Consider the following 56,575-nt stretch of genomic DNA (forward strand, 5'->3'; position numbering starts at 1 on the left):
CGGACGCGCAGTTCGCGGCCGGCCACTGATGGCGCTGTGGGGTTATGCCGCGCTGCTGCGGCTGCTGACCCCGTTCTATCTGCTGCGCCTTTGGCGGCGCGGCGGCAGGGAGCCGCTCTACCGGCATGCGCTCGGTGAGCGGCTCGGCTTTTTTGCTGGCAGCACGGCGTCTGGCCGGCTGTGGATTCATGCGGTGTCACTCGGCGAGACGCGCGCTGCCAGCGCGCTCATAGCCGCGCTGCGAGCCCGCGACCCGGCGCTCAGGTTCCTGCTGACCCATTCGACCGCGACCGGCCGTGAAGCGGGACAAGCGCTGCTGAAAGACGGCGACGCCCAGGCCTGGCTGCCCTACGACACGCCGGGCGCGGTGCGCCGCTTCCTGCGCCATTGGCAGCCGAGGCTGGGCGTGCTGATGGAGACCGAGGTCTGGCCGACGCTGCAGTTCGAGGCTCAGCGGGCCGGTGTGCCCATGGTGCTGGCCAACGCGCGCCTGTCCAGCAAGAGCCTGCACCAGGGGCAGCGGCTGCGTCCTCTGATGCACCCGGCCGCGCGCCGCATCACGCTGGCGCTGGCGCAGACCGAGGCCGACGCGGAACGTATCCGCATGATGGGGACTGTGCGCGTGGGGGTGGCTGGCAACCTGAAGTACGACATTGCCGTCGACCCCGCGCTGATCGCTAGCGGCCAGGCCTGGGCGGCGCGACTCGGCCGGCCCGTCGTCATGCTGGCCGTCAGCCGCGAAGGCGAAGAGGCGGCGCTGTTGGCCGACTGGCTGAAGCGCCCTGCCCCGCGCCCGCTGCTGGCCATCGTGCCGCGCCACCCGCAGCGCTTCGACGAGATTGCCGCACTCATCGAATCCGCCGGCTTCAAGCTCGCCCGCCGCAGCGGCTGGGCCGACGAGCCACCGCAAGAAGCCCTGCAGGCCGACGTCTGGCTGGGCGACTCGATGCGCGAGATGCCGCTGTACTACGGCCTGGCCAGCGTCGCTTTGCTGGGCGGCAGCTTCGAGCCGCTGGGCGGGCAGAACCTCATCGAGGCGGCCGCCTGCGGCTGCCCAGTACTGGCCGGGCCGCACACCTTCAACTTCGCCGAGGCGACGGAACTGGCCCTGGCGGCCGGCGCCGCCCAGCGTTGCGCGAACCTGGCCGACGCCGTCGCTCGCGGCCTCGCGCTGTGTGGCGACGCCGCAGCCCGTGAGGCCATGGGCGCCGCCGCCCTCGCCTTCTCTGCCGCCCACCGCGGCGCGGCTGCGCGCATGGCGGCAGCCATCCTTTCGGAGAGTCCATGAACCGCACCGCCGCCATCCGCTGGGCCCTGCAGGGGCTGTTCGTGCTGTCGGGCTGCGCGGCGCTGATCTACCAGTCCATCTGGTCGCACTACCTGGGCCTGACGCTGGGCCACGCGGCCTATGCGCAGACGCTGGTGCTGATGATGTTCATGGGCGGCATGGCGCTGGGCGCCTGGCTCGTCAGCCGCATGACGCAGTCGCTGCGCCGGCCGGTGGCGGTCTATGCCGGCGCGGAGGCGCTGATCGGCGTCATGGGCCTGGCCTTCCACAGCGTCTTCGTGGCTTACAGCAGCTACAGCCAGGCGACCGTGCTGCCCGCGCTGGCGAGTGCCGATGCCGCGACGGCCTGGCAATGGCTGAGCGCCGCCGCGCTGATCGCGCCGCAGACGGTGCTGCTGGGCGCCACCTTCCCGCTGATCGCCGCCGGCGTCATGCGCATGGCCGGCAGCCAGCAGGGGCAGACGCTGGGCGGCCTGTACTTCACCAATGGCATCGGCGCAGCGCTGGGCGCGCTGGTGGCCACCTTCGTGCTGCTGCCGGCGCTGGGCATGCCGGGCGCGCTGAACGTGGCGGGCTGGCTGAACCTCGCCGTCGCGGCGGCCAGCCTGGCCCTGAGCGCTGCCTTGCGCGAGGGCCAGCCGGCCGGCAGCAGCGCGGCGCCCACGCAGGGCAGCGCAGACGGCCCGGGCCGCCTGCTGCCGGCGCTGCTGATGGCGACCTGCCTGTCCAGCGCGGCGTCCTTCGCCTACGAACTGGGCTGGGTGCGCATGCTGAACCAGGCGCTGGGCAGCAGCCTGCACAGCTTCGAGCTGATGCTGGCCGCCTTCATCGCCGGCCTGGCGTTCGGCGGCCTGTGGGTGCGCCGCGTCGGCGACCGCATCCAGGACCTGGTGCGCTACGCCGGCTTTGTGCAGGTGGCCATGGGGCTGTTCGCGATGGCGTCGGTCGCGCTGCTCGGCAATGCCTACCACTGGGTGCCGGCCATCCTGGAGGCGCTGGGCAAGACGCAGGCGGGCTATGTGCTCTACAACGTGGCCACGGCGGGCATCGCCATCCTCATCATGGCGCCGGCCGCGTTCTGCGCGGGCATGACGCTGCCGCTGTTCACGGCGGCACTGCTGCGGCGCGGCGCGGGCGAGCGCGCCATCGGCCAGGTCTACGCGGCCAACACGCTGGGCGCCATCGTCGGCGTGCTCATCGCCGCCCATGTGCTGATGCCGGCCATCGGCGTGGGCATGACCGTGCTGCTGGCCGGCGCGGTCGACCTGGCCATCGGCCTGGTGATGCTGCGGGCGCTGAGCCCCGGCCGCTGGGCGCCGGCCGTCATCGCTGCGGGCGGCGTCGGCGCCGTCGTGCTGGGCGGCTTACTGCACTGGGGCCTGCCGGACCGGCTGCTGCAGTCGGCCGGCGTGTTCCGCTACGGTCGCACCGACATGACCGGGCGCGAGCTGCTGTTCTACCGCGATGGCGCCACGGCCAGCATCTCGGTCGTCAAGCAGCCGGGCGCCGTCGTCATCTCCACCAACGGCAAGCCCGACGCGGGCCTGACCGCGTTGATGCAGCCGCCCAGCCCCGACGAGATCACGATGCTGATGCTCGCCGCGCTGCCGCTGGCCGTGCACCCGCAGCCCGAGGAGATCGCCGTCATCGGCTGGGGCTCGGGCCTGAGCACGCACACGCTGCTGGGCTCGCCGGTACCGAAGCGCGTCGACACCATCGAGATCGAGCGCGCCATGTGGGAAGGCGCCAAGCTGTTCGCGCCGCGCAATTCACGCGCCTACCTGGACCCGCGCTCGGAGGCGCATTTCGAGGACGCGCGCGAGTTCTTCGCCCGCGGCCAGCGGCGCTACGACGTGGTCGTGTCCGAGCCGTCCAACCCCTGGGTGAGCGGCGTGGCCAGCCTGTTCACGCAGGAGTTCTACCGCGGCGTGAAGCGCAGCCTCAAGCCCGGCGGCATGCTGGTGCAGTGGGTGCACAGCTACGAGATCTCCGACGCGCTGCTGGCCGAGATGATCGCGGCGCTGCTGCAGGAGTTCCCGGGCGCCGAGATCTACGCCGCCAGCACGGCCGACCTGATCATCCTGGCGCCGCTGGACGGGCTGGTGGCGCCGGGCAACGCGCCCTGGCAGTCACCGCTGCTGGCGGCCGAGTTGCGCCGCGTGGGCCTGGCCGGGCCGACGGACCTGGCTGTGCGCCGCATCGGCGGGCCGGCGGTGTTGCGCACCTATGTGCGGCTGCAGGGCGGCAAGCCGCATTCGGACTTCTTCCCCACCGTGTCGCTGTTCGCGCCGCAGCAGCGCTTTCGCGGCGTGCGCGCGGGTCAGCTGATGCGCCTGGCCAGCGACGGCCTGCCGCTGCTGCCCGTGCTGGACTGCCGCAAGACCTGGCCCCGCGCCGAAGCCATCCGGCCCAGCACCGACCAGACCATGGTGCAGGCGCGTGAGCAAGCCGTGCGGGCGGCCGAGCGCTTCAGCGGTCGCAGCCCGGGCCAGGGCCGCGGCGAGGGCCTGAGCCGCCTCGTCGACGCGCTGAAGCTGCAGCGCCTGCCCGCCACGCCGCTGGATGCGGACTCGTTGCTGATCTACGCCGCCAACCTGGCCGAAGCCGTCCTCGCCCATGTGCCGGCGACCGAGCAGCAGGCGCTGTGGGACCCGGCCGCTTGGCGCAAGGCCCAGCCAGGCTTGAGCCCGGGGATGCTGGAACTGCTGACGCTCTACGACGCCACCGGGCGCCGGGACTGGGCGGTCGTCGACCAGTCCGCCACGCGGCTGCTGCAAGGGGCGCTGAACCCCGCGCCGGCCGGCGTCAAGGAACAGGCGCTGGTGCTGGGCATGCTGGCCGGCCTGGCGCTGGGCCAGCCGGATGCCGTGCAGAGCCGCGAGGCGCGCTGGGCAGCGACGGTGCCGCCGGCCTCGCAGGCCGAGATCAGGCGCTTTCTGAAGGCCTGGGAGGAAGGCGGCGAGGCGGTGTGCGCGGCGGCCCGCGAACGGGGCGGCTGAGAGGCGCCGCTCACCCTTTCAGGGCCCCACCCGCTTCCAGAGCTGGATGCTCTTGTCCACCCAGCCGTTCATCAGCCCCAGCCGCGCCAGCCTGTACATCGCGCGGGCGATGCGGCCGCGCATCTCCGGCGTGTTGCAGGCCGAGCGGTGCGACAGCGTCAGGTACAGCGGCTCGCTGGCCACGGCGACCTGCAGCGGCTTGATGCCATCGATGTTCAATCGAGCCTGGTAGGCGGCGGCCGGGCTGTCTTCGTAGACCAGGTAGTCGACGCGCGAGCGTTGCAGCATCTGCAGCGCCTGCTCCAGGCTCGCCACCTGGGAGATGTTCAGCTTGTCGCGAGCGTAGCGGTCGAAGTCCTCGCCGAAGCTGTTGCCAATGACGGTCACCCCCTGCAGCGCCGCCAGGTCGCTCCAGCGCCGGTAATCGAGGCGGGTGCCGTCGCGCACCAGCACCACCGAACGCGTCTCGCGCAACGCCGGGTAGAAGTAGTCCATGTACTCGGTGCGCGCCATCGTCAGGAAGGCGCCGGCGATCAGGTCGATGCGGCCGGCGCGCGTCTCCTCCTGCACACGGCCCCAGGGGCCCACGTAGCGCGCCTCGATCGGCAGCCCCAGTTCCTTGGACAGCCAGACCAGCATGTCCGCATTGGCGCCGACCAACCGGTCCTCGTTCTCGGCACTGCGCCACAGATAGGGCGGGTACTGCGGGTTGCCCGAAGCCACCAGTTGCCGGCAGACCGCCGGCGGCGTCTGGGCCTGGGCCCATGCAACCAGCGGCAGAAGCAGCGCGAGCCCCAGCGCCCAGCCTGACCGGCGGATGGGTGGCATCTTCATCGTCGGTGGCTCCTGGTGACGGTCACTCAGCCTTGATCCTGGAGCAGCGTCCGCAGCCCCGCTTCGTCCAGCACGGTAACACCCAGCGTGCGGGCCTTCTCCAGCTTGCTGCCCGCCTCTTCGCCGGCGATGACGTAGCTGGTCTTCTTCGACACCGAGCCGCTGACCTTGCCGCCGGCGTCCTCGATCAAGGCCTGCGCCTCGTCGCGGCTCAGCGTGGGCAGCGTGCCGGTCAGCACCAGCGTCTTGCCCAGCAGCGGGCGCGGCCGGTCGTCGGCCTCGCCAGCGCTTTCCTTCGGCTGCACGCCGGCCGCCAGCAACTGCTCGACGACCTCGCGGTTGTGCGGCTGCGCAAAGAAGGTGTGGATGCTGGCCGCCACGATGGGGCCCACGTCGGCCACCTCCAGCAATTGCTCGACGCTGGCGTTCATCAGCTTGTCCAGCGTGCCGAAGTGCTTCGCCAGCTCCTTGGCCGTCGTCTCGCCGACCTGGCGGATGCCGAGCGAGAACAGGAATCGCGCCAGCGTCGGCGTCTTGCTCTTCTCCAGCGCGTCGACGATGTTCTGCGCGCTCTTCTCGGCCATGCGGTCCAACGCGGCGAGCTTGGCCACGCCGAGCTTGTAGAGGCCCGGCAGGCTCAGCACGATGCCGGCGTCCACCAGCTGCTCGACCAACTTGTCGCCCAGGCCCTCGATGTCCATCGCGCGGCGGCCAGCGAAGTGCAGCATGGCCTGCTTGCGCTGCGCCGGGCAGAACACGCCGCCGGTGCAGCGGTAGTCCATGCCGCCCTTCTCGCGCGCGGCCTCGCTCTTGCAGATGGGGCAGGCGCGCGGCATGCGGAAGTTGGGCACGTAGCTCGGCCGGTCTCCAGGCACCCGGCCTACGACTTCGGGGATCACATCACCGGCGCGGCGGATGACGACCTTGTCGCCCACGCGCACACCCTTGCGACGCATCTCGAACAGGTTGTGCAGCGTCGCGTTGCTGACGGTCGTGCCGCCCACGAACACCGGGTCGAGGCGCGCCACCGGAGTCAGCTTGCCGGTGCGGCCCACTTGCACATCGATGGCCAGCAGCGTCGTCACCTGCTCCTGCGCGGGGTACTTGTGCGCCACGGCCCAGCGCGGCTCGCGGGTCTTGAAGCCCAGCTTTTGCTGCAGCTCGCGGGAGTTGACCTTGTAGACGATGCCGTCGATGTCGAAGGGCAGCGCATCGCGCCTGGCGGCCATGTCCTGGTGGAACTGCACCAGGCCTGCATGCCCGAGGGTCACGACGCGGTCGGCGTTGACCGGCAGGCCGAAAGCCGCGAGTGCGTCGAGCAGCTCAGCGTGCGTGGCGGGAATGTCCCAGCCCTGCACCTCGCCCAGGCCGTAGGCGTAGAAGCACAGCGGCCGCTGGCGCACCAGCGCCGGGTCCAGCTGGCGGATGGCGCCGGCCGCCGTGTTGCGTGGGTTCACGAAGGTCTTCTCGCCGCGCTCGCGCTGGCGCTCGTTCAACTTCTCGAAGTCGTCGCGGCGCATGTAGACCTCGCCGCGCACCTCCAGCACGGCCGGTGCGTCACCGCGCAGGCGCAGCGGGATCTGGCCGATGGTGCGCACGTTCTGCGTCACGTCCTCGCCGGTCTCGCCATCGCCGCGCGTGGCGGCCTGCACGAGCACGCCGGCTTCAAAGCGCAGGCTCATCGCCAGGCCGTCGAACTTCAGCTCGGCCGCGTACTCGACCGGCGGGTCACTGGCCGTCAAGCCCAGTTCGCGGCGCACGCGCGCATCAAACGCAATCGCGCCGCCCTCGGTCGTGTCGGTCTCCGTCGTGATCGACAGCATGGGCACCACATGGCGCACCGGCGTCAGGCCCGGCAGCACCGCGCCGATGACGCGCTGCGTCGGCGAATCCGGCGTCAGCAGCTCGGGGTGGGTGGCCTCGAGGGCCTGCAGCTCGGCGAACAGCTTGTCGTACTCGGCGTCCGGCAGCTCGGGCGCGTCGAGCACGTAGTAGAGGTGGGCGTGGTGGTTCAGCTGGGCGCGCAGCTCGGCGGCGCGCAGGGCGGAGTCGGCAGTCATGCCGCCATTGTCAACGTCAGTCCCGCGCTGCAGGCGCCACCGCCGTGATCATGACCTGGTCGACCCGATAGCTGTCCACGTCCACCACCTCGAAGCGCCAGCCTTCCCACTCGACCACATCGGTTCGGCGCGGGATGCGGCGCAGCATGACCATCAGGAAGCCGGCCAGCGTGTCGTAGGTGCCGGCATGCGGCCAGTGGGCAATGCCCAGCGAGCGTTCCACATCGGGGATGGGCGTGATGCCGTCGGCCAGGAAGCTGCCGTCCTCGCGCCGCACGATCTGCTCCTCGTCGTGCGGCGCGACCAGGCTGCCCATGACCGTGTTCATCACATCGTTCAGCGTGATGACGCCCACCACGCGGCTGTACTCGTTGACGACGACGGCGAAGTCCTCGTGCGCCTCGCGGAACTGGGTCAGCATTTCCGACAGCGTCAGCCGGTCCGGCACGATGAGCACCTTCTTGACCAGCACGCCACCCTCCTCGCGCAGCGACAGCCGCTCGTCGCGCAGCACGCGCTGGAACAGGTCGGTCGCGTCCACATAGCCAACGACCTGGTCCACGTCGCCGTCGCACACCAGGTAGGTCGAGTGCGGCGTGTCAGCGATGCGGGTGCGGATCAGCGCGTCATCGTCGTCGCGCGAGAAGAAGACGATGCGCTCGCGCTCGGTCATCACCGTCTCGACGGTGCGCGTGTCCAGTTCGAACACGTTGGCGATGACCTGCTGCTCCTCGTCGGCCACGACGCCGGCCTGGTAGCCGGCCTCGGTCAGCGCCAGGATGTCGCGGTAGCTGATGGTCTCGTCGCGCTTGGCCGGCAGGCCGAGCAGGCGAATCAGGCCTTCGGTGATGGCGCTGAAGGCCCAGGCCAGCGGCTTGAGCACGCGGCACAGCAGCAGCATGGGGCCGACGAGCGCCATCGCCACTCGCTCGGGCTCGCTCATGGACAGGCGCTTGGGCACCAGGTCGGCCAGCACGATGAACAGCGACGTGATGCTGATGAAGGACGCCGCGAAACCCAGCGTGGCCGCCACTTCGGGTGCCACGACGAGGCGCAGCAGGCCCTCGAAATGAGGCGTGAACGCGCCCTCGCCGATGATGCCGGCCAGGATGGCGACGGTGTTGACGCCGATCTGCACGACGGTGAAGTAGTCGCCGGGGTGCTCCTGCACGGCCAGCACCTTGGCGGCGCGGGCATCGCCCGAGTCGGCGCGCTGCTGCAGGTTGAGCCGGCGCGACGCGGCCAGCGACAGCTCGGCCATCGAGAAGAAGGCGCTGCCGAGGATCAGCAGGCTGATCAGCAGCAGGCTTGTCACCATTTAGCTGAACAGCCTTCGTGCCGCCGGCGAACCCGCCGCCAGGTCGCGCTCCGCCAGCGCCAGGTAGAGCTTCTTCAACTCCACGTCGATGGACGCGAAGGCATGCAGGCCCAGCACCTGGCCGCGGTCGTCGCAGACCTCGGCCTCCAGGTCGCGCGCCAGGGCACGGGCCGCCTCCTGCCAGAGTGCGAACGGCTCGGCTTCAGCAGGCGTCTGCGGCACGTCCAGCGCCAGCGTCAGCTCGCGCAGCGACAGGGCCTCGGGGTCTTCGGCCAGCGCGGCCTGGGCGTCGAACTGCAGCGTCAGCACGGGCGGCGCGCCCTCTTCCGCCGCCGGCATCACCAGCCGGCCCGGCAGCGCGCCGGCGACGAAGCCGTGGCGGCCGGCGGCCTGCTGCACGAAGCCGGGCGTCCATGCAGCCGCCTTCGCGCGCAGCAGCAGCGCGAGCTGGGCGTCGTGGCTGGCGGCGAACTGGTCCAGCTCGCGGGCGCGGGCGACGACATCCAGCATGTCGGGGAACTGCACATAGCCGCCGATGCCGTCGGCAAAGGCCTGCACCTTCTGCACGAATTCGGAGTACTCGATCTCGTTGAGCGAGCCGCTGCGGTTGGCCATCTTCACGCCGGCCTGGAACTCGCTGTAGCGCAGGCCCGGCGCGGGCAGCTCCCAGTCGCCCGTCTGCGCGTTCAGGCCCTCGATCTGGAAGGGCTTGGTGCCGGCGCGGCGGCTGCCGGGCTGATGCTGCAGCGCCAGCTCGCCGGACACGGGTGCCTCGACGGTGATGGTGGCAATCGCGTCGATCAGCGCGTCCACCCGCGAGGACGGCCGGCGCGGCGGGCGCGCCACGGCGGGCAGGGTCACTTCCAGCGGGTCAATTGCCCCGTCGCCGGCCTCGCCGGCTTCGGCCGAGGCGGTGGGGGCCAGGTCGAAGTGCGGCTCCTCCTGCGGCGGCAAGGCGCGCTTCGGCCCGGCCTTGCGCGCCGTCCAGGCGCCATGGGCGACGACGGCAATCAGCACCAGGCCGCCGAGGATGGCCAGCAGCGTCGTCAGGCTGACATTGCTCATGCCGCCTCCGCCATGGCCAGCGCCTTGTCCATGTCGACCGCGACGATGCGCGACACGCCTTGCTCCTGCATCGTCACGCCAATCAGTTGTTCAGCCATTTCCATCGCAATCTTGTTGTGCGAGATGAAGAGAAATTGCGTACCGGCGCTCATCTTGGTGACCAGCCGCGCATAACGCTCGGTGTTGGCGTCGTCCAGCGGCGCGTCCACTTCGTCCAGCAGGCAGAAGGGCGCGGGGTTGAGCTGGAAGATCGCGAACACCAGCGCAATCGCCGTCAGCGCCTTCTCGCCGCCGGACAGCAGGTGGATGGTGCTGTTCTTCTTGCCCGGCGGCTGGGCGAGTACCTGCACGCCCGCGTCCAGGATCTCGTCGCCCGTCATCACCAGCCGCGCCTCGCCACCGCCAAACAGCTCGGGGAACATGCGGCCGAAGTGGTCGTTGACCTGGTTGAAGGTCGAGCCCAGCAGGTCGCGCGTCTCAAGGTCGATCTTGTGGATCGCATCTTCCAGCGTCTTGATGGCCGAGTTCAGGTCGGCGCATTGCGCGTCGAGGAAGGTCTTGCGTTCGCGGGCGCTGGTCAGTTCGTCCAGCGCGGCCAGGTTGACGGCGCCTAACGCAGCAATCTCGCGGTTGATGCGATCGATCTCGCTCTGCAGGCCGTGGAGCTTGACGCCGCCTTCTTCGACCGACTTGGCCAGCGCTTCGAGATCGACGGCGGCGGCTTCGAGCTGCTCGCGGTATTGCGCGCCGCCAAGCTGGGCGGCCTGCTCTTCCAGCTGCAGCTTGGTGATGGCCTCGCGCAACGGGTCCAGGCTGCGCTCGAAGCTCATGCGTTGTTCGTCGGCCTTGCGCAGGCGCAGCGAAAGGTCGTCGTAGTTCGCGCGCACGGCGGCCAGCGCCTGCTCGCGTTCGACCTTCAGCGCCAGCGCCTCCTGCAGGCCGTTCTGCGCCGCCACGTCGTTGAAGCCGTCCAACTCTGTCTGCAGGCTGGCGGCGGATGCGGCGACAGTGGCGATCTGGGCTTGCGCCGTCTCGATACCACGCTGCAGCTCGCCACGTCGCGCGGCCAGGGCCTGCGTGGCAAAGCGGGCCTCCTGGGCGCGGCGCTCCAGCGCACGCAGCTGCTCGCGGGCGTCGGCCAGCTTGCGCTCGGCGGCGATGGTGCCGTCTTCCAGTTCGGCATGGCGCTGCTGCGCGTCGCCGAGCTGGATGTCCAACTCCTCGAAGCGCGCCTCGCCCACGGCGCGGCGCTCCTGCAGGCCTTCCTGCTGGGCGGCAATCTCCGCCAGCTCGGCGTCCAGCGCGCTGCGGCGCTGCTGGCTGGCCTCGGCCTGCTGGGAGAGGCGCAGCAGCTCGACGTGAATCTGGTGGGCGCGCGTCTGCGCCTCGCTGGCCTCGCGGCGCAACGTGGTCAGGCGGCCGTTGGCGTCGTTGAACTGATGCTCGATGCGGGAGAGCGTGAGGCGCGCTTCGTCGGCAATGAGGTTCTGCGCGCGCTGGGCCGTCGTCAGCTGTTCGATCTCCTGAGCGCGGGCAAGCAGCCCGGCCTGCTCGGAGTCGGGCGCGTAGAAGGTCACCGAGAACTGGCCGACCGCGTGGCCGGCCGGCGTCAGGATCAGCTCGCCGTGCGTGAGCTTGCCGCGTGCGGCCAAAGCTTCATCCAGCGTCGGCGCGGTGTAGACGCCTTCCAGCCAGTCGTTCAGCAGCGCGCTCAGGCCGGCGTCATTCAGGCGCAGCAATTCGCTGAGCTTGGGCAGCGTCTCGTGCGTGTTGGCTATTGATCCCGTCGGCGTCGAATAGAAGGCCAGCCGCGCGGGCGGCGCGTCGGCTTCAAACGCGCGCACCGTGTCCAGCCGGCCCACGCTAAGGGCGCCCATGCGCTCGCGCAGCGCGGCTTCGAGCGCGTTCTCCCAGCCGTGTTCGATATGCAGCTTGGTCCACAGACCTTGCAGCCCGTCCAGCCCGTGCTTGGCCAGCCAGGGCTTGAGCTTGCCTTCGGTCTGCACTTTCTCCTGCAGCGCCTTCAGTGCCTCCAGGCGGGCGGTCAGCTCGGACTGCTTCGCCAGTTGCGCGTTGGAGTACTGCTGGGCGTTGCGGCGCTGCTCTTCGAGGTGCGGCACCTGCTCGGCCAGCTCCTGCAGGCGGGCGTCTGACAGGTCGCGCGCCTCATCGGCCGCAGCGGCGCGTTCGCGCAGCGCTTCCAACGCCTCGTGATCGGGCGCACCCAACGCACGCGACTCGGCCGTCAGCCGGTCCTCGCGCTGGCGCAGCGCCCTCGCCTGCTCGTCCACGCTGCGGCTCTCGGCCGCCAGCACCTGGATCTGCTGCTGCACCTGGGTCACCAGCGTGCGCTGCTCGTTGGCGCGGGCCTGGGCGGCACGCACGGCGTCCTCCGTCTGCGGCAGCTGGGCCTGCTGCTCTTCGGCCTGGGCAGCCAGGATCTCGCTCTGCTCGTCGGCGCCGGCGATCTGCTCGGCGATGCCTTCCAGCTCGGCGGCGGACTGCTCCGCGCGCTCGCGCCACTGCTGGTCCTGGGCATGCAGCTCGGCCAGGCGGGCCTGGGCGCGGTTGCGGCTTTCGACGACGAAGCGGATGCGCTCCTCCAGCCGACTCACTTCCAGCTGCGCCTCGGCATAACGGCCTTGTGACGCGTGCAGCTCGTCGCCGGCGGCGTAGTGCGACTGGCGCACCTCCTCCAGCGTCGCCTCGACGGCGCGCAGCTCGGCCGTGCGGGATTCCAGCGCGTTGACAGCCTCGGCATGCGCCGTCTTCACGCGCGTCGCCTCGTTGCCGGCGTCGCGCGCCTTCAGGAACCACAGCTGGTGCAGCTTCAGCGTGCCGCTGTCCTGCAGGCCGCGGTAGGTGGCCGCCACCTCGGCCTGGCGTTCCAGCTTTTCGAGGTTGGCGTTCAGCTCGCGCAGGATGTCGTCGACGCGCGTCAGGTTCTCGCGCGTGTCCTTGAGCCGGTTCTCGGTCTCGCGGCGGCGTTCCTTGTACTTGGACACGCCGGCCGCTTCTTCCAGGAACAGGCGCAGCTCCTCCGGCTTGCTCTCGATGATGCGAGAGATGGTGCCCTGGCCGATGATGGCGTAGGCGCGCGGGCCCAGGCCGGTGCCGAGGAAGACGTCCTGCACGTCACGCCTGCGCACCGGCTGGTTGTTGATGAAGTAGCTGCTGGTGCCGTCACGCGTCAGCACGCGCTTGACGGCGATCTCGGTGAACTGGTTCCACGGGCCGCCTGCCCGCGCGGACTGGTTGTCGAACACCAGCTCCACGCTGGCCCGCCCCGCCGGCTTGCGGTTGCCGCTGCCGTTGAAGATGACGTCCTGCATGGACTCGCCGCGCAGCTCGCTGGCCTTGCTCTCGCCCAGCACCCAGCGCACCGCGTCCATGATGTTGGACTTGCCGCAGCCGTTCGGGCCCACCACGCCGACGAGCTGCCCGGGCAGCTGGAAGGTCGTGGGTTCGGCAAAGGACTTGAAGCCGGCGAGCTTGATCGAATTCAGCCGCATGGAGGAAGGTTCGTAAGCCCTTGATTTGGCTAAAGAAAAGCGCCTTTTACGGGCGCTTCGATGGGGCCGGATGATAGCATTCGGCCCCTCACAGATTGCCCCTGCACCATGGCTACCAAGAAGTCCACCGCCGCCCCCGCCCCGAAGAAGAAGCCCAAGATGCGCGAGGTGCCGCCGAATCCGCCGAGCAAGCCGAGCAAGGACATCCTGGTCTTTCCGAACCCGAATCCCGAGCGCGACTACGTCATCCAGTTCCAGGTGCCCGAGTTCACCTGCCACTGCCCGCTGACCGGCCAGCCTGACTTCGCCCACTTCACCATCGACATGATTGCGGACGAGCTCTGCGTCGAGCTGAAGAGCCTGAAGATGTACTTCTGGAGCTACCGCGACGAGGGCTCGTTCCACGAGAAGGTCACCAACAAGATCCTCGACGACATCGTCAAGGTCACCGACCCGCGCTTCATCCGCATCTCCGCCAAGTGGTATGTGCGTGGCGGCATCTACACCAATGTGGTGGCCGAGCATCGCAAGGCCGGCTGGACGCCTGCACCACGAGTGGACCTGCCGGCGCACGGGTTTGAATCGGGGATGCTGGGCCGATGAATCCGTTGCTGGAACGGCTCAATCCCTACCCGTTCGAGCGCCTGCGCGAGCTGACGGCGGGCATCACGCCCAACCTGGATCTGGCGCCGATCTCGTTGGGCATTGGCGAACCCCGCCATGCGGCGCCGGCCTTGATCGCGGAAGCCATCAACGGCGCGATGAAGAGCCTGGCCGCCTACCCCGCCACCGCCGGCACGCCCGCGCTGCGCGAGGCGATTGCCGCGTGGATCTCGCGCCGCTACGGCCTGACGCTGAACCCGGTGGCGCAGGTCCTGCCCGTCAATGGCTCGCGCGAGGCGCTGTTCGCCATCGCGCAGACCGTGGTGGATGCGACCCGCCCCGGCGCCACGGTCGTGTGCCCCAACCCCTTCTATCAAATCTACGAAGGCGCGGCGCTGCTGGCCGGTGCCGAGGTCGTCTTCGCGAACTCCGACCCGGCGCGCAACTTCGCCGTGGACTGGAGCCAGATCGATGAGGCCACCTGGGCCAAGACGCAGTTGCTCTACGTCTGCTCGCCCGGCAACCCCAGCGGCGCCGTCATGCCGCTGTCCGAATGGCAGGCGCTGTTCGAGCTGAGCGACCGCCACGGGTTCGTCATCGCCTCGGACGAGTGCTACTCCGAAATCTACTTCCGCGACGAAGCCCCGCTGGGCGGCCTGGAAGCTGCCGCCAGGTTGGGCCGCCACGACTTCAAGAACCTCATCTCGTTCACATCGCTGTCCAAGCGCTCCAACGTGCCGGGCCTGCGCTCGGGCTTCGTGGCCGGCGACGCGGCGCTGCTGAAGAAGTTCCTGCTCTACCGCACCTACCACGGCAGCGCCATGAGCCCGATCGTGCAGGCGGCCAGCATCGCCGCCTGGGGCGACGAGGCCCATGTCATCGACAACCGTGCTCGCTATCGGCACAAGTTCGCCGAAGTGACACCACTGCTGGCCGACGTGCTGGATGTCGCCCTGCCCGACGCGGGCTTCTATCTCTGGGCCGCCGTCCCCGGAGGCGACGACATCGCCTTCGCCCAGGGCCTGCTCGCTCAATACAATCTGGCCGTTCTGCCGGGCAGTCTGCTGGCCCGGGAAGCCCATGGCAGCAACCCTGGCGCCGGACGCATCCGCCTGGCCCTGGTGGCCGACGAGGCCGAATGCCTCGAAGCCGCGCACCGCATCATTTCCTTTACGAAATCCCGCTGATGAACACCGCTGAACTGCAAAGCCTGATCGACCTCGCCTGGGACAACCGAGCGGCCCTGGACCCCACCAACGCGCCAGAGCTGCGCCAGGCCGTCGATCATGTCATCGCCGAGCTGGACGCCGGCCGCCTGCGCGTGGCCACGCGCGAGAGCGTCGGCCAGTGGACCGTGCACCAGTGGGTCAAGAAGGCCGTGCTGCTGTCCTTCCGCCTGAACGACAACCGCATCATGGGCGACAAGGAACTGACCTTCTTCGACAAGGTGCCGACCAAGTACGCCGGCTGGAGCGACGAACAACTGCGCGCCAGCGGCGTGCGCATCGTGCCGCCCGCCGTCGCGCGCCGTGGCAGCTTCCAGGCCAAGAACGTCGTGCTGATGCCCAGCTACGTGAACATCGGCGCCTATGTCGACGAAGGCGCGATGGTCGACACCTGGGCCACGGTCGGCTCCTGCGCGCAGATCGGCAAGAACGTGCACCTCTCCGGCGGCGTCGGCATCGGCGGCGTGCTGGAGCCGCTGCAGGCCAACCCGACCATCATCGAAGACAACTGCTTCATCGGCGCTCGCTCGGAAGTCGTCGAAGGCGTCATCGTCGAAGAGAACTCGGTCATCTCCATGGGCGTCTACATCGGCCAGAGCACGCCGATCTACGACCGCGCGACCGACACCGTCAGCTATGGCCGCATCCCGGCCGGCTCCGTCGTCATCTCGGGCTCGCTGCCCAAGGACGGTGGCCGCTACTCGCTGTACGCGGCCATCATCGTCAAGCGGGTCGACGCGCAGACGCGCTCCAAGACCAGCATCAACGAACTGCTGCGCGCCTGATCATGAGCAGCCCCAGCGCCGGCAACATGGAACGCATCCTGCGGCTGATGGCCGACAAGGGTGCTTCGGACTGCTATCTGTCCGCGAACATGCCGGTGCTGATCCGCATCAACGGCCAGACGGTGCAGTTGTCGGACCAGTTGCTGACGCCGCCGCAGCCGCGCCAGCTGATTGCCGAAGTCGTCGACCCCGGCAGCATGGCCGAGCTGGACAACTCCGGCGAGCTGAACATGGCCGTGTCGGTGCGCGGGGTCGGCAGCTTTCGCCTGTCGGGCTTCCGCCAGCGCGGCTCCATCGCCGGTGTGTTCCGGCACATCCCGCACGACATACCGACGCTGGAAAGCCTGCAGCTGCCGCCCGTGCTGGGCGGCATGATCAAGGAAAAGCGCGGCCTGATCCTGATGGTGGGCGCCACCGGCACCGGCAAGAGCACCACGCTCGCGTCCATGCTGGAGCTGCGCAACCAGACGATGACGGGGCACATCCTCACCATCGAGGACCCCATCGAATACCTGTTCAGCAACAAGCGCTCGGTCGTCAACCAGCGCGAGATCGGCCGCGACACGGCCTCGCTGCAGATCGCCCTGAAGAACGCGCTGCGCCAGGCGCCGGACTGCATCCTCATTGGCGAAATCCGCGACCGCGAGACGATGACGGCGGCCATCAGCTACGCGCTGTCGGGCCACCTCGTGCTGGCCACGCTGCACGGCAACAACACCTATCACGCGCTAAACCGCATCCTGTCGTTCTACACGCCGGAGTCCCGCCCCGCGCTGCTGAACGACCTGGCGGCCGGCCTGAAGGCCGTCATTTCGCAGCGCCTCGTGCGCGCCACGGCGGGCGGGCGCGTGCCGGTCATCGAGATCCTGCTGAACACCAAGCTGGTGTCGGAGCTGATCGAGCAGGGTGACTTCGCCGGCGTGAAGGAGGCGATGGAGAAGTCCATCGCCGAGGGCTCGCAGACCTACGAAGAGCACTTCGCCAAGCTGATCACCGACGGCACCATCACCCGCGAGGAAGGCCTGGCCTTCGCCGACTCGCCGACCAACCTGCTCTGGCGGCTGCAGAACGAGGCGCCCGGCGCCCGCCTGTCGACCGCACCACGCAAGGAAGAGAAGGCTGGCGACGAAGCCAGCTTCACCGAAATCACCCTGGACGTCCGCGGCACTTGAAGCTGATTGACTACATCACCTCCCAAGCCGCCCGCCTCGACCAGGCGGGCTTGTTTTTTGGCCATGGCACGACGAATGCGTTCGACGAGGCCGCGTGGCTGGCGCTGTGGCGCCTGGGCCTGCGCGTGGATGCGCTGGACGAGGAAGAAGAGCGCGAGCTGAGCGATGCCGAACAGGCCGCCATCACGGCGCTGATCGACGAGCGCATCACGACCCGCAAGCCTGCCGCCTACCTGACCGGCGAGGCTTGGCTGCAAGGCGTGCCGTTCACCATCGACGAGCGCGCCATCGTGCCGCGCAGCTTCATCGCCGAGCTGATTGCCGACGCCAGCATCGACCTTTGGCTGCACCCCGACAGCCGCCGCGTGCTGGACCTGTGCACCGGCAACGGCAGCCTGGCCGTGCTGGCGGCGATGGCCTGGCCGGACGTCGAAGTCGATGCGCTGGACATCGACATCAACGCGCTCGCCGTCGCCAAGCTGAACGTCCAACGCCACGACCTGGCGCTGCGCATCCGTCTGCTGCAAGGCGACGGGCTGGCGGCTTGCAACCCGCCCTACGACTTGATTCTCTGCAATCCCCCTTACGTGAACAGCACCAGCATGGCCGCCCTGCCCGCCGAATACCGCGCCGAACCCGAACTGGCGCTGGCCGGCGGGGCGGACGGCATGGACTTCATCCGCGAGCTGCTGCGCGCAGCGCCTGCCGCCCTGACTGACGACGGCGTGCTCGTGCTGGAGATCGGCAATGAGCGCGAGAACTTCGAGGCGGCCTTCCCCACACTCGAAACGGTCTGGCTCGAAACCTCCTCCGGCGCCGACCAGGTGCTGCTCCTGACCAAGGAGGCCTTGCAATGATCACGCTGCGCGACATCACGCTGCGCCGCGGCGTCAAGGTGGTGCTGGACAACGCGTCCGCGACTCTCCAGCCCGGCGAAAAGATCGGCCTCGTCGGCCGCAACGGCGCCGGCAAGTCAAGCCTGTTCGCGCTGCTGACGCACCGCCTGAGCAACGACAAGGGCGAGGTCGAGGTGCCCAAGCACTGGCGCCGCTCCGAGGTGGCTCAGAACATGCCCGAGACCGACGACGGCGCGACCGACTACGTGCTGGAAGGCGACCTGCCGCTGGTGGCCGCTCGCGCCGCGCTGGAGGCCGCCGAGGCCGCCAACGACGGCCACGCGATGGCCGACGCGCACGCGCTGCTCGCCGACGTGGGCGCCTTCGATGCCCGCTCGCGCGCCCAGGCACTGCTGATGGGCCTGGGCTTCAAGACCGAGCAGCTCGACGCGCCGGTCAACAGCTTCTCCGGCGGCTGGCGCATGCGCCTGCAACTGGCCCGGGCGCTGATGTGCCCTGCCGAACTGATGCTGCTGGACGAGCCCACGAACCACCTGGACCTGGACGCGCTCGTCTGGCTGGAAGCCTGGCTGCAGCGCTACGACGGCACGCTGATCATCATCAGCCATGACCGCGAATTCCTCGACGCGATCACCAAGGTCACGCTGCATCTGGACGAAGGCAAGCTGGTGCGCTACGGCGGCAACTACACCAGCTTCGAGACCCAGCGTGCCGAGCGCATGGTGTTGCAGCAAGCGGCGTTCGCGAAGCAGCAGGACCGCGTGGCCCATCTGCAGAAGTTCATCGACCGCTTCAAGGCCAAGGCCAGCAAGGCCAAACAGGCACAGAGCCGCGTGAAGGCGCTGGAGCGCATGGAGCGGCTGGCGCCGGTGCTGGCCTCGGCCGACTTCAACTTCGAGTTCCGCGAGCCGCTGAACCTGCCCAACCCCATGCTGATGTTCGACGAGATGTCGGCCGGCTACGGCACGAACACCATCGTCCGCAACGTCGACCGCTCCGTGCTGGCCGGTCAGCGCATCGGCATCCTCGGCGCCAACGGCCAGGGCAAGTCCACGCTGGTGAAGACCATCGCGGGCACCCAGCCCGCGCTGGCCGGCAAGCTGACGCAGGGCAAGGGCCTGTCCATCGGTTACTTCGCCCAGCAGGAGCTCGACGTGCTGCGGCTGGACGAAGGCCCGCTGGAGCACATGGTGCGTCTGGCGCGCGAGGTCGGCCCCGCCGGCCGCGAGCAGGAGCTGCGCGACTTCCTGGGCCAGTTCCGCTTCACCGGTGACATGGTCAACCAGCAGGTTGGCAGCCTGTCCGGCGGCGAGAAGGCGCGCCTTGTGCTCGCCATGCTCGTCTGGCAACGCCCCAACCTGCTGCTGCTGGACGAGCCGACCAACCACCTGGACCTGAACACCCGCGAGGCGCTGTCCATGGCGCTCAACGAGTTCGAAGGCACCGTCATGCTGGTCAGCCACGACCGCGCACTGCTGCGCGAGGTCTGCGACGAGTTCTGGCTGGTGGCCGACGGCGTCGTCAAGCCCTTCGACGGCGACCTGGACGATTACCAGAAGTGGCTGCTCGACCAGAGCAAGGAAGCCGCCCGCGCGGCCAAGAAGCAATCGGCGGCAGCGCCGGCGCCGGCCGTCAAGGCATCAGCCGCACCAGCACCCGCGCCTGCTGCGCGCGATGACCGCAAAGTGTCGGGCCAGGCGCGCGCCAAGCTCGCTGACCAGACACGCCCGCTGCGCAAGGAGATGGAGCAGATCGACAAGCGCATGCACGCGCTGGCCACCGAGCGCGCAGAGGTCGAAGCCCAGCTCGCCGAAGGCGCCGCCGCCTCGGCCATTGCCGAGATGGGCAAGCGGCTGAAGGCAATCTCAGACCAGCTCGAAGCCGACGAGGCCCGTTGGCTGGAGCTGGGCGAGCAGATCGAGGCGCTCAGCTGAGGAGCACCGCTGCCAGCGCCAATGCGCCTGGCAGCGCCTGCACGAACAGGATCTTCTTCGAGGCTGTGGCCGCGCCGAACACGCCGGCCACGATGACGCAGCCCAGGAAGAACACCAGCCAGGGCTTGCCCGCGCCCGCAGCGCCCTGGATCAGGCCCCAGGCCAGGCCGGCGGCCAGGAAGCCGTTGTAGAGCCCCTGGTTGGCCGCCAGCGCCTTGCTCTGTTCAGCAAAGTCGGGCTTGAGCCCGAAGGCCTTGCGGCCCATCGGCTTGGTCCAGAAGAACATCTCCAGCACCAGGATGTACACGTGCAGCAGCGCCACCAGCGCCGTCAGCACGATTGCGACCATCTGCATCGTCTCTCTCCTCGTCATTGATTGGGGGTGGCGCATCCTCGCAGATCGCCCTACCGTCGCCTGTCACGCAAAAGACCATTTAACTTGTGTGCAATTAAATTGCCAACTACATTAATGCCCATGCCACGCGCCAAGCCATCCACCACCAGCGATCCCCGCTCGCAATGGCTGCAGCTCGACCGTCAGCTGTGCTTTGCGCTCTACAGCAGCTCGCTGGCGATGACCAAGCTCTACAAGCCGCTGCTCGCGCCGCTGGGCCTGACCTACCCGCAGTACCTCGTCATGCTGGTGCTGTGGGAGGCCGACGGCCTGAGCGTGTCCGCGCTCGGACAGCGCCTGTCGCTGGACTCCGGCACGTTGACACCGCTGCTCAAGCGCCTTGAATTGCTGGGGCACATCGAGCGCCGCCGCGCCACGGACGACGAACGCCGCGTCGACTTGTTCCTGACATCGGCCGGCCGCAAGCTGCGCGCGCAGGCGCTGGACATTCCCGAACGGCTCGCCTGCGCCAGCGGCTGCGAGCTGGCTGAACTCGTCACGCTGACCCAGCGTCTGCACGAGCTGCGCGCCCAGTTTGCCAAGGCGACGGACGACTGATTTCTTCCCCCTCCCCCCACCACCACCCCAAAGGAGCCACCATGGCCATCGAGAAAGCCCTCTACACCGCCACCGCCACTGCCACCGGTGGCCGCGCCGGCACCGCCAAGTCGTCCGACGGCGTGCTGGACCTCGCACTGAGCACGCCCAAGGAACTGGGCGGCGCCGGCGGCCCGGGCACCAACCCCGAACAGCTGTTCGCAGCTGGCTACTCCGCCTGCTTCATCGGCGCGATGAAGGCCGTCGCCGGCAAGCAGAAGATCAGCCTGCCCGCCGAGGTGTCCATCACCAGCGACGTCGCCATCGGCCCGCACGCCAACAAGCCGGGCGCCTTCGGCATCCAGGTCGACATGAAGATCTCGGTGCCGGGCATGGAGCGTGCCGCGCTGGAAGCGCTGGTCGCCACCGCCCACGAGGTCTGCCCCTACTCCAATGCCACGCGCGGCAACGTTGACGTGACGCTGACCATCGTCTGATCAGTCCGCCAGCAGGGCCAGGATCAGCTCGATCCTGGCCTTGACCGGGCTCAGCGCCCCGGCGCTGGGCAACAGTCCGGGCAGGTTCATGACCGGCCCGGCATCGCAGCGCGTGCTGCGCAGCACGCGCACACCGCGCGCCTCGGCACCGCGCAGCGCGCTTTCCAGCGCGATGGACAGGGTGCCATTGCCGGTGCCGGCTGCCACGATGCCATCCACACCCGCCGTCAGCAAGGCCTGCACGATGCGGCCATCGGCGCCCGCGTGGTTGAAGACGATGTCGACGCGCGGCCAGCCCTGCGCCGCCCTCGCAATGCGGCCGAGACCTAACGCCTCACCCACAGGCCAGCGGCCAACCAGGCGGACCGCGCCTTCCTCCACCCGCGCCACCAGCGCACCGTCGGTTGATTCGAAAGCATCGACGCGGTAGCTGTGCGTCTTGCGCACCTGCACCGCGTCGTGCACGCGCCCGGCCAGCGCGACGACCACGCCCGCAGCATCCGGCGCAGCCGCCACCTGCACGGCATCGAACAAGTTCTGTGGCCCGTCCGGCGCCAGTGCGGTCGCCGGCCGCATCGCTGCCGTCAGCACCACAGGCTTGGCAGGCGCCAGCACGCGGTGCAGGAAGTAGGCCGTCTCCTCCAACGTATCCGTACCATGCGTGACGACAACGCCACCCACTTCCGGCCGCGCGAGCTCCGCCTGCACAGCGCTGGCCAGACGCTGCCAGGTCGCGAAGCCCATGTCCTTGCTGTCCAGTTGCGCAACCTGATGCGCCTCCAGCGGCCGACCGGCCAGCGTCGGCACCGCAGCCAGCAAGTCCTCGACGCCCAACTGCGCCGCTGTGTAGCCGACGCCGTCGCTGGCGCTCTGGGCCGTGCCGGCAATCGTGCCCCCTGTGCCGAGGATGACAATCAATTTCGCTGAGGTTTGCAATTTGCTGGTTTCCTGGACAAAAATACAGGTGCTGGACAGATTTCCAGCCACCTCAAAAGGCCGCCCGTGCAAGACCAACCCAAGCTTACCGCCCGCCAACAGCAGATCTTTGACCTGGTACGCAACGCGATCGAAAGCACTGGCGCGCCACCGACCCGCGCCGAAATCGCCGCCGAGCTGGGTTTCAAGTCCGCCAACGCCGCCGAGGAACACCTGCAAGCCCTGGCCCGCAAAGGTGTGCTGGAACTCGTCGGCGGCACCTCGCGCGGCATCCGCCTCAAGTCCGACGCGCTGAATGCCGTCAACCGCGCCCGCCAGTTCAGCCTGCCCATCCCGGGCCTCGCGCAGCTGACGCTACCCCTGATCGGCCGCGTCGCAGCCGGCGCCCCCATCCTGGCGCAGGAACATGTCGAGCAGACCTACAGCGTCGAACCCAGCCTGTTTGCCAAGAAGCCCGATTACCTGCTCAAGGTCAAGGGTATGAGCATGCGTGATATCGGCATCCTCGATGGCGACCTGCTCGCCGTGCAGTCCGCGAAGGAAGCTCGCAACGGCCAGATCGTCGTCGCCCGCGTCGGCGAGGAAGTCACCGTCAAGCGCTTCAAGCGGGGGCCCGACGGCATACAGCTGCTTCCCGAGAACGATGATTTCGAGCCGATTCGTGTTGACGAGGGCGAACACTTCAGCATCGAGGGCCTGGCTGTCGGCCTGATCCGCGGGCAAGGCTTCAACTGATTCCAGAACAGCCCGCGTCACTGACACGGACATTTGGACGCGCTGGAACGATGGCGCGCGTCAATTTGTCTGGCAGCCGCTGCTGCAAGGCGCCTGGCGTGGAACTGTGTCCACCTCGTCGATGTGTCGCATTACAAATCCTGCGGTGACGCGACCGGGTGAGCAATGGATGCGCTATGATTGAGGGCTTGCAGGAGAGGTGGATGAGCGGTTTAAGTCGCACGCCTGGAAAGCGTGTGTGGGTTTATCCCCACCGCGGGTTCGAATCCCGCCCTCTCCGCCAAGTACGAACGGGCCCACTGGGCCCGTTTTGCTTTTTCCCGCGGAGATCGTGGTGCGCTGCGCCTGCAATTCATGCCTGGAAAAGCGCAGTTCATCGCGTCACGCTGGTTTGAGCACGACGCCTGCTGAACACTGTCATTCGTGCCTTGCTTTGTACAGGGCTGGAGTTGGTGATGTCGCGACTGCTGAATGGATGGGTGAGCTTTGGCTTGGCATTGGGCCTGGTCTCTGCAGGCCTGCCGGCCGGGGCCAGCGAAGTGGTCAAGCTGGCGAGACTTGTCGTTAGCGGTAAGCGCAGTACCAACGAGGCGCCGCGCACGGTACCTGTTGAACGTCGCGCGCCAGGCACGGGCACGCAGGTCCATGGCGGGGGCAGCAACGATGTGGGAACCGCGCCGGCGCCGACACGTGGCCTATCCTGACACCCCGACAAACCAAAAAAAATGCGTCGAAACTTGAAGGTTTCGACGCATCGAAATTTCTGGCGGAGTGGACGGGGCTCGAACCCGCGACCCCCGGCGTGACAGGCCGGTATTCTAACCAACTGAACTACCACTCCGCGTGGAATGAATTCGGCATTGTCTTTCGACAATACCCGAGTTCATCAAACTCGCCCGTCTTGCGACGAGATTTGGCGTCCCCTAGGGGATTCGAACCCCTGTAATCACCGTGAAAGGGTGGTGTCCTAGGCCTCTAGACGAAGGGGACAATCTTGCAAATCAAACTTAAAAGACAAACGGCCAACGAATTGGCCGTTTGCGTATCGGGCGATCCAGCAATGGAATCATCCGATGGAATCCTTGGCGGAGTGGACGGGGCTCGAACCCGCGACCCCCGGCGTGACAGGCCGGTATTCTAACCAACTGAACTACCACTCCGCGTGGGATGAATTCAGCACTGTCTTTCGACAACACCCAAGCTCATCAAACTTGGCGTCCCCTAGGGGATTCGAACCCCTGTAATCACCGTGAAAGGGTGGTGTCCTAGGCCTCTAGACGAAGGGGACTAAACCTTCGTCGCTTGAACTGCGCGCCGCCAATAAACCAGATGGTTTAAATGGTGGAGGTAAGCGGGATCGAACCGCTGACCTCTTGCATGCCATGCAAGCGCTCTCCCAGCTGAGCTATACCCCCAATTTGATTCTTGATTCAGTCGTTACCGACTTTGTCGCAAATCGCTTTGTTTGCAGCGCTGTTCAAGCGAGACCAAGAGTATATGACGAAATTCAGAGTGATTGCAAGCGTTCGAGGACTTTTTTCTTGTCGAAGTGCTCGAGCACGGCATCGAGCGATGGCGTCTGCGCGCGACCACACACCAGAACACGCACCGGCACGGCCAGTTGCGGCATCTTGAGGCCGGTGGCAGCGAGGGTTTCTTTCAGGGTCTGCTGCAGGGTTGTTTTGTTCCATTCGGTCAGAGCAGCCAGCTTCTCGGCGAGCGCTGCCAAGGCCGGGCGGATGGCGTCGGTGATGTGGGCGGCCAAGTCGTCCGCTAAGGGCGTGACCGGCACGAAATACATCGCCAGCCAATCCGCCAGTGCGGCGACCGTCGCGCAGCGGTCCTTGAACAGACCGACCTTGGGCTGGATCTCCTCGACAGTCACGGCGACGCCCTTGGCCGCCAGTTGCTCGACGACGAGGCCGGCCAGGCGCGTCTCGTCGATGTGCTTCACGTAGTGGCCATTGACCCAGTCCAGCTTGGCGGGGTCCCACTGGGCCGGGCTCTTGGAAAGGTGCGAGCCGTCGAACCAACTGACCATCTGTTCGGCCGAAAACAACTCGTCGTCGCCGTGGCTCCAGCCCAGGCGGGCGAGGTAGTTCAGCATGCCTTCGGGCAGGTAGCCGTTGGCCGCGTAGTCCATCACGCTGACGGCGCCACGGCGCTTGGAGAGCTTCAGGCCGTCGTCGCCCAGGATGATGGGCAGATGGCCGAATGACGGCAGCGGCGCGCCCAGCGCGTTGAAGATGTTGATCTGCCAGGGCGTGTTGTTGACGTGCTCGTCGCCGCGGAAGACGTGGCTGATGCGCATGTCCCAGTCGTCGACGACGACGGCGAAGTTGTAGGTCGGCACACCGTCCGCACGGGCAATGATGAGGTCGTCGATCTCGCGGTTGTTGATCGTGATCGAGCCTTTGACGATGTCGTCCCAGGTCACGTCGCCTTCGATCGGGTTGGCGAAGCGGATGACCGGCTTCACGCCCTCGGGCGGCGTCGGCAACGTCTTGCCCGGCTCGGGGCGCCAGCGGCGGTCGTAGAGGGTCTTTTCGCCGCGCGCCTTCTGGGCCTCACGCATCGCGGTCAGCTCTTCGGGCGTCGCGTAGCAGCGGTAGGCGCGGCCGGAGGCGATCAACTGCTCGATGACGGCCTGGTAACGGTCCAGGCGCTGCATCTGGTAGATCGGACCTTCGTCGTAGGACAGGCCCAGCCAGTTCATCGCCGCAATGATCTGGTCGACCGAGTCCTGCGTGGAGCGGGCGACGTCGGTGTCCTCGATGCGCAGCACGAACTCACCGCCGTGGTGGCGGGCGTAGGCCCAGGAGTAGAGCGCCGTGCGGGCGGTGCCCAGGTGCAGGAAGCCGGTCGGCGACGGCGCGATGCGCGTGCGGATCTTGTCGAATGAGCTCATCGGGTGTTCAAGGTAGAGAGACCGCGCTGCAGGTCGTCGGTGATGTCGTCGACATGCTCAAGGCCGACGGCCAGGCGGATCAGGCCCTGGCCGATGCCCGCAGCCTGGCGCTGGGCCTCGGTGAGGCGGCCGTGCGAGGTCGTCGCCGGGTGGGTGATGATGGTTTTCGTGTCGCCGAGGTTGGTAGCGATGGAGACGACGCGCGTGCTGTCGATGACGTGGAAGGCTGCGGCGCGTGCGGACTCAGGGGAGTCGGCCTTGACGTCGAAGGACAGCACCGCCCCGCCCTGCCCGCTTTGCTGGCGCATGGCCAGGTCGTGCTGCGGGTGGGAGACCAAGCCGGGGTAGTGGACGCGCGCCACCTCGGGCTGCGCTTCCAGCCAGCGTGCGACGGCCAGGGCTTGTTCGCTCTGCGCCTTCATGCGCAGCGATAGCGTTTCCAGGCCTTTGAGCACGACCCAGGCGTTGAACGGGGCCAGCGTCATGCCGACGGTGCGCAGCACGGGGCCGAACACGTCGCGGATGAGCTTGTTCGGCCCGCAGAGCGCGCCGGCCATCACGCGGCCCTGGCCGTCCATGTACTTGGTGGCCGAGTGCATGACGACATCGGCGCCCATCTCGGCGGGCCGCTGCAGGGCCGGCGACGAGTAGGTGTTGTCGACGGCCAGCAACGCGCCCGCATCGTGCGCCATGTCGGCCAGCGCGCGGATGTCGCAGATCTCGGTCAGCGGGTTGGTGGGCGTCTCGGCGAAGAAGAGCTTGGTCGAGGGCTTGATGGCCGCGCGCCATTCGGCAAGGTCGGTCTGCGAGACAAAGCTGGTCTCGACGCCGAACTTGCCGAACTCCTTGGCGAAGAGATTGATCGTCGAGCCGAAAACCGAGCGCGAGCAGATGACGTGGTCGCCCGCTTTCAGCAGTCCCATGCCGAGCAGCAGGATGGCGCTCATGCCGGTCGACGTGGCGATGGCCGCTTCCGTGCCCTCCAGCGCCGCCATGCGCGCTTCCAGGCTGCGCACGGTGGGGTTGCTGGTGCGCGAGTAGGTGAAGTCCTCGGAGTTGGCGAACTTGCGCGCCGAGGTCTCGGCGTCGGCCTGCACGTAGGCCGTGGTCAGGAACAGTGCCTCGGAGTGCTCGCCGTGCTGGCTGCGCGGCAGGCCGGTGCGGATGGCCAGCGTCTCAGGGCGCAGGCCCTCGGGCAAGGTGCGGCGGGAGTCGTCGCTCATGCGCTCAGCCCTCCCCGCCGCTTTGCAGTGCCAGGCGGCTGCGCGCATCGGCGTCCTCATCGCCGGGCTGGCTGGTGCGCTGGGCACGCAGCGTGGCAAAGTCTTCCAGGCTGACGTCGCCAGTGACGTAGTGGCCGTCGAAGCAGCTCGCCTCGAAGCCGGCGAGCCCCGGGTGCAGCGCGGCGACGACGCGCTTCATCGCGTCGACGTCCTGGTAGATCAGCGCGTCGGCGCCGATGTATTCGCGGATCTCTTCGACGGTGCGGTTATGTGCGATCAGCTCCTCGGCCGTCGGCATGTCGATGCCGTAGACGTTGGGGAAGCGCACCGGCGGCGCTGCGGAAGCGAGATAGACCTTGCGTGCACCGGCCTCGCGGGCCATCTGCACGATCTCCTTGGACGTGGTGCCGCGCACAATGGAATCGTCAACCAGCAGCACGTTGCGGTCCTTGAATTCCACGCTGATGGCGTTGAGCTTCTGGCGCACACTTTTCTTGCGCGCGCCCTGCCCCGGCATGATGAAAGTGCGGCCCACGTAGCGGTTCTTCACGAAGCCCTCGCGGTAGGGCTTGCCGATGCGGTGAGCCAGCTGCATGGCCGACGGGCGGCTGCTTTCCGGGATGGGGATCACCACGTCGATCTCGTTGGGCGGCATCGTCGAGATGACGCGCTGGGCCAGCGTCTCGCCCATGTTCAGACGAGCCTGGTAGACGGAGATGCCGTCCATCACCGAGTCCGGCCGCGCGAGGTAGACGAACTCGAACATGCAGGGGTTCAGCGACGGGTGGTCGTTGCACTGCTCGGTGTGCAGCTGGCCGGCATGGTCGATGAACAAGGCCTCGCCGGGCGCCAGGTCGCGATCAAGCTGATGCCCGGTGCCTTCCAGCGCGACGCTTTCGCTGGCGACCATGAACTCGCCATTGGCTGACCGGCCAAAGCACAGTGGGCGGATGCCGAACGGGTCGCGGAAGGCCAGCAGGCCCTGGCCGGCAATCAGCGCGATGACGGCATAGCTGCCCTTGATGCGCTTCTGCACCGCGCGCACGGCGGCGAAGATTTCCTTCGGCGTCAGCGGCAGGTCGCGCGCGGCCATCTCCAGCTCGTGGGCCAGCACGTTGATCAGCACCTCGGTGTCGCTTTCGGTGTTGATGTGGCGGCGGTCGATGGCGAACAGCTCTTCCTTCAGCGCATGGGCGTTGGTCAGGTTGCCGTTGTGGACCAGCACGATGCCGAAGGGCGCGTTGACGTAGAAAGGCTGGGCCTCTTCCTCGCTGTAGGCGTTGCCGGCGGTCGGGTAGCGCACCTGGCCCAGGCCGATGTTGCCGGGCAACGCGCGCATGTTGCGGGTGCGGAAGACATCCCGCACCATGCCGCGGGCCTTGTGCATGAAGCATTTCTGGCCCTGCATCGTGACGATGCCGGCGGCGTCCTGGCCGCGGTGCTGCAACAGCAGCAGCGCGTCATAGAGCAACTGATTGACGGGGGTGGCCGCGAGGGTGCCGACGATGCCGCACATGGCGAGGGTCCTTAATCTATCGATTCCGCCTCAGATGGGGTCATCGAGCGCGAAACAAAACGGGCAATGGGTTCGGGCAGCAGGGGCGCGGTGTCACGCAGCACGCCGGCCAGCCGGGGCACGGCGAGCGAGGCCCGCCAGGTTTGTGATTCAGCCAGCGGCGACGCGCCGATGACGAGCACCAGCAGCAGGGCAATGAAGACACCACGCAGCGCGCCGAAGCCGGCGCCGCCGAGGCGGTCCACCACCGACAGCGGCGTGGCGTGGATCAGCGCCTTGACCAGTCGCGTGGCCAGGCTCCAGACAATGAGGACGAAGAAGAAGGCGATGGCCAGAGAGATCGCATGCAGCACGGCGGGGCCGAACTGGCCCGTCATCGAGTCGGGCAGCAGGTCCAGCACGACAGGTGCCAGCGGCGAGGCGGCGAAATAGGCGATCACCCAGCCGGCCAGCGACATCACCTCGAAGACCAGGCCGCGCCAGAGGCCGATGGCGACGGACAGCAGCAGCAACGCTGCCAGCGCGAGATCGACCCAGCTCAGCGCGATGTCCATGGCCCGCTGCTCAGAGTGTCAGGATGGCGCCGGGCAGGCCCGCGCCCTTGAGCTTGGCGGCGGCACGCTCGGCTTCTTCGCGGCTGCCGAACGGCCCCAGGCGCACGCGGATACGGCGGCCGTTCGCGGTGTCGACGGCCTGGGCATAGGTCTTGAGGCCGAGCTTCTCGATCTTGCCGCGCACGTCCTGCGCCGTCTTGTTCTCGCCATAGGCGCCGACCTGCACGATGAAGCGGGAGGCGGCCGCAGACGTGGGCTCCTTGCCCTCCAGCAGCGCCTGGGCGCGGGCGCCATCGTTGGCGGCCTTGGGCTTGTCGGACGGCTTGTCAACGACCTTGACGGGCTCTTTGTCTGCCGGCTTCTCGGCGGGCTTGTCGGCCGGTTTTTCCACGGGCTTCTCGGCCACCTTGTGCTCGACCGGCAGCTCGACGCTGGCAGCGGGCGTCGGTTGGGGCGCAGGCTCCACCTGGCTCAGCGGCTCGCGCGTCGGCACGGTCAGCGGCGGCGCGGTCTCCTTGCGCGGAATCTCGATGGGCAGGTCCACGGGGATGGGCCGCGGCTGGGTCTCGAAGATCAGCGGGAAGCCGATCACACCGGCCGCCACCAGCACGGCAGCGCCAATGAGGCGCCGGCGGGCGCGCACGCGCAGCACCAGCACGTCGTCGGCTGCGCTGGCCTTGGCGCCGGACTTGGCCGACTTCTTGGGCGCCGCCGCAGAGGCTGCGTCATCGCGCTTGAGGAAGGAAAACAGGCCCATCGGCGACGTGGCTTCAGTGGAGGGTGGGAGGCTTGGGCTCGGCCGTGCCGGCGGTCACGCGGGGCAGGCCCTGCTGGAGCACGCCGCCCACGGTGTAGAAGGAACCGAAGACCAGGATTCTATCGGCCGTGGTCGCCCCGGCCGCTGCGGCGTGCAGTGCGTCCAGCGGGTTGGCGTGGGTGTAGGTCGCCACGCCGGGCGGCGTCTTCAGGCCTGCGGCAAGAAAGGCCTTCTCCAGCTGCTCGGCAGTGGCGGCGCGCGCGATGGGCAGATCGGTGAAATGCCAGACGTCCACCAGCGGCGCGATGCGCGCCAGGATGCCGCCCAGGTCCTTGTCCGCCATCGCGCCGAAGACGGCGTGCGTGCGGGGGAAGAAGCCCATCTGGTCGAGGTTCTGCGCCAGCGCAGCGACGGCGTGCGGGTTGTGGGCCACGTCCAGCACGACGGCCGGCTGGCCGGCCAGCACCTGGAAGCGGCCCGGCAGCTCGACCAGCGCCAGTCCCGTGCGCACGGCCTGGGCGCTGATGGGCAGGCGGTCCGCAAGCGCCTCGAACGCGGCCAGCACGCCGGACGCGTTCAGCAACTGGTTCACGCCGCGCAGTGCCGGGTAGGCCATGCCGGAGAAGCGTTTGGCGCGGCCAGCCCATTGCCACTGGGTGCGGTCGCCACTGAAGGTGAAGTCGCGGCCGAGCTGGCGCAGGTCGGCACCGAGTTCTGCGGCACGCGCGCCGAGCGACGCAGGCGGCACCGGATCGCTGACGACCACCGGCCGACCGGCGCGCATGATGCCGGCCTTCTCGCGGCCGACACTCTCGCGGTCGTTGCCGAGGAACTCGGTGTGGTCGAGGTCGATGCTGGTGATGACGACGCAGTCGGCGTCAATGACATTGACCGCGTCAAGCCGACCGCCCAGACCCACTTCAAGGATGACCAGATCCAGCGGCTCATGCTGCAGGCGCCGCATGATGGCCAGCGTCGTGAACTCGAAATAGGTCAGCGTGATGTCGCCGCGCGCGGCTTCGACGGCTTCGAAATGCGGCTCCAGCGACTCGGCTCGAACGGGTTCGCCGCCGACGCGGCAGCGCTCCTGGAAGTGCACGAGATGGGGCTTGATGTAGAGCCCGACGCGGTAGCCGGCCTGCAGCGCGATGGACTCCAGCATCGCGCAGGTCGAGCCCTTGCCGTTGGTGCCGGCAACGACGACGGTGGGCGCCTCGAAGGCAATGCCCAGCCGCTCGCGCACCGTCGCGACGCGGTCAAGCGTCATGTCGATGGTCTTGGGATGCAGGCGCTCGCAGTGGGCGAGCCAGTCTTCAAGCGTCATGGCGGATCACAAAAAAACAAAGCCAGGCTCCAGGGCCTGGCTCGGAACTCTGCGGGCGACGTTCAGGCGACGGCGTCCGCGCTCTGGCGCTGCAGCATGGCGAGCTGGCGGGCGATGGTCTCGCGCAGCTGGCGGCGGTCCACGATCATGTCGACGGCGCCCTTCTCCATCAGGAACTCGGCACGCTGAAAGCCTGGCGGCAGCTTCTCGCGCACGGTGTTCTCGATGACCCGCGGGCCGGCAAAGCCGATCAGCGCCTTGGGCTCGGCCAGCACGACGTCGCCCACGAAGGCGAACGAGGCAGACACGCCGCCCATCGTCGGGTCGGTCAGCACGCTGATATAGGGCAACTTGGCCTTGGCCAGGCGCGTCAGCGACGCATTGGTCTTGGCCATCTGCATCAGCGACAGCAGGCCTTCCTGCATGCGCGCGCCGCCGGTGGCGGTGAAGCAGATGAAGGGCGTCTTCTGCTCGATGGCCGATTCGACACCGCGCACGAAGCGCTCGCCGACGACCGAGCCCATGGAGCCGCCCATGAAGTCGAACTCGAAGCAGGCCGCGACCACCGGCACGCTCATGACGGCACCGCCCAGCACGACCAGCGCGTCGGTCTCGCCGGTGTTCTCCAGCGCTTCCTTCAGGCGGTCGGGGTACTTCTTGCTGTCCTTGAACTTCAGCGCATCGACGGGGATGACTTCCTGGCCGACCTCGTAGCGGCCTTCCGCGTCGAGGAAGGCGTCCAGTCGGGCGCGGGCGCCGATGCGGTGGTGGTGCGAGCACTTGGGGCAGACATTGATGTTCTGCTCCAGGTCGGTCTTGTAGAGCACCGTCTCGCAGCTCGGGCACTTGATCCACAGGCCTTCGGGGACGGTTCGGCGGTCGGCCGGGTCACCTTGCTGGATCTTGGGCGGGAGGAGTTTGTCGAGCCAACTCATGTGTCAGTCCTTGTCGAGTGCCGCGCGGATTTCACGGATGAAGGCCGCGCCGGTGAGGGCCACATTATCGGCTGGCTGCCGCTCCAGCAGCTCGACCAGCTTGGAGCCGATGACGACGGCGTCCGATACATCGGCCACCGCCCGCGCCGTCGCGCCGTCGCGGATGCCAAAGCCCACGCCCACCGGCGTGCTGACATGCCGTTTGATACGCGGCACGGCCTCGGCGACGGCTGCGGTGTTCAGGTGGCCGGCGCCGGTCACGCCTTTCAGCGACACGTAATAGACGTAGCCGCTGGCGAGCTTGCCGACCTGCGCCATGCGTGCCTCGGTGGACGTGGGCGCGAGCAGAAAGATGGCGTCCATGTCGGCCGCACGCAGCTTGGCGGCGAACTCCTCGCACTCCTCGGGCGGGTAGTCGACGATGAGGATGCCATCGACACCCGCATCCTTGGCGTCCGCGACGAACGCGTCCAGGCCGTAGCGCTCGACCGGGTTGGCGTAGCCCATCAGCACCATGGGCGTCTTGGCATTGCGCGCGCGGAACTCGCGGACATAGCCCAGCACCTTGCGCAGGCCGATGCCATGTTTCAACGCCCGCTCGCCGGCACGCTGGATGACGGGGCCGTCGGCCATCGGGTCGGAGAACGGCACGCCCAGCTCGATGACATCGGCGCCGGCCTCAGCCATCGCGACAAGCAGGTCGACCGTGGCTTCGGGATAAGGATCACCGGCGGTAACGAAGGGGATCAACGCCTTGCGGCCATCGGCCTTGAGCTGGTCGAAGGTGGTCTTGATGCGGCTCATTGCTTGACCTTCTCGCCGGCTTGCGACGGGCGGTCGAAATAGGCGGCGCCCGACAGGTCGGCCACGGTGCCGATGTCCTTGTCGCCACGGCCGCTGAGGTTGATCAGCAGCACCTTGTCCGTGCCCAACGTCGGCGCGAGCTTGATGGCATGCGCGACCGCGTGGCTGGATTCGAGCGCCGGGATGATGCCCTCCGTGCGGCACAGGCGGTGGAAGGCGGACAGCGCCTCGGCATCGGTGACGCCGACGTACTCGGCGCGGCCGATGTCCTTCAGGTGGGCATGCTCGGGGCCGACGCCGGGGTAGTCCAGGCCGGCGGAGATGGAGTGCGTCTCGATGATCTGGCCGTCCGCGTCCTGTAGCAGATACGTGCGGTTGCCATGCAGCACGCCGGGGCTGCCGGCGGTCAGCGTGGCCGCATGCTTGCCGCTGGCCACGCCCTGCCCTTCGGCCTCGACGCCGATGAGCCTGACCGACTCATGCGGGATGTAGGGGTGGAAGATGCCGATGGCGTTGGAGCCACCGCCCACGCAGGCGATGACGGCGTCCGGCTGGCGGCCGGTCATCTCGGGCATCTGCTCCAGGCACTCCAGACCGATGACGCGCTGGAAGTCGCGCACCATCATCGGGTAGGGGTGCGGGCCGGCCACGGTGCCGATGATGTAGAAGGTGTTCTCGACGTTGGTGACCCAGTCGCGCATCGCCTCGTTGAGCGCGTCCTTCAGCGTCTTGCTGCCGCTCTCCACCGGCACGACGGTCGCGCCGAGCAGCTTCATGCGGTAGACGTTAGGCGATTGGCGCTTGACGTCCTCGCTGCCCATGTAGACGACGCATTCCAGGCCGTAGCGGGCGCAGATCGTCGCCGTGGCCACGCCATGCTGGCCGGCGCCGGTCTCGGCGATGACGCGCGGCTTGCCCATGCGCTTGGCCAGCAGCGCCTGGCCAATGACGTTGTTGATCTTGTGCGCACCGGTGTGGTTGAGGTCCTCACGCTTCAGGTAGATCTGCGCACCGCCCAGCTCGCGGCTGAGCCGGTCGGCGTGATAGATCGGGCTCGGGCGGCCGACGAAGTGCTTGAGCTCACGCTTGTACTCGGCGATGAACTCCGCGTCGTTGCGGTAGTGGGCGTAGGCGTCCTTCAACTCGTCCAGCGCGTGGACGAGGGTCTCGGAGACGAAGCTGCCGCCAAAGGTGGTGGTGCCCGCATGGCGGAAATGCCCGGTCGCATCGGGCTGGTCGTACTGGAACATGGTCTTCCTCTATCGGGAAAGTTCTGCGTCTGCGCGGCGCACCGCGTGGCAGAACTCGTGGATCAGGTCGGCGCTCTTGATGCCCTTGGACACCTCCACGCCGGAACTCACATCAACGGCCCAGGGCCGCACCTGGCGGATGCCATCGGCGACGTTTGCTGCATTCAACCCACCAGACAAAACGAGGCGAGAGCTGACGCTTGGAGGAATGAGTGACCAATCGAAGACCTTGCCGCCACCGCCGTAGCCCTCGACAGGCGCGTCGAGCAGGATGGCCTGAGCGGTGGAAAAACGAGAGCCGAAGTCTACCAAGTCGAAGCCCGGCGACACGGCAGCCGCGCGCAGGTAAGGCCTGTTGACGCGCACGCAGTCGGCAGGCGCCTCGTCGCCATGGAACTGCACCAGCATGTTCGGCAAGGCCGCCAAGCCCGCTTGCAGTTCGCTATCGGTCGCGTTGACGAACAGGCCCACGGGCGTCACGAAGGGCGGCAGCAGCTTGGCAAGCGCCCTCGCCCGCTCCGGCGTCACGGCGCGTGGGCTCTTGGCGTAGAAGACAAAGCCGATGGCATCCGCACCGGCCGCAACAGCAGCTTCAACATCGGCTTCACGGGTGAGGCCGCAGATCTTGATTCGTGTCATGGAAGCCAGTTCAAAGCCGCGACCTCGCGCGGGATGTCGAGCTCGGCATCGTAGGTCGGGCCGAGGAAATAGAGACCGTCCGGGGCGAAGGTCGGCGCTGCCACCTTGCGATCGCGCGCGGCGAGCACCTCAGACACCCAGTCCGCCGAGCGCGTGCCATTGCCCACGGCCAGCAGGCAGCCCATGAGGTTGCGCACCATGTGGTGCAGGAAGGCGCTGGCCTCGAACTCGAAGCGCCAGTAGGCACCGCGCCGCTGCACGCGGATCTCGCGCAGCGTCTTCACCGGCGAGGCCGCCTGGCATTCCGACGAGCGGAAGGACGAGAAATCGTGCTCGCCGATCAGGCGCGCTGCGGCCGCCTCCAGCGCAGTCTGGTCAAGCGGTCGAAACACCCAGCCGCATTGGCCGGACTCGATGGCCGGGCGCACGGCGGACTCCAGCAGCAGGTAGGCATAACGCCGCCCCCGCGCGGAACTGCGCGCGTGGAAGGCGTCGCCCGGGAAGCGGCACCACTGGATGGCGATGTCGGGCGGCAGGTAGCGGTTGCTGCCGCGCACCCAGGAGAACTGCTCGCGCGCCACCTCGGTGTCGAAGTGGATGACCTGGTTGATGCCATGCACGCCCGCGTCGGTGCGGCCGGCGCAGATCGTGCGTATGGGCTGGGCCGCGAAGGCGGACAGGCCTTTCTCGAGCGCGTCCTGCACGGTGCGGCCATCGGGCTGACTCTGCCAGCCGTTGTAGCCGCCGCCGCGGTAGCTGACTCCTAGTGCGACTCTCATGAGGTCCAAAGTAAAAACGCCCGGCCAAGGCCGGGCGTCCAAGTATCGCGGCTGAACTTACCGAAGGTCGTTCAGCATCGCCTGGGCGCGGTCACGCAGCGAGCCGCTGGCGCGCTGGATCAGTTCCTGCAGCACCTCGCGGGCACCCTCGGTGTCGCCGATCTGGCGGAACTCGTCGGCCAGTTCCAGCTGGCGCACCAGCGGGTCGCCGTCGTCGTCGCCCAGCGCTTCGAGCGCGAGCGGGTCCGCCTCCCCAGGCTGGGTCGGCTCGCCGAGGTCGAAGTCCAGGTCGTTGGACGGCACGGTCGTCGGCCCGCTCGCTGGCTCGGCGATGGCCGGCAGGCCACCCATGCCACTGAGGTCGAAGTTCAGGTCGGGGGCCGGCGGCGCGGTACGCGTGCCGCGGCTGGAGACGTCGAAGTCCATCGTCAGGGGTGCGCGCTCGACCGAGGCCGGCAAAGCCTGGGTGGACGCCATCGCGATCGGCGAAACCGGCTCGGGGGCGTCGAGGTCGAGGTCCAGCGCCAGATCGAAGCCACTCACCGGGCCGGTGTCCGAACCGGCACGCGACAGCGCATCGGTGCTGAGGTGAGACGCGGCCGCCTTCGTCGCCGTACTGGGCAGTGCCGTCTGCGGCAGCGTGCTGGCATTCATCGGCTCGGGGCGCAGCTCGGGGCCGTCCTCGACATGGGCGGGTGCACCGCCAGGCTGGTAAAGCGGGTTGTCCGGGTCGATGCCGCGGCCGAGCTCCTGGGCCTTGGCCCAGTCCTCGCCGGAGCCGCGCGTTTCGGCATAGAGCTGCACGGCCAGTTGCTCAAAGCCCTTGGTGTCGCGGCGCTTGGCGTAGACCTCCAGCAGCTTCAGGCGGATGGCCAGGCGCCCAGGGTTGGCGCGCAGCGCTTCCTTCAGGATTTCCTCGGCCTGCAGGTCGCGGCCATAGGCCAGGTAGACGTCGGCCTCGGCGACCGGGTCCACGTCGCCGATGGCGTCGAGCTGGCTGAGCGAATAGCTCATCGACGACTGGCCGCTGTTCTGCGCGTCACGCGTGTCGACACGCTGGCCGCCGGTGCCGCCGAAGAAGGAGTCGGGCTGCAGGCGGCTTTCGTGGAAGCCGGTCTCGGGCGCGTTGGCCGGGCGGCGCGAGCGCAGACGGTACAAGCCGAAACCGCCCAGTACCGACACGATGACACCGGCCAGGATGACGACGAACGGGCTGTCGAACAGCTTCTCGATGACCCCCGGCGGCTCCGCAACGGGCGGCGGTGCCAGCGGTGCGCTGGCGCGCGTCATCGGCTTGGATGCCGCCACGCTCGCCGCGGCCACAGGCGCAGGCTCGGTAGCCGCAACGGAGGCGGGTTCGGCGGGTGCGATCACGGGCGCGGGCAACGCCGGCGCCGTCGCGACGGAGGCAGCCTGCGCTGCCGGCTTGGCCGCGCTGGACAGCTTCTTCAACTCTTCGACATTGCGCGTCAGCTCGGCGACGCGGGCAGCGGCATCCTTCTTTTCCGTCTCCTTGGACAGCTTGGTCTCGGCGGCGCTGGCCGGGCCGGCCTTGCTGAGCGTCAGCTTGTCGGGCGTGGGCGCGGCGGCAGGCTTGCGGTCCTCGACGGCAGCCTGCACCTGCCCCTTGGACTGGCGCTCGCTCTCGTTGTTCTGCAAGGTCGGCGCGGCGGAGGCGAGGCGCTGGCGGTAGGCAGCGAAGTCGGCGCTCTGGGCCAGGATGATGCGGCGCGCCTCCGGCGCGGGCACCGCAGCCAGCGCGTCACCGGACGGCACCTGCAACACGGCACCCGACTTCAGCAAGTTCATGTTGCCGTCGATGAAGGCATCGGGGTTGTTGCGGAACAGGCCAACCAGCATCTGGTCCAGCGAGATGCCGCTGACCTGGGTGCGGCGGGCCACCCTGGACAGCGAGTCACCCGGGCGCACGCGGTACTCGGCGGCAGCGGTGACCGGCGGACGGACCGGCACGGGCGCAGCGACCGGCGGACGTGCCAACGGGGCCGACGCGGAGCCGTTGCGTGGCAGCGCCGTTGCCACGGCGGGCGCAGGTGCTGGCACCGCTTCGGCAGCCACCGGCTGCGCAGGCGCAGGAGCCGCCGCCAGGGCCGGCGGGGCCGTGACGACCGGCGCCGGCTTGGGCAGGCTCGGCGGGTCAAACAGCAGCGTGTACTCCCGCACCAGGCGGCCGGTGGACCAGGTCAGCTCAAGGATGACGTCGACGAAGGGTTCCTGCACGGCGCGGTCGCTGCTGACCCGCAGCACCGTGCGGCCTTCGCGGCGTGCGATCTGCACCTGGGCGGAACTCAGGATTGGGTTGTATTCGACGCCGCTGGTGCGGTAGGCATCGGCCGGCGCGACGCGCACCTTCAGCGTGGCCGCCTCCTCGGGCGTCAGGCTGGTGATGTCGATCTCGGCACGCATGGTCTCGCCGAGCGACGACTGCACGTTCAACCGGCCCAGGCCCAGCGCCTGCGCACCGCCAGCGGCCATGAGCAGCGCGGCAGCGAAGGCAAGATGGTGGCGGGCGAACCCGGTCGGGCGGACTCCCTCGAATGCGTCGCGGATGTGGTCTTTCAAGGCATTCCCCAAAGCAACAAGGCGGGGCCGATGGGCCCCGCCTGTCTCGATCTTCAGCACGCGCTGCACGAACCTGGTCTGCACACTGGTTTGCACGTCATGACCTGCGTCGAGTTTTGAATCAAAAACACAACGGCATCAAGCATATACGCGGAAATGCTCAAGGGGTACCTGATGTGTCGCTTGCTTCCAATTTCAACGCCAGGGTGAACCCTAGTTCACGAGGTAAGCGTCTGTAAGACGGCTCAACGCTCCAGCAGGATGCGCAGCATGCGGCGCAGCGGCTCGGCCGCGCCCCACAGCAGCTGGTCGCCGATGGTGAAGGCACCGACGTACTCGGGGCCCATCGCCAGCTTGCGCACGCGGCCGACCGGGATGGTCATCGTGCCGGTGACGGCCACGGGGGTCAGGTCGCGGATGGTGGCTTCGCGCGTATTGGGCACCAGCTTCACCCAGGCGTTGTCGGCGGCGATCATGGCCTCGATGTCTGCCAGCGGCACGTCCTTCTTCAGCTTGAACGTCAGCGCCTGGCTGTGGCAGCGCATGGCGCCGACGCGAACGCAGAAGCCGTCGACGGGGATGCCGTCCGAGCCGAGGATCTTGTTGGTCTCGGCCATGCCCTTCCATTCTTCCTTGGACATGCCGTTGCCCAGATCCTTGTCGATCCAGGGGATGAGCGAGCCGCCCAGCGGTACGCCGAAGTTCGCGGTCTCGTCGGCCGACAGCGAGCGTTGCTTGGCGATGACCTGGCGGTCGATCTCGAGGATGGCGCTCTTGGGGTCGTCCAGCAGCGGCTTCACGGCGGCGTTCAGCGTGCCGTACTGCGTCAGCAGTTCGCGCATGTGCTGAGCACCACCACCGGAAGCGGCCTGGTAGGTCTGCGTGGACATCCACTCGACGAGGCCGGCCTTGTACAGCGCACCCACGCCCATCAGCATGCAGCTGACCGTGCAGTTACCACCAATCCAGTTCTTGCCGCCGTTGCTCAACGCCTGGTCGATGACCGGGCGGTTGACGGGGTCCAGGATGATGACGGCATCGTCCGCCATGCGCAGCGTGGAGGCGGCGTCGATCCAGTGGCCGGCCCAGCCCGCAGCACGCAGCTTGGGGTAGACCTCGGATGTGTAGTCGCCGCCCTGGGCCGTGATGATGATGTCGCAGCGCTTGAGCTGTTCGAGGTCGAACGCGTTTTGCAGCGTCTTCTCGTTCTTGGCCTGGGCCGGGGCAGCGCCACCGGCGTTGGAAGTCGAGAAGAACAGCGGCTCGATCAGGTCGAAATCGCGCTCAGCGGTCATGCGCTCCATGAGCACTGAGCCCACCATGCCGCGCCAGCCTACGAGGCCTACCAAGGTCGTCATCATCATTCCTTTGTCGTTCACCAAACCCCATCCACTTCGGGCCCCGGCTCGTTCGCCGGGTTTGGAGGGGCGAGACGAGACGGAGCTTTAGCTCTTGATGGTTTTCGTGGTCGTAATGGCTTTAACGACAGCGTCGCCCATCTCGATGGTGGAAACCTTCGAGGTGCCTTCGGACCAGATGTCGGCGGTGCGCAAGCCCTGGGCCAGCACGGACTGCACGGCCTGCTCGATACGAGCGGCAGCGTCGGCTTGGTTGAGGGAGAACTTGAGCATCATGGCAGCGGACAGGATTGTAGCCAGCGGGTTGGCGATTCCCTTGCCGGCGATGTCCGGCGCGCTGCCGTGGCTGGGTTCGTAGAGGCCCTTGTTGTTGGCATCCAACGAGGCGGACGGCAGCATGCCGATGGAGCCGGTCAGCATCGCGGCCTCATCCGAGAGGATGTCGCCGAACATGTTGCCGGTTACGACCACGTCGAACTTCTTCGGCGCCTTGACGAGCTGCATGGCGGCGTTGTCAACGTACATGTGATCCAGCTCGACGTCGGGGTACTGGGCGTGGACTTCGATGACGATGTCCTTCCAAAACTGCGAGGTCTCCAGCACATTGGCCTTGTCGACGCTGGTCAGGCGCTTGCTGCGCTTGCGCGCCGCCTGGAAGGCGACGTGGGCGATGCGCTCGATCTCGGGGCGCGAGTAGCGCATCGTGTCGAAGGCTTCGTCGGCGCCGGGGAAGTGGCCGTCCACGGCCGTGCGGCGGCCGCGCGGCTGGCCGAAGTAGATGTCGCCGGTGAGTTCGCGGATCAACAGGATGTCGAGGCCTGCGACCAACTCGGGCTTCAGCGACGAGGCGTGCGTCAGCTGTTCATAGCAGATGGCGGGGCGGAAGTTGGCGAAGAGGCCCAGGGCCTTGCGCAGGCCGAGGATGGCCTGCTCGGGGCGCAGCGAGCGCTCCAGCTTGTCGTACTTCCAGTCACCGACCGCGCCGAACAGCACGGCGTCGGCTTCCTGCGCCAGCTTCAGCGTGGCGGGAGGCAGCGGGTGGCCGCTGGTGTCATAGGCCTTGCCACCGACGTCGGCCCAGTCGAGTTGCAAGGGCAGGTCCAGCGCGTTCAGCACCTTGACGGCCTCAGCCATGATTTCCGGGCCGATGCCGTCGCCCGGCAGTACTGCAATCTTCTTCATCTCAAATCACTCGGTTGGCCAGCCAGGGCTTACTGGCAATGCGTTGCGCCTCGTAGGCGCGGATCTTGTCGGTGTGCTGGAGAGTTAGACCGATCTCGTCGAGACCGCCGATCAGACATTCCTTGCGGAAAGGCTCGATGTCGAAAGGCAGTTCGGCGCCGTCGGGCTTCACGACGACCTGGCGCGGCAGGTCCACGGTCAGTTGGTAGCCGGGGAAGGCGGCCACTTCGTCGAACAGGCGCGCGATGGCGCTCTCCGACAGGGCTATGGGCAGCAGGCCGTTCTTGAAGCAGTTGTTGAAGAAGATGTCGGCGAAGCTGGGCGCCAGGATGGCGCGGAAGCCGTACTGCTGCAGCGCCCAGGGCGCGTGCTCGCGGCTGGAGCCGCAGCCGAAATTGCTGCGCGCGATCAGCACGCTGGCGCCGGCGTAGCGCGGCTGGTTCAGCACGAAGTCGGGGTTGGGCTTGCGGCTCGCCGGGTCCTGACCGGGCTCGCCGTGGTCCAGGTAGCGCCATTCGTCGAACAGGTTGGGGCCGAAGCCACTGCGCTTGATCGACTTCAGGAACTGCTTGGGGATGATGGCGTCGGTGTCGACGTTGTCGCGGTCCATGGGCGCGACGAGGCCCTTGTGGATGGTGAACTTGTCCATGATCAGCTCAGGGTGCGAACGTCAACGAAATGGCCGGTCATTGCGGCGGCTGCAGCCATCGCCGGGCTGACAAGGTGGGTGCGCCCACCCGCGCCCTGCCGGCCTTCGAAGTTGCGGTTGCTGGTGGAGGCGCAACGCTCGCCCGGCTCCAGCCGGTCGGCGTTCATCGCCAGGCACATGGAGCAGCCGGGCTCGCGCCATTCAAAGCCCGCAGCCTTGAAGACCTGGTCCAGGCCCTCGGCCTCGGCCTGCGCCTTGACGAGGCCGGAGCCCGGCACGACGAGCGCCAGCTTGATGTTCTTGGCCAGGCGCCCACCGACGCGCTTCACGACGGCTGCAGCCTCGCGCATGTCCTCGATGCGGCTGTTGGTGCAGGAGCCGATGAAGACCTTGTCGACATGGATGTCGCTGATGGCCTTGTTGGGCTCCAGCGCCATGTAGGTCAGCGCCCGCTCGATGGCGCCGCGCTTGACGGCGTCCTTTTCCTTCTCGGGGTCAGGCACGCGGTCGTCCACGGCCAACACCATTTCGGGCGAGGTGCCCCAGCTGACCTGCGGGCGGATCTGCGCGGCATCGAGCTCGACGACCTTGTCGAAGTGCGCGCCGGGGTCGGAATGCAGCGTGCGCCAGTAGGCGACGGCCTGGTCCCACTCCACGCCGGTGGGCGTGAACGGGCGGCCCTTGACGTAGTTGATCGTCGTGTCGTCCACGGCGATCAGGCCGGCGCGGGCACCGGCCTCGATGGCCATGTTGCACACCGTCATGCGGCCTTCCATGCTCAGCGCGCGGATGGCGGAGCCGGCGAACTCGATGGTGTAGCCATTGCCGCCGGCCGTGCCGATCTTGCCGATGATGGCAAGCACGATGTCCTTGGCGCCCACGCCCTGGGGACATTGCCCCTCGACCTTGACGAGCAAGTTCTTGGCCTTCTTGGCCGACAGCGTCTGCGTGGCCAGCACATGCTCGACCTCGCTGGTGCCGATGCCATGCGCCAGCGCACCGAAGGCGCCGTGGGTGGATGTGTGGCTGTCGCCGCAGACGACGGTCATCCCGGGCAACGTGGCGCCCTGCTCCGGGCCGATGACGTGCACGATGCCCTGGCGCTTGTCGGTCATCTTGAACTGCGTGATGCCGACGCGGTCGCAGTTGGCGTCCAGCGTGTCGACCTGCAGCTTGGAGATGGGGTCGGCGATGCCTTGCGAACGATCCGTCGTCGGCACGTTGTGATCGCTGACGGCAAGGTTGGCGCTGAGGCGCCACACCTTGCGGCCGGCCAGGTCCAGGCCTTCGAAGGCCTGCGGGCTGGTCACCTCATGCACGAGGTGGCGGTCGATGTAGAGCAAGGCCGTGCCATCCGGTTCGGAGTGCACGACATGCTCGTCCCAGAGCTTGTCGTAAAGCGTTCTTGAAGTCATTGCTTCTCGCGAGGAATGAGGGTGTCCACGAAGCGTTGCACCACGGTGGGCAAGCGCTGTTGGCGCAGCACACCCAGGTAATAGTCGCGCTCGGCCCACGACTCTTCAAGTCGCAGGCAGCGCACGCCGAAGACGCGGGTGAAGCGCTCGGCGGGTTGTTCGGGCAGCACGGCCACGCCCAGGCCCGACTCGACCAGTTGAGCGATGCCGTCGAAGCCGCGCACCTGCAGGCGGGCGTTCAGCGTCTGGCCGCGTGCGGCGGCCTGTTCGCGCATCAACTCCTGGGCGCTGGCACCTGCATGCAGGCCGATGAGGTCATAGGCCAGCAAGTCGTCGAAGCTGACGGCCTCTCGGGCGGCCAGTGGATGCTTGAGCGGCACCAGCGCCGCGAGGCGGCTGCGGGCGAAGACCCAGGTCTGCACGCGGTTGTCCAGCACGGGCGCGGTGAAGATGCCCACATCGGCGCGGCCTTCAGCGACGGCGGCCTGCACCTCGGCGCTGGTCAGGTCCTCCAGGCTGATGCGGATCTGCGCATGGGCTTGGGAGAACTCGACCAGATACGGCGGCAGGCACTCGGCGATCGCGCTGGTGTTGGAGGCGATGCGCAGATGGCCCTTGATGCCGCGCGAGAACTCCATGACCTCGGTTTCGAGCGCATAGAGGGAGGCATGCAGCGAGCGGATGTGGCGCACCAGCGCCCGACCGGCCTCGGTGGGCTCGACACCCCTGGCGCGGCGCTCGAAGAGCTGCACGCCCAGGCGGCTTTCGAGGTCAGACAGCCGCTTGCTGGCGGCCGCCAGCGCCAGGTGCTCCTGGGCAGCGCCGCGCGTGATCGAGCGAGTCTGCTCGATGGCCAGCACGAGGTTGAGGGTGGTGAGATCGTGGCGCATGATCGTTTGACTCCAGCATAGCCTTCGCGAAGAACGCAATTCTGCGCCAGAAAGCGATAGTGATTTCGCCAAAGACGAACTTCAACGTGTCGCTGGGCTGTCTACCTGCTTCAGCAAACCGCGCAACACGTTGCGGCTGTGGGCGCCGAAATGGCCCAGCAGCTCGGCGATGCGCGCCTGCAGCGAGTCGCGCTGCCCCTGCATGTCGCGGGCAAGCGCCGGGCCGAGCTGGGACTCGTTGGCGGCAAAGTCGAAATTGGGGTCAGTGACAAATTTTGCCGGCGCGCCGATGACGACGGCCGCGTCGGTCGCCGGACCGGCGGCGAAGGCCTCCGCAGCCACCACGTCGCGGACATAGGCCGGGCTCCAGGGTGGATAGCGCGCGTCGCGTGCAGCGTCCCGCAGCGCGGTCTCCAGCGGGCCGTCCTGCCGCTTGCGGGCGGCGTCGATGATCCAGCGGGTCTGGAACTGCTCCAGCACGAAGTGGCGGTTGCTCTGCAGCACGACGAGACCTTGGCGATCCGCCGGTGCGCCGAGCTGGGCCTTGAGGTTGACCCACATCATGTGACCCAGCGTGGCGCCGGGGGCGGCGCTGGCGTGATAGGGCTGCGTCAGGTCCTCGACGTGGTGCAGCGCCAGGCCGGCAAAGCGCCAACCCCAGTAGGCATGGCCGGTCTGCCAGGCCAGCACCGCCAGCCCGCCGTACTGCTGCACGCGCAGCTCGGTGAAGGTGCGGGCGAAGCTGGGCGCCAGCGTGTTGAAGATGGCGCCTTGGTGGAAGAAGCCCATGTGGAAGGGCGCCTGGGAGCCGATGGCGACGGCGGGGTTGCCGAAGGGCTGCTTGCCGAAGCCGTAGGACGGGTTCGAAGGCGCGCCCGGGTTGTCGTCGAAAAGGTTGAGGTCATGGCCGTAGTCGGGCTCGTCGCAGGCCGAGGCCAGCACGGCCAGCGGCGTGACGGCATCGCCGGGTTGCAGCGTGACGAAACGCTGCGTCGCGCCCTTGCTGTTGGGAACGGCGCTGACCTGCACAACGTCCAGCGGCGGGCGGCTGGCGTCGGGGTCGCGCGGGTCGACCTGCAGGTAGAGCGCGAGCTTGCTGTGTGGCGACAGGCGCAGCGCACGCAGGAAGGCGGCGCGGCGGTCAGCATCGCTGCGACGGGCGTCGGCCACGAACCGCAGCGCATCGGGTCTTGGCGCGTGGCCCTTCAGGTGCTCACGGGCCCAGGCCTCTTGTGCGTCCAGCGTGCGGGCAATCGCGGCTTCCTGGTCACGCAGAAAATCGACCAGGAGCTCGGCCTTCACGGCGGCGGCGCTCGCGACCTCGGGCATGCGCTCGAAGGCGCGGTAGCACATGGGGCTGTGGTTGCCCCAAGCCTGCGCGAAGGTCGGCAGCCAGGCCAGCAAGAACAAGAAATGGCGCATCGGGTGGGCAGGAAAGGCGAAGGCGCAGATTCTGACCCCGAGCGGCCAAGCAAAGCCTTGCGACCGAATCCACGGGGCCGCTCGTGACCACCCCGCCTCCCGGTGTGCCACGGGCCGGTCAGCCCAGCGCAGCACGCGCAAGATTTGCAGTGTTGAGATTACGGGCAGGTCAGGCGCGGCAGAAGCGGCGGTTGGGGAAGTGGTGCTTCGTCACTCAGCATGGCTCGGGTTTGCCCGGGGTCCTGCAGGTCGGCGCGATCGGCGAGCGGCGCGTTGCGTGGCCAGGGCGCTCACTGCCCAAGGGAGTTCGACATGACCCACACCGTGAGCCCGCGCCGGCTCGCCCTTGCCTTGCTCATTGCCCTCGGGCTGAATGGCTGCGGGCATCAACTCAACAACCAGGCACCTGCAGCCCAACCGCCAGACGCAGCGACGGCGCCCAAGCTGGAACGCATCGAGGCGGCGCCGGCACCCAGCCCGGTCGCGGCGAAGCAGGTGCCGATGCCCCGCATGGCCATTTCGGCGCCGGCCTACATGCCCGCGCCCCCGCGCCCCATCGCGCCACCGCCGTCCACGGCCCAGTACCCCCGCTTCGACGACCGCCCCTGGCAACGCGTCGCCGAGGCGCCGGTCTCGACCTTCAGCGCCAGCGTCGACACCGGCAGCTACGCCAATGTGCGCCGCTTCCTGAACCGCGGCGCCCTGCCCCCACGCGACGCGGTGCGCGTGGAGGAGTTGGTCAACTACTTCGGCTACGACTACGCCGCACCGGCCGCGAACGCGGCCACGCCGTTCGCCGTCGATGCCCGCCTCGTCGCGTCACCATGGAACGCCGAGCGCGGCCTGCTGCGCATCGCCGTCAAGGGGCAGGACCTGGCCAAGCAGAGCCTGCCGCCGGCCAATCTGGTCTTTCTCGTCGACGTGTCCGGCTCCATGGGCCCGCAGGACCGGCTGCCGCTGGTGCGCTCGGCGCTGCATCTGCTGACGAATCAACTGCGGGCACAGGACCGCGTCGCCATCGTCAGCTACGCCAGCGGCACGCGCGTCGTGCTGGAGGCCACGCCGGGCGACCGCAAGGACGCCATCCACGCCGCCATCGACACGCTCAACGCCGGTGGCGGCACCTATGGCGAGGCGGGCATCCGCCTGGCCTATGCGCAGGCCCGCGCCGGCTTCATCGGCGAAGGCATCAACCGCGTGCTGCTGGCCACCGATGGCGACCTCAACATCGGCGTGACGAGCGCGGACGAGTTGAAGACCCTGGTGGAGGGTGAACGCAAGCGCGGCGTGAGCCTGACGGCGCTGGGCGTGGGCGACAGCAACTACAACGAGGCGCTGATGAAGAAGCTCGCCGACGTGGGCGACGGCAGCTACCACTACCTGGACACGCTGCAGGAGGCGCACAAGGTGCTCGTCAACGAGATGACCAGCACGCTGGCCGTCATCGCCCAGGACCTGAAGCTGCAGATCGAGTTCAACCCGGTGTTGGTGCAGGAGTACCGCCTCATCGGCTACGAGTTGAACAACCTGACGCGCCAGCAGTTCAACGACGACAAGGTGGACGCGGGCGACATCGGCGCCGGCCACACTGTGACGGCGCTGTACGAGATCATCCCCACCGGCGCCAAGGGCACGGTGGACCCGCTGCGCTACGGCGAGGTCAAGGACGCCAAGTCCGCCGACCCGCACGCGAAGGAGCTGGCCTGGCTGAAGCTGCGCTACAAGCAGCCGGGCCAGGCGGAGAGCAAGCTCGTTCAACTGCCCATCACCAAGGCCGCAGCCTGGCCGGCGCTGGCCAAGGCGGACGCGGACCTGCGCTTCGCCGTCGCCGTGGCGGCCTGGGGGCAGTGGCTGCGCGGCAGCACGCAGATCGGCGACTACGGGCCGGCGCAGATTGCCGCGCTGGCGCATGACGCACGCAGCGGCGACCGCTACGGGCACCGGGCGGAGTTTGAGCGGCTCGTCGAGCTATCGGGCAGCTTGAAGCGCTGAGACAACATCGGGCGGCGCCTGGACCAGCTCGATCAGCACGCCCTCGCCGCCGAACGGGAACTGGTCGTTGCCCTTGGGGTGGACGAAGCAGATGTCATGACCGGCCGCGCCCTTGCGGATGCCACCCGGCGCAAAGCGCAGGCCCTGCGCCTCCAGCCACTGCACGGCAGCGGGCAGGTCGTCGACCCACAGGCCGACGTGGTTCAGCGGCGTCGCATGAACGGCCGGCTTCTTGTCCGGGTCCAGCGGCTGCATCAGGTCCACCTCCACGGCATGGGCGCCCTGCCCCAACGTGCAGATGTCCTCGTCGACGTTCTCGCGCTCGCTGCGGAAGTTGCCGGTGACCGGCACCCCCAGCAGGTCCACCCACAGGTGGCGCAGCCTGGCCTTGTCAAGACCGCCGATGGCGATCTGCTGCAGGCCAAGGATGCGGAAGGGGCGCGTGTCGGTCATGGTGGTCTTCAGAGTTTGAGCCGCCCCCACAGCCAGCCCGTCTTGTAGCCGGCCAGCGTGGCGATGGATTGTTGATGGATGTAGGGCAGCCGGCCACCCCAGCCGAAGAAGCGGTCACGCAGCCAGGGCGCGACGACGGCGTGGGACTGGAACATGGGCGTCAGGCCACGGCTGGCCTGGGCGTAGAAGCGCAGGTGGGCGCGGCGCCGACGGGTGTAGCGCGCCAAGGTCTGCGGCCAATCGCCACCGACCTCGGCCGCCAGCTCGTGCGCATCGATGAGGGCCATGTTGGCGCCCTGCCCCAGCTGCGGGCTCATGCCGTGAGCGCAGTCGCCGATGGCCAGCACGCGGCCATCGTGCCAGCGGGTCATGTGCACATCGGCGTAGCGCGCCTCGCGCAGCTGGGCGGCGTCGTGCAGGCCGGCGAGCAACGGCGCTACGTCGGGAAAGAGATCGGCCATCTGCTGCTTGAGATGACCCAGGCCGATGCGCTTCTCCCAGCCGTCCAGCTCGGCCACCGGCAGGCTCCAGAACAGATTGATGCCTCTGTCTGCATCGTCTGCGGCCGCCTTGCCTACGGGCATCAGGCCCAGCATCTGCGAGGCCGAGCGGAAGCGCTGGCGCAGTTCGATCTGCGGAAAGCCCGGCGGCGCGGGCAGCACGGTCCAGACGGCGCCCCAGGGGAAGAGGCGCGCACGCTGGGCGACCTTCATGCCTTCGCGCAGCTTTGAGAAGCTGCCGTTGGCGAGGATCAATGCAGAGTGCCTAACCGTTTCACCACCGGCAAGGCGCAGGGTCACGCCGCCGGCGTCCTGCTCGAAGCCCTCCACCGCCGCGCCGCAATGCCAGGGCACGCCCAGCTCGCGCACACGCTTCCAAAGCAGCCCCATCAGCGCACCGCGCTGCATGCCCAGCCCGTAGGCCTCGGGATGAAAGCGCTGGTAGCTCATGTTCAGCACGGCCCGGCCCGAGGGCGTGTCGCCAAACAGCCGGTCCACACGCACGCCCAGCGCCAGCGCTTCGTCCAGCAGACCCATGGCCGCCAGCACGCGCTGGCCGGTGGGCTGCAACAGCAGGCCGGCGCCGATGGGGCGCGGTTCGGGCACGGCCTCATAGAGCGTGACGGCGATGCCGCGCTCGGCCAGACGCACGGCCGCCGCCGCACCGGCAACGCCCGCGCCGACGATGGCGACGCTGGCTTCAGGCAAAGCGCAGGATGGGCTGGTCCACCGACAAGCTTTCGCCCGGCTTGGCCAGCACCTCGGCCACCGTCACATCCTGGCTCGCGCTGAGGATGTTTTCCATCTTCATCGCCTCGATGACGGCAAGCCGCTCACCCGCCTGCACGGTCTGGCCGACCTGCGCGGCCAGGTGCACCAGCAGGCCCGGCATGGGCGACAGCAGCAGCTTGCTCGTGTCGGGCGGCGCCTTGTACGGCATGAGCGCAAGCAGCTCGGCCGCGCGCGGGCTCAGCACGGTCAGCTCGATGGACAGGCCGCCGTGGTGGACGCGGTAGGCCAGCGGGTTCTTCGCTGTGCCGCGCTCGGCCTGTGCCGTGAAGGGCTGGCCATTGACGGTGCCGGTGATGCGCACGTCATTGAGCCGCGAGCGGCTGACGATGCGGTACGGCCTGTCGCCCACTTGCACCAGCGCTTCGCCGAGCGCGCCGCCGAACTCGCTGATGTGCAGCGCGTGGCGCTCGGTGTGGCCACCGCCAAGGTTCACGACGGCGATGTAGTCATGCTCGATCTGCACCTCATGGCCCGGCAACTGGCCGGTGATACCGGCCTCCCGCTCGCGCGCCTTGCGGCGGATGAATCCGGCCAGCGCGACCAGGAACAGCGGGTCGTCATGCGGCACGTCCTCGGCCTTGAAGCCGCCTGCGTAGTGCTGGGCGATGAAGCCGGTGTTGAAGTCGCCGCTCGCAAAGTCCGGGTGGGCCAGCAGCGCGGCCTGGAAGGGGATGTTGCTGGACACGCCGCGGATGACGAAGCCGTTCAGCGCCTCGCGCATCTTGGCAATGGCCTCGGTGCGGTCACGGCCGTGGACGATGAGCTTGGCGATCATCGAGTCGTAGAACATCGGGATCTCGCCACCCTCGTAGACGCCGGTGTCCACGCGCACGCCGAAGCGCTGCGGCTCGGCTTGCACCATCGTCGTCTCGGGCGGTTGATAGCGCACCAGCCGGCCGGTGGACGGCAGGAAGCTGCGAAACGGGTCTTCCGCGTTGATGCGGCATTCGATGGCCCAGCCGTCGCGCTTGATCTGGTCTTGCGTGAACGACAACGGCTCACCGGCCGCGACGCGGATCATCTGCTCGACGAGGTCCAGCCCGGTGATGCACTCCGTGACCGGGTGCTCCACCTGCAGCCGCGTGTTCATCTCCAGGAAGTAGAAGCCCTGGTCCTTGCCGACGACGAACTCCACCGTGCCGGCGCTTTGGTAGTTGACGGCCTTGGCCAGCGCCACGGCCTGCTCACCCATGGCGCGGCGCGTGGCCTCGCTGATGAAGGGCGACGGCGCCTCCTCGATGACCTTCTGGTGGCGGCGCTGGATGGAGCACTCGCGCTCCCACAGGTAGACGACCTGGCCCTGCGAATCGCCCAGCACCTGGATCTCGATGTGGCGCGGCTCCTCGACGAACTTCTCGATGAAGACGCGGTCATCGCCAAAGCTGTTGCGCGCCTCGTTGCGGCAGGACGTGAAGCCCTCGAAGGCCTCCTTGTCGTTGAACGCCACGCGCAGCCCCTTGCCGCCGCCGCCCGCGCTGGCCTTGATCATGACCGGGTAGCCGATTCGCTGCGCGATGCCGACGGCCTCTTCGGCCGACAGGATGGGCTCGTTGTGGCCGGGGATCGTGTTGACGTTGGCCGCCAGTGCAAGCTTCTTGGACGCGATCTTGTCGCCCATCGCCGCGATGCTGGCGTGCTTGGGGCCGATGAAGACCAGGCCTTCCTCCTCTACGCGGCGCGCGAAGTCCTCGTTCTCGGACAGGAAGCCGTAGCCGGGGTGAATGGCCTGCGCGCCGGTGCTCTTGGCTGCCGCAATGATCTTGTCGGCGACGAGATAGCTCTCGCGCGAAGGCGCCGGGCCGAGCAGCATGGCCTCGTCGGCGAGGTCGACGTGGCGGGCGTCCTTGTCGGCCTCGGAGTAGACGGCGACGGTGGCGATGCCCATCTTCTTCGCCGTGGCGATGACTCGGCAGGCGATTTCACCCCGGTTGGCGATGAGGATCTTGGTGAACATTGCAGGTCTCACTCTGTAGAGATGGAGGGAAGCTGGGCCAGCAATTGGCGACGCGTGGAAGCACGGACGGGAACGTCGGACAACAGCCCCGGCAGCGCCTGGAACACCTCGCGCCAGTGCGCGATGACACGCCGAGCATCGGCGCGCTTCAAGCCGCCCTGCTCAGCCGCGCGCATCAGGTCAGCATTGCCAGGCGCGCGGCCCTCACCTGCAATGCTGGTGGTGTGCTCACCGCCCGGGCCGAAGGAAAAGGTCAGGTCGAACGCGGGCGACAGGCGCCATTGGCCGGCCGCGTCGCGCGTGAAGGCGAAGTTCTTGGCGTGGTCGTCGCGGTTGTGTGCCATCACATTGAAGACGCAACGCTCGAAGGCCTTCACGACCTCGCGGTAGTCGCCGGTGATGCGCTGCGTGGCCAGCATCAAGGTCGCGTAGTCCAGCGACGGCAGGCGAAAGTCAGCGTCGAGCAGGCCGGCCAGGCTCAGCAGCGGCACGCGATGTTCGCCTGCAGACGTGCCCACGCGGTCGAAGCGACGCGTGCCGAAGGCGGCGTGAGGCCTGGGCAGGGCAAGGTAGGCCGTTGGGGGCATGGCGATGCCTCCGAGTCGGCCCAGTTCGGCGTAGGCCTGCTCGATGGCGCAGGTCTCCGCGTGTTCGCCCGGCGCCGGGAACTTGACGAGGATGGGCTCGCCCTCGGCGCCGGGGCCATCTGCTCGCCACTGCCGCTGGTGCCAGCGCAGCAAGGCCTTCGGGCGCGCGCCTTGCGCGGAGCCGCCGAGGCGGAACAGACGTTGCAACTGCTGCTCGGGGCTATGCAGGCCTTCGTCGGCGAGCACGGCGGCGGTGTCGAGTGCCAGTTGTTCCAGCGTTAGCGCTGGCCAACCTTCGGCATCTGCATCGTCTGCCGGCTCGAAGGCGAGCGCGCCTGGCGCTCGGTCGCCGACCATCGCGAGACGATCCAGCACGGAGACGGTTCGCGGGTCTTGCCCGCGCCGGCGCAACGCGCGGTCCATCAGCAGCAGGCCCCAGCCATCGGGCAGCGCGTCGGCAATGAAGCCGGGCAGACCGTAGCTGTGAGCCGGGCCGGTCACGGCCACGGGCTGCGCGCCCGGGCGCGGCACAGGTGCGCGAAGGGGTGATGCCTCGATGCCACGCGAAATGGCTTCGGGAGAAAACTCGAACAGCAGCCGCCCACCGGCTTCGGCCAAGGTGCCGAGTGGCAGGCGCTCGCCCCAGCCGCAGTCGACGACGCGCAGCTTGGCCAGTGTCACTTGGGTGCTCCGGCGGTGCGACGGCTGGCGCGGCGGCGCGAGGGGCTGCCGGCCAGCGCCTCGGCCTGCGCGATGCTGGTCAACGCAGGCAGCTCGAACAGCATGCCCAGGCCTTCTGCGGCTTGCAGGGCCTGGGCCACGCGAACCACCAGTTCCAGGCTGCCCTGCCCCTGCGCCTCCAGCCGCCGCACAGCCGACAGCGAACAGCCCGCTCGCGCCGCCAGTTCGGCCTGGCCGAGATTGCGCAGCAGCCGCAGCGCGCGCAGGCGCTGCCCCAGCTGGATGCAGACGGCGGGAGCAGGCAGCAGATCGATCATCAATCGCTCTCATATGAGCTGTTGAATGCAATTTTCACACTTAATCGCTCAATGGAGAGCCATTAAATATGAGAAGCCGCCCAGCACCCAGAGGGGGTGTGGTGCGGACCACGAGGCATCGCGCGACGCGTCGCGGCTCCGATTCGGGCCATGCGCATGGCGTCACAGCGGCATGTTCCCGTGCTTGCGCCACGGGTTCTCCAGCTTCTTGTCCTTCAACATCGCCAGAGAGCGACAGATGCGCTTCCTCGTCTCGTGCGGCTGGATGACGTCGTCGATGAAGCCGCGGCTGCCGGCGATGAAGGGGTTGGCGAACCGGGCCTTGTATTCGGCCTCGCGAGCGGCCAGCTTGGCGGGGTCGCCCTTGTCCTCGCGGAAGATAATCTCCACCGCGCCCTTGGCGCCCATCACGGCGATCTCGGCATTGGGCCAGGCGAAGTTGACGTCGCCGCGCAGGTGCTTGGAGGCCATCACGTCGTAGGCGCCGCCATAGGCCTTGCGCGTGATGACGGTGATCTTCGGCACCGTAGCCTCGGCATAGGCGTAGAGCAGCTTGGCGCCGTGCTTGATGATGCCGCCGTACTCTTGAGAAGTGCCGGGCATGAAGCCGGGCACGTCGACGAAGGTCAGCACGGGGATGCTGAAGGCGTCGCAGAAGCGCACGAAGCGCGCGGCCTTGATGCTGCTCTTGATGTCCAGGCATCCGGCCAGCACCAGCGGCTGGTTGGCGACGATGCCCACCGTCTGACCCTCCATGCGCCCAAAGCCGGTGACGATGTTCTTCGCGTAGTCGGGCTGCAGCTCGAAGAAGTCGCCGTCGTCCACGACCTTCAGGATCAGCTCCTTGATGTCATAGGGTTTGTTGGCGTTCTCGGGCACCAGCGTGTCGAGCGAGTAGTCCAGGCGCGCAGCCGGGTCGCCGCTGGGGCGGCACGGCGCCTTCTCGCGGTTGGACAGTGGCAGGTAGTTGAAGAAGCGGCGCAGCATCAGCAGCGCTTCCACGTCGTTCTCGAATGACAGGTCGGCCACGCCGCTGCGCGTGTTGTGCGTCGTCGCGCCGCCCAACTCCTCGGCCGTCACTTCCTCGTGCGTCACGGTCTTCACGACCTCGGGGCCGGTGACGAACATGTAGCTGCTGTCCTTCACCATGAAGATGAAGTCCGTCATCGCCGGCGAGTACACCGCGCCGCCGGCGCAGGGCCCCATGATCATGCTGATCTGCGGGATGACGCCGGAGGCCATCGCGTTGCGCTGGAACACGTCGGCGTAACCGCCGAGTGACGCGACACCCTCCTGGATGCGCGCGCCGCCCGAGTCGTTCAGTCCGATGACCGGGGCGCCGACCTTCATGGCCTGGTCCATGACCTTGCAGATCTTCTCGGCGTGAGACTCGCTAAGCGCGCCACCGAAGACGGTAAAGTCCTGGCTGAAGGCGAAGGCCAGGCGGCCGTTGATCATGCCGTAGCCGGTCACGACGCCGTCGCCGGGGATCTTGTTGCCATCCATGCCGAAGTCCACGCAGCGGTGCTCGACGAACATGTCCCATTCCTCGAAGCTGCCCTCGTCGAACAGCAGCTCCAGCCGCTCGCGGGCGGTCAGCTTGCCCTTGGCGTGCTGGGCGGCAATGCGCTTCTCGCCGCCGCCGAGCCGCGCGAGTGCGCGCTTGGCTTCGAGTGCTTGCAGGATGTCGTGCATGGGGTTCAGCCTTGAAACGGGAAGTTGATCTCCACGCCGTTGCCGGCGGGGTCGTGCAGGAAGAACTGGTGCTGGCGCGTGACGTCCGAGCGTGATTCGTGGAAGGTCACGCCCAGGGCGGCCAGGTGGGCGGCCATGGCCTGGTGGTCGGTGCCGAAGAAGGCCGTGTGGTCGTAGGTCGTCGGCGCGGCCGGGTTCACCGGGCCCCGCACCGTCTCGTGGGCGCGTTGCGTGGACAGGTGGACGATGGCGTGACCGCCTGCATAGAGCCAGTAACCGTCACTGTCGAATCCCGGCCTCGGGCCGACCGTCAGGCCCAGCACATCGCGGTAGAAGTCGCGCAGCGTGGCCAGCAGCTCGGCCGGTGCGCGCAGGTTGATGTGATTCAGGCCGGTGATCATGAGTTGCTCCGAAGCTGGAAGGCCGCCAGCAACTGGCGCGCCGCCGTGGAGGGGGGCGTGCGGCCGTCGCGCACGTCGGCCGTGGCGGCCTCCAGGCGCTCGGCCATGCCGGGATGACTGACGAAGGCCTGCCGCAGGCCGGCCTGGATGCGCTCCCACATCCACGCGAGCGATTGCTCGCGGCGCCTGGCGCCCCAAGCGCCGCTGGCCTGGCGGGCATCGCGCTGCGCGGTGACCGCCTCCCACAGCGCCGCGATGCCGTCGGCCTTCAGCGCGCTGACCTGCAGTACGCGCGGCGCCGCGTGGGCGTGCGTGGGCAGCAGCCGCAGCGCGGACGTGATCTGGGCCTGCGCGCGCATCGCGGCAGCAGGGTCCAGGTCGGCCTTGTTGATGACGACGAGATCGGCCAGTTCCATGACGCCCTTCTTGATCGCCTGCAGGTCGTCGCCTGCATTGGGCAGCTGCAGCAGCAGGTAGAGGTCGGTCATGCCGGCCACCGCGGTCTCACTCTGGCCCACGCCCACAGTCTCGACGATGACGATGTCGTAGCCCGCCGCCTCACACAGCAGCATGGCCTCGCGCGTCTTCTCGGCCACGCCGCCCAGCGTGCCGCTGCTGGGGCTGGGGCGGATGAAGGCGCGCAGGTCCATGGACAGCTTTTCCATGCGCGTCTTGTCGCCCAGGATGGCGCCGCCCGACACGCTGCTGGACGGGTCCACCGTCAGCACCGCGACGCGGTGGCCAAGGGCCAACAGCAGCAGGCCGAAGGCCTCAATGAAGGTGCTCTTGCCCACGCCCGGCACGCCGGAGATGCCCAGCCGCAGCGCGTTGCCGGTGGCCGGCATCAGCGCTGTCAGCAGCGCGTCGGCCTGCTCGCGGTGGTCGGCCCGCGTGGACTCGACCAGCGTGATGGCCTTGGCCAGCGCGCGGCGCTCGCCGGCCTTGAGCCGCTCAGCAAGATCGCTCACGCTGCGGGCTCCCAGCGGTATTCGATGTCGAAGGCCTGCTCCTCGACGACGCGAAAGTCATGGCGGCGATAGAAGTCGTTGGCGCGGCTGTCGCGCAACGCGGCCAGCGCGATCGGCAGGCCCTGCGCCTTGATCTGGTCAAGCACCCAGGCGCCTATGCCCTGCCCCTGCATGGCCGGCGCCAGATACAGGTGATGCAGCCGCAGTTCGCCATCGCGCGGCTCGACGGTGAAGTAGCCGACGCGCTCGCCGTCCACGACCAGGTGCCGCATCCATTCGGGCCGGAACTGGCTTTGCAACCGCGCCCGCGCAACGTCCGGGCTGAAGCGGCCCAACCGCTCCAGGCTCTCACGCAAGGCCGGGATGCGCAGTGCCAGCATGGCCTCGAAGTCCGCGTCGGCGACGGGCGCCAGCGTGGGCGTCATCAGGCGGCCACCCGCATGCGAATCTGTTCCAGCACATCCTTGGCGCTGGCCGGAATCGGCGTGCCGGGGCCGTAGACGCCCTTGACGCCTGCCTCGAACAGGAAGTCGTAGTCCTGCGCAGGAATCACCCCGCCGACGAACACGATGATGTCGTCGGCGCCCTGCTTCTTGAGTTCTTCGATGATGGCCGGCACCAGCGTCTTGTGGCCGGCGGCCAGCGTGGACACGCCCACCGCGTGCACGTCGTTCTCGATGGCCTGGCGGGCACATTCCTCGGGCGTCTGGAACAGCGGGCCGATGTCGACGTCGAAGCCAAGGTCGGCAAACGCGGTGGCCACCACCTTGGCGCCCCGGTCGTGGCCGTCCTGGCCAAGCTTGGCGATCATCACGCGCGGCCGGCGGCCGTATTCGTCGCCGAAGGCGGCGATCTCGCCCTGCAACTTGGCCCAGCCCTCGGCCGAGTCGTAGGCCGCCGCGTAGACGCCGCTGACCTTGTGCGTGTCGGCACGGTGGCGGCCGTAGACGGCTTCCAGCGCATCGGACACCTCACCCACCGTCGCGCGCAGGCGCATCGCCTTGATGGACAAGTCCAGCAGATTGCCCTCTCCGGTTTCGGCGGCCTGGGTCAATGCAGCCAGTGCCGACTGGACGGCGGCCGAATCGCGCGTCGCCTTGATGCGATTCAAGCGTTCGATCTGCCCGTCGCGCACCTTGACGTTGTCCACGTCGAGGATGTCGATGGGGTCTTCCTTGGCCAGCTTGTACTTGTTGACGCCGACGATGACGTCGGCACCGGAATCGATGCGCGCCTGCTTCTCGGCCGCGCTGGCCTCGATCTTCAGCTTGGCCCAGCCGGAGTCCACGGCCTGGGTC

Annotated in this window: 48 protein-coding genes and 6 tRNA genes (2 of these 54 cut by a window edge); 14 read left to right on the plus strand and 40 right to left on the minus strand. The window is 68.1% G+C overall.

Features of this window, described 5'->3' with window-relative positions; translation table 11 throughout:
• The 3 genes in view from ACG00Y_RS16135 to ACG00Y_RS16145 are tightly spaced (each overlapping or abutting the next) and all read left to right on the plus strand, a layout consistent with a single transcriptional unit that may run on beyond the window.
• Positions 1-29 carry the final stretch of a phosphomannomutase/phosphoglucomutase gene (locus ACG00Y_RS16135; protein WP_394480536.1) on the plus strand. 1,369 nt of this gene lie to the left of the window's left edge, so 29 of the gene's 1,398 nt are visible here — the last part of the coding sequence; its start codon lies off the left edge, out of view; it ends in the stop codon at positions 27-29.
• A complete protein-coding gene (locus ACG00Y_RS16140) occupies positions 29-1,288 on the plus strand; it encodes a 3-deoxy-D-manno-octulosonic acid transferase (protein ID WP_394480538.1) in 1,260 nt (419 codons plus the stop codon). Before ACG00Y_RS16135 ends, ACG00Y_RS16140 begins: the two co-directional genes overlap by 1 nt.
• Positions 1,285-4,287, plus strand: coding sequence for a spermine/spermidine synthase domain-containing protein (locus ACG00Y_RS16145; protein ID WP_394480539.1), 3,003 nt, complete (start codon positions 1,285-1,287; stop codon positions 4,285-4,287). The genes ACG00Y_RS16140 and ACG00Y_RS16145 overlap by 4 nt, the downstream gene beginning before the upstream one ends.
• 18 nt (positions 4,288-4,305) lie before the next feature.
• On the opposite strand, the gene ACG00Y_RS16150 is transcribed toward ACG00Y_RS16145, so the two are convergent.
• The 5 genes from ACG00Y_RS16150 to smc are packed head-to-tail and all read right to left on the minus strand — an operon-like array spanning position 4,306 to position 13,076.
• On the minus strand, positions 4,306-5,121 hold the full coding sequence (locus ACG00Y_RS16150) for a substrate-binding periplasmic protein (RefSeq protein ID WP_394480540.1): 816 nt from the start codon (positions 5,119-5,121) through the stop codon (positions 4,306-4,308).
• A 26-nt stretch (positions 5,122-5,147) separates the two neighbouring features.
• On the minus strand, positions 5,148-7,181 hold the full coding sequence (ligA, locus tag ACG00Y_RS16155) for an NAD-dependent DNA ligase LigA (protein ID WP_394480542.1): 2,034 nt from the start codon (positions 7,179-7,181) through the stop codon (positions 5,148-5,150).
• 16 nt (positions 7,182-7,197) lie between these two features.
• Positions 7,198-8,499, minus strand: coding sequence for a polyamine export protein PaeA (paeA, locus tag ACG00Y_RS16160; RefSeq protein ID WP_394480544.1), 1,302 nt, complete (start codon positions 8,497-8,499; stop codon positions 7,198-7,200).
• The gene (locus tag ACG00Y_RS16165; RefSeq protein ID WP_394480546.1) at positions 8,500-9,564 is read right to left on the minus strand and encodes a cell division protein ZipA C-terminal FtsZ-binding domain-containing protein; all 1,065 of its coding nucleotides are present in this window, start codon (positions 9,562-9,564) and stop codon (positions 8,500-8,502) included. It abuts the gene before it with no gap.
• The gene (smc, locus tag ACG00Y_RS16170) at positions 9,561-13,076 is read right to left on the minus strand and encodes a chromosome segregation protein SMC (protein WP_394480547.1); all 3,516 of its coding nucleotides are present in this window, start codon (positions 13,074-13,076) and stop codon (positions 9,561-9,563) included. The genes ACG00Y_RS16165 and smc overlap by 4 nt, the downstream gene beginning before the upstream one ends.
• Before the next feature lie 159 nt (positions 13,077-13,235).
• On the opposite strand from smc, the gene queF reads away from it, so the two are divergent.
• From queF to abc-f, 6 genes are read left to right on the plus strand one after another with little or no spacing between them, the layout of a single operon-like run.
• Complete coding sequence (gene queF / locus ACG00Y_RS16175; RefSeq protein WP_394480634.1) at positions 13,236-13,679, plus strand: preQ(1) synthase; 444 nt, start codon at positions 13,236-13,238, stop codon at positions 13,677-13,679.
• Positions 13,676-14,866 carry a succinyldiaminopimelate transaminase gene (dapC, locus tag ACG00Y_RS16180; protein ID WP_394480549.1) on the plus strand — a complete coding sequence of 397 codons (1,191 nt, stop codon included), beginning with the start codon at positions 13,676-13,678 and terminating at the stop codon, positions 14,864-14,866. The genes queF and dapC overlap by 4 nt, the downstream gene beginning before the upstream one ends.
• Positions 14,866-15,690 carry a 2,3,4,5-tetrahydropyridine-2,6-dicarboxylate N-succinyltransferase gene (gene dapD, locus ACG00Y_RS16185; protein ID WP_394480551.1) on the plus strand — a complete coding sequence of 275 codons (825 nt, stop codon included), beginning with the start codon at positions 14,866-14,868 and terminating at the stop codon, positions 15,688-15,690. The genes dapC and dapD overlap by 1 nt, the downstream gene beginning before the upstream one ends.
• A gap of 2 nt (positions 15,691-15,692) precedes the next feature.
• On the plus strand, positions 15,693-16,862 hold the full coding sequence (locus ACG00Y_RS16190) for a PilT/PilU family type 4a pilus ATPase (protein ID WP_394480553.1): 1,170 nt from the start codon (positions 15,693-15,695) through the stop codon (positions 16,860-16,862).
• The gene (gene prmB / locus ACG00Y_RS16195; RefSeq protein ID WP_394480554.1) at positions 16,859-17,719 is read left to right on the plus strand and encodes a 50S ribosomal protein L3 N(5)-glutamine methyltransferase; all 861 of its coding nucleotides are present in this window, start codon (positions 16,859-16,861) and stop codon (positions 17,717-17,719) included. Before ACG00Y_RS16190 ends, prmB begins: the two co-directional genes overlap by 4 nt.
• The gene (gene abc-f / locus ACG00Y_RS16200; protein ID WP_394480556.1) at positions 17,716-19,653 is read left to right on the plus strand and encodes a ribosomal protection-like ABC-F family protein; all 1,938 of its coding nucleotides are present in this window, start codon (positions 17,716-17,718) and stop codon (positions 19,651-19,653) included. The genes prmB and abc-f overlap by 4 nt, the downstream gene beginning before the upstream one ends.
• On the opposite strand, the gene ACG00Y_RS16205 is transcribed toward abc-f, so the two are convergent.
• Positions 19,646-20,008: a DUF1304 domain-containing protein gene (locus ACG00Y_RS16205; RefSeq protein WP_394480558.1), complete on the minus strand. Its 363-nt coding sequence runs from the start codon at positions 20,006-20,008 to the stop codon at positions 19,646-19,648. The two genes, abc-f and ACG00Y_RS16205, sit on opposite strands and share 8 nt — an antisense overlap.
• Positions 20,009-20,128: 120 nt before the next feature.
• Here ACG00Y_RS16205 and ACG00Y_RS16210 point away from each other — a divergent pair, with 120 nt between their 5' ends.
• Both ACG00Y_RS16210 and ACG00Y_RS16215 read left to right on the plus strand, forming a co-directional pair.
• Positions 20,129-20,605 (plus strand): MarR family winged helix-turn-helix transcriptional regulator, encoded by a 477-nt coding sequence (locus ACG00Y_RS16210; RefSeq protein ID WP_394480560.1) that lies wholly within the window; start codon positions 20,129-20,131, stop codon positions 20,603-20,605.
• 41 nt (positions 20,606-20,646) lie between these two features.
• Entirely contained in the window at positions 20,647-21,081 is a 435-nt protein-coding gene (locus ACG00Y_RS16215) for an organic hydroperoxide resistance protein (RefSeq protein WP_394480561.1), read from the plus strand.
• Here ACG00Y_RS16215 and ACG00Y_RS16220 read toward each other — a convergent pair whose 3' ends face one another.
• On the minus strand, positions 21,082-21,999 hold the full coding sequence (locus ACG00Y_RS16220; protein WP_394480563.1) for an asparaginase: 918 nt from the start codon (positions 21,997-21,999) through the stop codon (positions 21,082-21,084). It abuts the gene before it with no gap.
• An 84-nt stretch (positions 22,000-22,083) separates the two neighbouring features.
• Here ACG00Y_RS16220 and lexA point away from each other — a divergent pair, with 84 nt between their 5' ends.
• A complete protein-coding gene (gene lexA / locus ACG00Y_RS16225; RefSeq protein ID WP_394480636.1) occupies positions 22,084-22,752 on the plus strand; it encodes a transcriptional repressor LexA in 669 nt (222 codons plus the stop codon).
• A gap of 193 nt (positions 22,753-22,945) precedes the next feature.
• Positions 22,946-23,035 (plus strand) — tRNA-Ser (locus ACG00Y_RS16230).
• Positions 23,036-23,516: 481 nt separating this feature from the next.
• Here ACG00Y_RS16230 and ACG00Y_RS16235 read toward each other — a convergent pair.
• The 23 genes from ACG00Y_RS16235 to ACG00Y_RS16345 form a co-directional block, all read right to left on the minus strand.
• Positions 23,517-23,593, minus strand: a tRNA-Asp gene (locus tag ACG00Y_RS16235).
• 73 nt (positions 23,594-23,666) lie between these two features.
• Positions 23,667-23,742, minus strand: a tRNA-Glu gene (locus ACG00Y_RS16240).
• Between the two features lie 93 nt (positions 23,743-23,835).
• Positions 23,836-23,912, minus strand: a tRNA-Asp gene (locus tag ACG00Y_RS16245).
• 52 nt (positions 23,913-23,964) lie between these two features.
• A tRNA-Glu gene (locus ACG00Y_RS16250) sits at positions 23,965-24,040 on the minus strand.
• A 51-nt stretch (positions 24,041-24,091) separates the two neighbouring features.
• Positions 24,092-24,167: transfer RNA gene (locus ACG00Y_RS16255), tRNA-Ala, on the minus strand.
• A gap of 92 nt (positions 24,168-24,259) precedes the next feature.
• The gene (gene gltX, locus ACG00Y_RS16260; protein ID WP_394480565.1) at positions 24,260-25,660 is read right to left on the minus strand and encodes a glutamate--tRNA ligase; all 1,401 of its coding nucleotides are present in this window, start codon (positions 25,658-25,660) and stop codon (positions 24,260-24,262) included.
• Positions 25,657-26,883, minus strand: coding sequence for an O-succinylhomoserine sulfhydrylase (locus ACG00Y_RS16265; protein WP_394480567.1), 1,227 nt, complete (start codon positions 26,881-26,883; stop codon positions 25,657-25,659). Before ACG00Y_RS16265 ends, gltX begins: the two co-directional genes overlap by 4 nt.
• Before the next feature lie 4 nt (positions 26,884-26,887).
• Positions 26,888-28,399 (minus strand): amidophosphoribosyltransferase, encoded by a 1,512-nt coding sequence (gene purF / locus ACG00Y_RS16270; protein WP_394480568.1) that lies wholly within the window; start codon positions 28,397-28,399, stop codon positions 26,888-26,890.
• Between the two features lie 11 nt (positions 28,400-28,410).
• Positions 28,411-28,953 (minus strand): CvpA family protein, encoded by a 543-nt coding sequence (locus tag ACG00Y_RS16275; protein WP_394480570.1) that lies wholly within the window; start codon positions 28,951-28,953, stop codon positions 28,411-28,413.
• Between the two features lie 10 nt (positions 28,954-28,963).
• The gene (locus tag ACG00Y_RS16280; protein WP_394480572.1) at positions 28,964-29,710 is read right to left on the minus strand and encodes an SPOR domain-containing protein; all 747 of its coding nucleotides are present in this window, start codon (positions 29,708-29,710) and stop codon (positions 28,964-28,966) included.
• A 13-nt stretch (positions 29,711-29,723) separates the two neighbouring features.
• The gene (gene folC, locus ACG00Y_RS16285) at positions 29,724-31,034 is read right to left on the minus strand and encodes a bifunctional tetrahydrofolate synthase/dihydrofolate synthase (protein ID WP_394480574.1); all 1,311 of its coding nucleotides are present in this window, start codon (positions 31,032-31,034) and stop codon (positions 29,724-29,726) included.
• 62 nt (positions 31,035-31,096) lie between these two features.
• Complete coding sequence (accD, locus tag ACG00Y_RS16290) at positions 31,097-31,969, minus strand: acetyl-CoA carboxylase, carboxyltransferase subunit beta (RefSeq protein WP_394480576.1); 873 nt, start codon at positions 31,967-31,969, stop codon at positions 31,097-31,099.
• 3 nt (positions 31,970-31,972) lie between these two features.
• Positions 31,973-32,773: a tryptophan synthase subunit alpha gene (gene trpA, locus ACG00Y_RS16295; RefSeq protein WP_394480577.1), complete on the minus strand. Its 801-nt coding sequence runs from the start codon at positions 32,771-32,773 to the stop codon at positions 31,973-31,975.
• Positions 32,770-34,023, minus strand: a complete 1,254-nt coding sequence (trpB, locus tag ACG00Y_RS16300) for a tryptophan synthase subunit beta (RefSeq protein WP_394480579.1) — start codon at positions 34,021-34,023, stop codon at positions 32,770-32,772. The genes trpA and trpB overlap by 4 nt, the downstream gene beginning before the upstream one ends.
• 9 nt (positions 34,024-34,032) lie before the next feature.
• Positions 34,033-34,662, minus strand: coding sequence for a phosphoribosylanthranilate isomerase (locus tag ACG00Y_RS16305; RefSeq protein ID WP_394480581.1), 630 nt, complete (start codon positions 34,660-34,662; stop codon positions 34,033-34,035).
• Positions 34,659-35,441: a tRNA pseudouridine(38-40) synthase TruA gene (gene truA / locus ACG00Y_RS16310; protein ID WP_394480583.1), complete on the minus strand. Its 783-nt coding sequence runs from the start codon at positions 35,439-35,441 to the stop codon at positions 34,659-34,661. Before truA ends, ACG00Y_RS16305 begins: the two co-directional genes overlap by 4 nt.
• Positions 35,442-35,498: 57 nt before the next feature.
• Positions 35,499-38,021, minus strand: coding sequence for a FimV/HubP family polar landmark protein (locus ACG00Y_RS16315; RefSeq protein ID WP_394480585.1), 2,523 nt, complete (start codon positions 38,019-38,021; stop codon positions 35,499-35,501).
• A gap of 245 nt (positions 38,022-38,266) precedes the next feature.
• Positions 38,267-39,379 carry an aspartate-semialdehyde dehydrogenase gene (asd, locus tag ACG00Y_RS16320; RefSeq protein ID WP_394480587.1) on the minus strand — a complete coding sequence of 371 codons (1,113 nt, stop codon included), beginning with the start codon at positions 39,377-39,379 and terminating at the stop codon, positions 38,267-38,269.
• Between the two features lie 87 nt (positions 39,380-39,466).
• Positions 39,467-40,561, minus strand: a complete 1,095-nt coding sequence (gene leuB / locus ACG00Y_RS16325; RefSeq protein ID WP_394480589.1) for a 3-isopropylmalate dehydrogenase — start codon at positions 40,559-40,561, stop codon at positions 39,467-39,469.
• 1 nt (position 40,562) lies between these two features.
• Positions 40,563-41,210 (minus strand): 3-isopropylmalate dehydratase small subunit, encoded by a 648-nt coding sequence (gene leuD, locus ACG00Y_RS16330; protein ID WP_394480591.1) that lies wholly within the window; start codon positions 41,208-41,210, stop codon positions 40,563-40,565.
• A gap of 2 nt (positions 41,211-41,212) precedes the next feature.
• Positions 41,213-42,625, minus strand: coding sequence for a 3-isopropylmalate dehydratase large subunit (gene leuC / locus ACG00Y_RS16335; protein WP_394480593.1), 1,413 nt, complete (start codon positions 42,623-42,625; stop codon positions 41,213-41,215).
• A complete protein-coding gene (locus tag ACG00Y_RS16340) occupies positions 42,622-43,515 on the minus strand; it encodes a LysR family transcriptional regulator (protein ID WP_394480594.1) in 894 nt (297 codons plus the stop codon). Before ACG00Y_RS16340 ends, leuC begins: the two co-directional genes overlap by 4 nt.
• Positions 43,516-43,596: 81 nt before the next feature.
• Complete coding sequence (locus tag ACG00Y_RS16345; protein WP_394480596.1) at positions 43,597-44,937, minus strand: phospholipase C/P1 nuclease family protein; 1,341 nt, start codon at positions 44,935-44,937, stop codon at positions 43,597-43,599.
• A 312-nt stretch (positions 44,938-45,249) separates the two neighbouring features.
• On the opposite strand from ACG00Y_RS16345, the gene ACG00Y_RS16350 reads away from it, so the two are divergent.
• Positions 45,250-46,929, plus strand: a complete 1,680-nt coding sequence (locus ACG00Y_RS16350; RefSeq protein WP_394480598.1) for a vWA domain-containing protein — start codon at positions 45,250-45,252, stop codon at positions 46,927-46,929.
• On the opposite strand, the gene ACG00Y_RS16355 is transcribed toward ACG00Y_RS16350, so the two are convergent.
• The 10 genes from ACG00Y_RS16355 to scpA all read right to left on the minus strand — a co-directional run.
• On the minus strand, positions 46,906-47,382 hold the full coding sequence (locus tag ACG00Y_RS16355) for a VOC family protein (protein WP_394480600.1): 477 nt from the start codon (positions 47,380-47,382) through the stop codon (positions 46,906-46,908). The two genes, ACG00Y_RS16350 and ACG00Y_RS16355, sit on opposite strands and share 24 nt — an antisense overlap.
• A gap of 8 nt (positions 47,383-47,390) precedes the next feature.
• Positions 47,391-48,590: an FAD-dependent oxidoreductase gene (locus ACG00Y_RS16360; RefSeq protein WP_394480602.1), complete on the minus strand. Its 1,200-nt coding sequence runs from the start codon at positions 48,588-48,590 to the stop codon at positions 47,391-47,393.
• Positions 48,583-50,628 carry an acetyl-CoA carboxylase biotin carboxylase subunit gene (locus ACG00Y_RS16365; protein ID WP_394480603.1) on the minus strand — a complete coding sequence of 682 codons (2,046 nt, stop codon included), beginning with the start codon at positions 50,626-50,628 and terminating at the stop codon, positions 48,583-48,585. Before ACG00Y_RS16365 ends, ACG00Y_RS16360 begins: the two co-directional genes overlap by 8 nt.
• A gap of 8 nt (positions 50,629-50,636) precedes the next feature.
• Positions 50,637-51,896 (minus strand): type II toxin-antitoxin system HipA family toxin, encoded by a 1,260-nt coding sequence (locus ACG00Y_RS16370; RefSeq protein ID WP_394480604.1) that lies wholly within the window; start codon positions 51,894-51,896, stop codon positions 50,637-50,639.
• Positions 51,893-52,213, minus strand: coding sequence for a helix-turn-helix domain-containing protein (locus ACG00Y_RS16375; RefSeq protein ID WP_394480606.1), 321 nt, complete (start codon positions 52,211-52,213; stop codon positions 51,893-51,895). Before ACG00Y_RS16375 ends, ACG00Y_RS16370 begins: the two co-directional genes overlap by 4 nt.
• Before the next feature lie 162 nt (positions 52,214-52,375).
• Entirely contained in the window at positions 52,376-53,908 is a 1,533-nt protein-coding gene (locus tag ACG00Y_RS16380) for an acyl-CoA carboxylase subunit beta (protein ID WP_394480608.1), read from the minus strand.
• A gap of 5 nt (positions 53,909-53,913) precedes the next feature.
• Positions 53,914-54,309, minus strand: coding sequence for a VOC family protein (locus tag ACG00Y_RS16385; RefSeq protein WP_394480610.1), 396 nt, complete (start codon positions 54,307-54,309; stop codon positions 53,914-53,916).
• A complete protein-coding gene (meaB, locus tag ACG00Y_RS16390) occupies positions 54,306-55,277 on the minus strand; it encodes a methylmalonyl Co-A mutase-associated GTPase MeaB (RefSeq protein WP_394480611.1) in 972 nt (323 codons plus the stop codon). The genes ACG00Y_RS16385 and meaB overlap by 4 nt, the downstream gene beginning before the upstream one ends.
• On the minus strand, positions 55,274-55,702 hold the full coding sequence (locus tag ACG00Y_RS16395) for a GNAT family N-acetyltransferase (RefSeq protein WP_394480613.1): 429 nt from the start codon (positions 55,700-55,702) through the stop codon (positions 55,274-55,276). Before ACG00Y_RS16395 ends, meaB begins: the two co-directional genes overlap by 4 nt.
• On the minus strand, positions 55,702-56,575 hold the end of the coding sequence (gene scpA / locus ACG00Y_RS16400; protein ID WP_394480615.1) for a methylmalonyl-CoA mutase. 1,313 nt of this gene lie beyond the right edge of the window; 874 of the gene's 2,187 nt are visible here — the last part of the coding sequence; its start codon lies beyond the right edge, outside the window; its stop codon occupies positions 55,702-55,704. Before scpA ends, ACG00Y_RS16395 begins: the two co-directional genes overlap by 1 nt.

It is taken from the genome of Pelomonas parva (genome assembly GCF_043555835.1).
Lineage (GTDB): Bacteria > Pseudomonadota > Gammaproteobacteria > Burkholderiales > Burkholderiaceae_C > Pelomonas > Pelomonas parva.

Bases quoted from the DNA above. Each gene is read 5' to 3' on its own strand.
- dapD (WP_394480551.1), top strand. From the start codon at position 14,866: ATGAACACCGCTGAACTGCAAAGCCTGATCGACCTCGCCTGGGACAAC.
- ACG00Y_RS16275 (WP_394480570.1), bottom strand. From the start codon at position 28,953: ATGGACATCGCGCTGAGCTGGGTCGATCTCGCGCTGGCAGCGTTGCTG.
- ACG00Y_RS16395 (WP_394480613.1), bottom strand. From the start codon at position 55,702: ATGACGCCCACGCTGGCGCCCGTCGCCGACGCGGACTTCGAGGCCATG.
- ACG00Y_RS16145 (WP_394480539.1), top strand. From the start codon at position 1,285: ATGAACCGCACCGCCGCCATCCGCTGGGCCCTGCAGGGGCTGTTCGTG.
- ACG00Y_RS16365 (WP_394480603.1), bottom strand. From the start codon at position 50,628: ATGTTCACCAAGATCCTCATCGCCAACCGGGGTGAAATCGCCTGCCGA.
- ACG00Y_RS16380 (WP_394480608.1), bottom strand. From the start codon at position 53,908: ATGCACGACATCCTGCAAGCACTCGAAGCCAAGCGCGCACTCGCGCGG.
- smc (WP_394480547.1), bottom strand. From the start codon at position 13,076: ATGCGGCTGAATTCGATCAAGCTCGCCGGCTTCAAGTCCTTTGCCGAA.
- ACG00Y_RS16280 (WP_394480572.1), bottom strand. From the start codon at position 29,710: ATGGGCCTGTTTTCCTTCCTCAAGCGCGATGACGCAGCCTCTGCGGCG.
- gltX (WP_394480565.1), bottom strand. From the start codon at position 25,660: ATGAGCTCATTCGACAAGATCCGCACGCGCATCGCGCCGTCGCCGACC.
- ACG00Y_RS16140 (WP_394480538.1), top strand. From the start codon at position 29: ATGGCGCTGTGGGGTTATGCCGCGCTGCTGCGGCTGCTGACCCCGTTC.
- dapC (WP_394480549.1), top strand. From the start codon at position 13,676: ATGAATCCGTTGCTGGAACGGCTCAATCCCTACCCGTTCGAGCGCCTG.
- folC (WP_394480574.1), bottom strand. From the start codon at position 31,034: ATGACGCTTGAAGACTGGCTCGCCCACTGCGAGCGCCTGCATCCCAAG.
- trpB (WP_394480579.1), bottom strand. From the start codon at position 34,023: ATGTTCCAGTACGACCAGCCCGATGCGACCGGGCATTTCCGCCATGCG.
- ligA (WP_394480542.1), bottom strand. From the start codon at position 7,181: ATGACTGCCGACTCCGCCCTGCGCGCCGCCGAGCTGCGCGCCCAGCTG.
- ACG00Y_RS16150 (WP_394480540.1), bottom strand. From the start codon at position 5,121: ATGAAGATGCCACCCATCCGCCGGTCAGGCTGGGCGCTGGGGCTCGCG.
- abc-f (WP_394480556.1), top strand. From the start codon at position 17,716: ATGATCACGCTGCGCGACATCACGCTGCGCCGCGGCGTCAAGGTGGTG.
- ACG00Y_RS16375 (WP_394480606.1), bottom strand. From the start codon at position 52,213: ATGATCGATCTGCTGCCTGCTCCCGCCGTCTGCATCCAGCTGGGGCAG.
- leuB (WP_394480589.1), bottom strand. From the start codon at position 40,561: ATGAAGAAGATTGCAGTACTGCCGGGCGACGGCATCGGCCCGGAAATC.
- trpA (WP_394480577.1), bottom strand. From the start codon at position 32,773: ATGAGCCGCATCAAGACCACCTTCGACCAGCTCAAGGCCGATGGCCGC.
- ACG00Y_RS16355 (WP_394480600.1), bottom strand. From the start codon at position 47,382: ATGACCGACACGCGCCCCTTCCGCATCCTTGGCCTGCAGCAGATCGCC.
- queF (WP_394480634.1), top strand. From the start codon at position 13,236: ATGCGCGAGGTGCCGCCGAATCCGCCGAGCAAGCCGAGCAAGGACATC.
- accD (WP_394480576.1), bottom strand. From the start codon at position 31,969: ATGAGTTGGCTCGACAAACTCCTCCCGCCCAAGATCCAGCAAGGTGAC.
- ACG00Y_RS16305 (WP_394480581.1), bottom strand. From the start codon at position 34,662: ATGACACGAATCAAGATCTGCGGCCTCACCCGTGAAGCCGATGTTGAA.
- purF (WP_394480568.1), bottom strand. From the start codon at position 28,399: ATGTGCGGCATCGTCGGCACCCTCGCGGCCACCCCCGTCAATCAGTTG.
- ACG00Y_RS16215 (WP_394480561.1), top strand. From the start codon at position 20,647: ATGGCCATCGAGAAAGCCCTCTACACCGCCACCGCCACTGCCACCGGT.
- paeA (WP_394480544.1), bottom strand. From the start codon at position 8,499: ATGGTGACAAGCCTGCTGCTGATCAGCCTGCTGATCCTCGGCAGCGCC.
- ACG00Y_RS16345 (WP_394480596.1), bottom strand. From the start codon at position 44,937: ATGCGCCATTTCTTGTTCTTGCTGGCCTGGCTGCCGACCTTCGCGCAG.
- ACG00Y_RS16350 (WP_394480598.1), top strand. From the start codon at position 45,250: ATGACCCACACCGTGAGCCCGCGCCGGCTCGCCCTTGCCTTGCTCATT.
- ACG00Y_RS16210 (WP_394480560.1), top strand. From the start codon at position 20,129: ATGCCACGCGCCAAGCCATCCACCACCAGCGATCCCCGCTCGCAATGG.
- leuC (WP_394480593.1), bottom strand. From the start codon at position 42,625: ATGACTTCAAGAACGCTTTACGACAAGCTCTGGGACGAGCATGTCGTG.
- ACG00Y_RS16265 (WP_394480567.1), bottom strand. From the start codon at position 26,883: ATGAGCGACGACTCCCGCCGCACCTTGCCCGAGGGCCTGCGCCCTGAG.
- truA (WP_394480583.1), bottom strand. From the start codon at position 35,441: ATGAGAGTCGCACTAGGAGTCAGCTACCGCGGCGGCGGCTACAACGGC.
- ACG00Y_RS16205 (WP_394480558.1), bottom strand. From the start codon at position 20,008: ATGCAGATGGTCGCAATCGTGCTGACGGCGCTGGTGGCGCTGCTGCAC.
- ACG00Y_RS16190 (WP_394480553.1), top strand. From the start codon at position 15,693: ATGAGCAGCCCCAGCGCCGGCAACATGGAACGCATCCTGCGGCTGATG.
- leuD (WP_394480591.1), bottom strand. From the start codon at position 41,210: ATGGACAAGTTCACCATCCACAAGGGCCTCGTCGCGCCCATGGACCGC.
- asd (WP_394480587.1), bottom strand. From the start codon at position 39,379: ATGACGACCTTGGTAGGCCTCGTAGGCTGGCGCGGCATGGTGGGCTCA.
- ACG00Y_RS16385 (WP_394480610.1), bottom strand. From the start codon at position 54,309: ATGATCACCGGCCTGAATCACATCAACCTGCGCGCACCGGCCGAGCTG.
- ACG00Y_RS16340 (WP_394480594.1), bottom strand. From the start codon at position 43,515: ATGCGCCACGATCTCACCACCCTCAACCTCGTGCTGGCCATCGAGCAG.
- ACG00Y_RS16165 (WP_394480546.1), bottom strand. From the start codon at position 9,564: ATGAGCAATGTCAGCCTGACGACGCTGCTGGCCATCCTCGGCGGCCTG.